The 44,667-nt window shown below is 66.3% G+C and carries 34 protein-coding genes (1 of these 34 running past the window's edge); 22 read left to right on the forward strand and 12 right to left on the reverse strand.

Features of this window, described 5'->3' with window-relative positions:
• Positions 1 to 886, forward strand: the 3' portion of a protein-coding gene (locus BT264_RS18180) for a phospholipase D family protein (RefSeq protein ID WP_072439434.1). Its footprint begins 665 nt before the window's first position; the window shows 886 of its 1,551 coding nt (coding positions 666-1,551); its start codon lies beyond the left edge, outside the window; the stop codon is at positions 884 to 886.
• A 22-nt stretch (positions 887 to 908) separates the two neighbouring features.
• Here BT264_RS18180 and BT264_RS18185 read toward each other — a convergent pair whose 3' ends face one another.
• A complete protein-coding gene (locus BT264_RS18185) occupies positions 909 to 2,375 on the reverse strand; it encodes a MocR-like pyridoxine biosynthesis transcription factor PdxR (RefSeq protein ID WP_072439436.1) in 1,467 nt (488 codons plus the stop codon).
• 326 nt (positions 2,376 to 2,701) lie between these two features.
• On the opposite strand from BT264_RS18185, the gene BT264_RS18195 reads away from it, so the two are divergent.
• Positions 2,702 to 3,358 carry a pyridoxamine 5'-phosphate oxidase family protein gene (locus BT264_RS18195; RefSeq protein WP_072439440.1) on the forward strand — a complete coding sequence of 219 codons (657 nt, stop codon included), beginning with the start codon at positions 2,702 to 2,704 and terminating at the stop codon, positions 3,356 to 3,358.
• A 126-nt stretch (positions 3,359 to 3,484) separates the two neighbouring features.
• Here the strand turns inward: BT264_RS18195 and BT264_RS18200 are convergent, their stop codons facing one another.
• From BT264_RS18200 to BT264_RS18220, 4 genes are all read right to left on the reverse strand, one after another.
• Complete coding sequence (locus BT264_RS18200) at positions 3,485 to 5,305, reverse strand: S53 family peptidase (RefSeq protein ID WP_072439442.1); 1,821 nt, start codon at positions 5,303 to 5,305, stop codon at positions 3,485 to 3,487.
• Positions 5,306 to 6,169: 864 nt separating this feature from the next.
• The gene (locus BT264_RS18210) at positions 6,170 to 7,657 is read right to left on the reverse strand and encodes an efflux transporter outer membrane subunit (RefSeq protein ID WP_072439444.1); all 1,488 of its coding nucleotides are present in this window, start codon (positions 7,655 to 7,657) and stop codon (positions 6,170 to 6,172) included.
• A 13-nt stretch (positions 7,658 to 7,670) separates the two neighbouring features.
• A complete protein-coding gene (locus BT264_RS18215) occupies positions 7,671 to 9,257 on the reverse strand; it encodes an MDR family MFS transporter (protein ID WP_072439446.1) in 1,587 nt (528 codons plus the stop codon).
• On the reverse strand, positions 9,250 to 10,374 hold the full coding sequence (locus tag BT264_RS18220) for an HlyD family secretion protein (protein WP_072439448.1): 1,125 nt from the start codon (positions 10,372 to 10,374) through the stop codon (positions 9,250 to 9,252). Before BT264_RS18220 ends, BT264_RS18215 begins: the two co-directional genes overlap by 8 nt.
• Before the next feature lie 92 nt (positions 10,375 to 10,466).
• Between BT264_RS18220 and BT264_RS18225 the strand changes: the two genes are divergently transcribed.
• Entirely contained in the window at positions 10,467 to 11,297 is an 831-nt protein-coding gene (locus BT264_RS18225; protein WP_072439450.1) for a CerR family C-terminal domain-containing protein, read from the forward strand.
• A gap of 27 nt (positions 11,298 to 11,324) precedes the next feature.
• Here BT264_RS18225 and BT264_RS18230 read toward each other — a convergent pair whose 3' ends face one another.
• From BT264_RS18230 to BT264_RS38360, 3 genes are all read right to left on the reverse strand, one after another.
• Positions 11,325 to 13,805 carry a mechanosensitive ion channel family protein gene (locus BT264_RS18230; RefSeq protein ID WP_072439452.1) on the reverse strand — a complete coding sequence of 827 codons (2,481 nt, stop codon included), beginning with the start codon at positions 13,803 to 13,805 and terminating at the stop codon, positions 11,325 to 11,327.
• Positions 13,806 to 14,172: 367 nt separating this feature from the next.
• Positions 14,173 to 15,132, reverse strand: coding sequence for an LLM class oxidoreductase (locus BT264_RS18235; protein ID WP_072439454.1), 960 nt, complete (start codon positions 15,130 to 15,132; stop codon positions 14,173 to 14,175).
• A 105-nt stretch (positions 15,133 to 15,237) separates the two neighbouring features.
• On the reverse strand, positions 15,238 to 15,375 hold the full coding sequence (locus BT264_RS38360) for a GNAT family N-acetyltransferase (protein ID WP_239483269.1): 138 nt from the start codon (positions 15,373 to 15,375) through the stop codon (positions 15,238 to 15,240).
• Between the two features lie 1,023 nt (positions 15,376 to 16,398).
• On the opposite strand from BT264_RS38360, the gene BT264_RS18245 reads away from it, so the two are divergent.
• The 4 genes from BT264_RS18245 to BT264_RS18260 all read left to right on the forward strand — a co-directional run bounded on the left by BT264_RS18245 (position 16,399) and on the right by BT264_RS18260 (position 19,984).
• Positions 16,399 to 17,295, forward strand: a complete 897-nt coding sequence (locus BT264_RS18245; protein WP_072439456.1) for an NAD-dependent protein deacetylase — start codon at positions 16,399 to 16,401, stop codon at positions 17,293 to 17,295.
• Positions 17,292 to 17,933: a DUF938 domain-containing protein gene (locus tag BT264_RS18250; RefSeq protein ID WP_072439458.1), complete on the forward strand. Its 642-nt coding sequence runs from the start codon at positions 17,292 to 17,294 to the stop codon at positions 17,931 to 17,933. Before BT264_RS18245 ends, BT264_RS18250 begins: the two co-directional genes overlap by 4 nt.
• Positions 17,934 to 18,030: 97 nt before the next feature.
• Positions 18,031 to 19,443: an NADP-dependent phosphogluconate dehydrogenase gene (gndA, locus tag BT264_RS18255; protein ID WP_072439460.1), complete on the forward strand. Its 1,413-nt coding sequence runs from the start codon at positions 18,031 to 18,033 to the stop codon at positions 19,441 to 19,443.
• Between the two features lie 196 nt (positions 19,444 to 19,639).
• The gene (locus BT264_RS18260; protein ID WP_034180037.1) at positions 19,640 to 19,984 is read left to right on the forward strand and encodes a DUF4148 domain-containing protein; all 345 of its coding nucleotides are present in this window, start codon (positions 19,640 to 19,642) and stop codon (positions 19,982 to 19,984) included.
• Positions 19,985 to 20,096: 112 nt separating this feature from the next.
• Here the strand turns inward: BT264_RS18260 and BT264_RS18265 are convergent, their stop codons facing one another.
• Complete coding sequence (locus BT264_RS18265) at positions 20,097 to 20,417, reverse strand: hypothetical protein (protein WP_072439461.1); 321 nt, start codon at positions 20,415 to 20,417, stop codon at positions 20,097 to 20,099.
• A 422-nt stretch (positions 20,418 to 20,839) separates the two neighbouring features.
• Between BT264_RS18265 and BT264_RS18270 the strand changes: the two genes are divergently transcribed.
• Positions 20,840 to 21,571, forward strand: coding sequence for a peptidoglycan DD-metalloendopeptidase family protein (locus BT264_RS18270; protein WP_072439462.1), 732 nt, complete (start codon positions 20,840 to 20,842; stop codon positions 21,569 to 21,571).
• A gap of 58 nt (positions 21,572 to 21,629) precedes the next feature.
• On the opposite strand, the gene BT264_RS18275 is transcribed toward BT264_RS18270, so the two are convergent.
• Complete coding sequence (locus BT264_RS18275) at positions 21,630 to 22,268, reverse strand: Pr6Pr family membrane protein (protein ID WP_072439463.1); 639 nt, start codon at positions 22,266 to 22,268, stop codon at positions 21,630 to 21,632.
• A gap of 228 nt (positions 22,269 to 22,496) precedes the next feature.
• Between BT264_RS18275 and BT264_RS18280 the strand changes: the two genes are divergently transcribed.
• The 5 genes from BT264_RS18280 to BT264_RS18305 all read left to right on the forward strand — a co-directional run bounded on the left by BT264_RS18280 (position 22,497) and on the right by BT264_RS18305 (position 28,127).
• Complete coding sequence (locus tag BT264_RS18280; RefSeq protein WP_072439465.1) at positions 22,497 to 23,033, forward strand: cytochrome b; 537 nt, start codon at positions 22,497 to 22,499, stop codon at positions 23,031 to 23,033.
• A gap of 156 nt (positions 23,034 to 23,189) precedes the next feature.
• Positions 23,190 to 23,558, forward strand: a complete 369-nt coding sequence (locus BT264_RS18285; RefSeq protein ID WP_072439467.1) for a DUF2946 domain-containing protein — start codon at positions 23,190 to 23,192, stop codon at positions 23,556 to 23,558.
• Positions 23,559 to 23,641: 83 nt separating this feature from the next.
• Entirely contained in the window at positions 23,642 to 25,774 is a 2,133-nt protein-coding gene (locus BT264_RS18295; RefSeq protein WP_072439469.1) for a TonB-dependent copper receptor, read from the forward strand.
• Positions 25,775 to 25,994: 220 nt separating this feature from the next.
• The gene (locus BT264_RS18300; RefSeq protein WP_072439471.1) at positions 25,995 to 27,089 is read left to right on the forward strand and encodes a triacylglycerol lipase; all 1,095 of its coding nucleotides are present in this window, start codon (positions 25,995 to 25,997) and stop codon (positions 27,087 to 27,089) included.
• A gap of 3 nt (positions 27,090 to 27,092) precedes the next feature.
• Positions 27,093 to 28,127, forward strand: a complete 1,035-nt coding sequence (locus BT264_RS18305; RefSeq protein ID WP_072439473.1) for a lipase secretion chaperone — start codon at positions 27,093 to 27,095, stop codon at positions 28,125 to 28,127.
• 27 nt (positions 28,128 to 28,154) lie between these two features.
• Here the strand turns inward: BT264_RS18305 and BT264_RS18310 are convergent, their stop codons facing one another.
• The gene (locus BT264_RS18310) at positions 28,155 to 29,672 is read right to left on the reverse strand and encodes a MocR-like pyridoxine biosynthesis transcription factor PdxR (RefSeq protein WP_072439475.1); all 1,518 of its coding nucleotides are present in this window, start codon (positions 29,670 to 29,672) and stop codon (positions 28,155 to 28,157) included.
• A gap of 187 nt (positions 29,673 to 29,859) precedes the next feature.
• Between BT264_RS18310 and BT264_RS18315 the strand changes: the two genes are divergently transcribed.
• The 5 genes from BT264_RS18315 to BT264_RS18340 all read left to right on the forward strand — a co-directional run bounded on the left by BT264_RS18315 (position 29,860) and on the right by BT264_RS18340 (position 36,100).
• Entirely contained in the window at positions 29,860 to 30,957 is a 1,098-nt protein-coding gene (locus BT264_RS18315) for an ABC transporter ATP-binding protein (RefSeq protein ID WP_072439517.1), read from the forward strand.
• 77 nt (positions 30,958 to 31,034) lie between these two features.
• On the forward strand, positions 31,035 to 32,081 hold the full coding sequence (locus BT264_RS18320) for an ABC transporter substrate-binding protein (protein ID WP_072439477.1): 1,047 nt from the start codon (positions 31,035 to 31,037) through the stop codon (positions 32,079 to 32,081).
• Positions 32,082 to 32,180: 99 nt separating this feature from the next.
• Positions 32,181 to 33,434 (forward strand): ABC transporter permease, encoded by a 1,254-nt coding sequence (locus tag BT264_RS18325; protein ID WP_072439519.1) that lies wholly within the window; start codon positions 32,181 to 32,183, stop codon positions 33,432 to 33,434.
• Between the two features lie 33 nt (positions 33,435 to 33,467).
• Positions 33,468 to 34,307 (forward strand): ABC transporter permease, encoded by an 840-nt coding sequence (locus tag BT264_RS18330; RefSeq protein ID WP_034180026.1) that lies wholly within the window; start codon positions 33,468 to 33,470, stop codon positions 34,305 to 34,307.
• Positions 34,308 to 34,681: 374 nt separating this feature from the next.
• The gene (locus tag BT264_RS18340; RefSeq protein ID WP_072439521.1) at positions 34,682 to 36,100 is read left to right on the forward strand and encodes an MFS transporter; all 1,419 of its coding nucleotides are present in this window, start codon (positions 34,682 to 34,684) and stop codon (positions 36,098 to 36,100) included.
• An 85-nt stretch (positions 36,101 to 36,185) separates the two neighbouring features.
• On the opposite strand, the gene BT264_RS18345 is transcribed toward BT264_RS18340, so the two are convergent.
• Positions 36,186 to 37,919 carry a S53 family peptidase gene (locus BT264_RS18345; protein WP_072439481.1) on the reverse strand — a complete coding sequence of 578 codons (1,734 nt, stop codon included), beginning with the start codon at positions 37,917 to 37,919 and terminating at the stop codon, positions 36,186 to 36,188.
• A gap of 1,092 nt (positions 37,920 to 39,011) precedes the next feature.
• Between BT264_RS18345 and BT264_RS18355 the strand changes: the two genes are divergently transcribed.
• The 4 genes from BT264_RS18355 to BT264_RS18370 form a co-directional block, all read left to right on the forward strand.
• Positions 39,012 to 41,507, forward strand: coding sequence for a type VI secretion system Vgr family protein (locus BT264_RS18355; RefSeq protein WP_258365355.1), 2,496 nt, complete (start codon positions 39,012 to 39,014; stop codon positions 41,505 to 41,507).
• Between the two features lie 3 nt (positions 41,508 to 41,510).
• Positions 41,511 to 43,445, forward strand: a complete 1,935-nt coding sequence (locus tag BT264_RS18360; protein ID WP_083534085.1) for a T6SS effector phospholipase Tle3 domain-containing protein — start codon at positions 41,511 to 41,513, stop codon at positions 43,443 to 43,445.
• The gene (locus BT264_RS18365; RefSeq protein WP_256260661.1) at positions 43,445 to 44,194 is read left to right on the forward strand and encodes a T6SS immunity protein Tli3 family protein; all 750 of its coding nucleotides are present in this window, start codon (positions 43,445 to 43,447) and stop codon (positions 44,192 to 44,194) included. Before BT264_RS18360 ends, BT264_RS18365 begins: the two co-directional genes overlap by 1 nt.
• A 212-nt stretch (positions 44,195 to 44,406) precedes the next feature.
• The coding region (locus BT264_RS18370; RefSeq protein ID WP_143156744.1) for a transposase at positions 44,407 to 44,667 on the forward strand (261 nt) is incomplete at its 3' end.

Here is a 44,667-nt window from a genome sequence, read left to right on the forward strand (position 1 = left end):
GAATTCCCCGTATGCGTATCCGATCGACGCGCTGGTCGGGCACGACGCGGCGCCGGGCGGGCTGGACCGCGAGCGCGAACGGTTGCGCGACTACCTGAGGGCGATGGAGGACAATCCTTACGTGCTCGAAGCGAGGCAACGGCTCGACCGGATCGTTCATGGGCAGGGCACGGAACTGTCGTGGGGGCGCGCGACGGTGCTGTACGACGATCCGTCGAAGATCGCGCATTCGCCGAAGGACAGCGACGGGCATCTGATGCCGCAGCTGCGCGCGCTCGCATTGCAGCCCGAACATGACCTGCTGATCGTGTCGCCGTATTTCGTGCCGGGCGAGGCCGTCGTCGATCGGCTGCGCGCGCTCTCGGCGCGCGGCGTGCGCGTGACGGTGCTGACCAATTCGCTCGCGTCGACCGACGTGGCGGCCGTGCATGCCGGCTACCGGCGCTACCGAAGCGATCTCGTGGCGGCCGGCGTGCGGCTTTACGAGCGGAGGCCGTCGGGCGACAAGAGCATTTCGAAGCAGGTCATCATCGGGTCGTCGCGTGCGTCGCTGCATGCGAAGACTTACGTGTTCGACCACAAGAGCATTTTCATCGGGTCGATGAATCTCGATCCGCGCTCGCTGAACCTCAATACGGAGATCGGCGTTTACTGCGAGAGTCCGGCGATTGCGTCGCAGGTTGCAAACGACCTGGAATCGCGACTCGACCGTATCGCGTGGCGCGTCGAGCCGAGGACCGATCCGGCGGGGAAGGGGCAGCTCAAGTGGGTTCAGACCGATTCGGACGGGACGGTCGTCGAACTCGATCAAGAACCGGAAGTGTCGGCCGCGCGCCGGATGGAAGTCTGGTTTCTCGGGCTGTTTCCGATCGAGTCGCAACTGTGAGCGACGATGCGGCGTGCTGCGCTCAGCACAGCGAGCGGTTGAGTTTTTCGATGACGTCCGCGAACTGCCTCGTCGCTGTTTCGATCGTCGCGTCGCTTAGCCCGGAATATCCGAGCACGAAGCCGTTGTACCGGCGGCCGTCGCCGACACCGTAGCTGCTCAGCGGCTGAAGCAGCAAGCCATGCGCGTCCGCCGCGCGCGCGACTTCGGTATCGTGCAGCGGCAGCGCGAGATCCGCCGACAGATGCATGCCGCCCGGGCTTTCCCGAACGCTCAACGAAGTGCCCAGATGGCGGGCGAGTGCCGCTTCGAGGCTGCTGCGCCGCGCGGCATACAGCGCCCGCATGCGGCGCAGGTGCCGCGCAAAGAGGCCGGTGTCGATGAATTCGGCCATCGCCAGTTGATCGGCGGAATGGCCGCGATGGACGAGTTCGCGCAGCGTCCTGGCGAAGCGGTCGACCAGCACGGGCGGCACCACCATGAAGCCGAGCCGGAGCGCGGGAAACATCGTCTTGCTGAACGTGCCGAGATAGCAGACGGGCGCGTCGGCATCGAGGCCCTGGATCGCCGGGAGCGGCTGGCCGCCATGGCGGAACTCGCTGTCGTAGTCGTCCTCGATGATCCACGCGCCGCATGCGCGCGCATGCTCGACGAGCGCCGCACGTCGCCGCGGGCTCATCAGCGCGCCGAGCGGGTATTGGTGCGACGGCGTCGTATAGATCAGCCGGGGCGATTGGGCACGCCACTGTTCGTCGGTCGGCGCCATGCCTTCGTGGTCGACCTCGATCGGCACGATATTCAGGCCGGTCGAGCGAAATGCCGTCCTGGCGCCGTTATAGCAAGGGTTTTCGAGCCAGCCGAATTCGCCGGGATCGGCCAGCATGCGCGCGCACAACTCGAGGCTGCCCTGCGTGCCGTCGGTGATGAATACCTGGCCAGCTTCGCAGCGCACGCCTCGCGAAACCTGGATGTAGGCGGCTACGGCGCGCCGCAATTCGGGCAGCCCTTCGACCGGGCCATACGCGAGCTGGGCGGGCTTGACGGCTTTCCATGCGCGCTCGATGCAACGGCGCCACTGGGCGACCGGGAATTCGTCGAGCGAAGGAAGGCCGGGGACGAACGGCAGCATGCATTCGGGCTCGGGATGGGCGTTCTCCAGGCCGTACACGCGCTCGGCCAGGCGAACCGGGGCCGGGCTGTCGTCATTCCCGGCGCTCGAACGGCCGCATCCGTCCCACAGCGTGATCGTGCCGTTGCGCGTGGCCGCCACGAAGCCTTCCTCGGCAAGACGCTCATACGCATAGACCGCGGAGTTGCGCGCGATGCCCAGCTCCGCCGCGAGCACGCGCGTCGACACGAGCCGCGTGCGGGGCGGAATCTGCCCGTCCAGCAGCATGTTGCGCAGGCTCCGGTACAGGGCTTCCTGCTGGCTGTGTCTTGTCGTGCCGTCCTGTCTGGAAAGCGACGAGATGAGCAGCGCGAGATCCATAGGCTGGTTCCAGAATTTTTCCTTGGGCTGGTTCTTTTTAAGAATCAATGCACATCGTATTGTTCGCATTCTCGCGGCGCAGCCCCGTGCCGGGCGATTCGCAGCGGATTGCCGGTACGTCGGACGATCGTTGCAACGGCGTATTTTGATCGATTCGGCGCGCGACTGTCGATAAGTCGATCGACCCGTCGTTCGGGCGTGGATGCTGCACGATTCCGATTCGATTCATTTCGCAGTGCATAGATGTTTTCGATCGAATTCCGCGTGTTGCCGAAACGCGGACCGCTCGATGCGCGCCAGATGGCGCACGAACAGGAAAACCAGACATGAAAGACCATACCCTCATCTCTCCCGCATCCCGTACCACCATACGCCGCCTGCCCGAACTGGCGAATCACGATCGCACGATGCTCCACCGCATCGTGGACGATGCGTACGTCTGTCACATTGCATTCGGCGACGGACACGACACGCACTGCATCCCGACCGCGCACTGGAGAAGGGGCGATGACCTCTATATTCATGGATCCAACGGGAGCCGGATGATCAAGGCGTTGTCTGCGGGCACGCAGGCGTCCGTGGCGATTACGCTGCTGGATGGGCTCGTGCTGGCCAAGTCTGCCTTCAGTCATTCGATGAATTATCGATCGGCGGTGATCTACGGGCAGTTCGACACGGTGGAGGGTAGTGCGGAAAAACTCGCGGCGCTGGATGCCTTCATGGACAAGATCGCCGCGGGCCGCAAGCATGAAGCGCGACCGGGCAATTCGAAGGAACTCAACGCAACCAGCGTGCTGCGGATTTCCCTTGAGGAAGCGGCCGTGAAGGTCAGCGATTCGCTGCCGTCCGACAAGGAGGAAGATCTCGCGCTCGCCGTGTGGGCGGGAATTCTGCCCCTGAAGACGACGCGCGGTACGCCGGTTCATGCCGACGGGAGCGGCAGCGTGCCCGTGCCGGACTACGTCCGGAACTGGGCCGATTGAGTATCGCGGCAAGATCGGGATGTTTGGCAGAAAACCCGCGAGGCTTCGCGGGTTTTTTACGCAGTTGCATGCGCTTCCGGGTGCGCGAAACGGCGCGCACCCGGAACGGCGTCGGTCATCGATCCATCAGCGCGCGAAATCCGACGTGCTCTGGATGAACGCGTTCAGCTTCGAGATGTTCACGCTGCCGAAGCCCGTCGTCGCGTCCCAGCCGGCCTTCGCCTTGTAGCCGTAGGTGCCGCTGCCGTTGTTGCCGGACGTGACGTCGTGCAGCAGCGCCGCGTTGGTCGGGAAGTACTTGTAGATGCTCGACGCGGGGAACCCGAGCGCATTGTTGTTCGCCGACTGCAGCCGCGCCCAGATGCCCGTGAAGATCGGCGCGGCGAGGCTCGTGCCGCCTTCGTTGTTCAGGTAGCCCGAGCCCCACAGCGTGTCGGACGTCTGGCCGTTCACCACCAGAATCGCGCCGGTGCGCAGGTCGGCGTCGAAGCCGACGTCCGGCAGCGCGCGCTTGGTCGACCCGGTGAGGCTCGACGATTGCCACGACGGCGCGGCCTCGTACTTGCTGTATCCGCCGCCCGTCGACCACACGGTGCCCGGCTGCCAGCTCGGATCGTTCCAGACGATCTCGCTGTTGTACGCATTGGTCGACGTGTTGGTGAACAGCGTCGTGCCGCCCACGGCGATCACGTACGGCGACGTCGCCGGTTCGCTCACCGTGTAGGTCGAGCGCGACGGCGTGCCGCTCGCGCATTCGTACGCGCCATGGTCGCCCGCGGATACGGAGAAGGTTTGCCCTTGAGCGACCGCCTGCTTGAAGATGGTGTCGTCGGTCGCCTGCGAGCCGGTGCTGTTTGCGGACGATTCGCACACGCCGAGCGACACGTTGATCACCTTCGCGACGTTGTCCGTCACCACCTTGTTGTACGCGGCCGTGATCGCGGTGAGCGTCATCGACGGCGCCGCGTAGAACACGACCTGCTTCACGCTGCCGCCGGCGGCGCCGACGATCGACTGGCTGTCGAGGTTCCACTCGACGGTGCCGGACGTATCGGTATACGAACTGCCTGCCGGGCCCGTCTGCACGATGCTGCTGCTGATCGTGCCGAGGCCGTTGTTCGCGGCGAACGTATTGAGGTCGCTCACCGTCTGCGACAGGTCGCCTTCGGAGATGATGCCGACCGTGGTTTGCGAGGCCGTCGGCGTGCCGTCGCCGCCGTAGAGCGACGAGAATTCGGTCGGGTTGTGCGGCACCGCCGACGCGCCGGCCGGGATCGTCAGGTTGCTGGTGTTGCCTTGCGGCTTGCTGCCCGCGCCGGTATGCATCAGCTCGACGTTCTGCAGGCCGAGCACCGCGCCCACGATGCCGCCGATCGCGTTCGGCACTTGTGCGGCGTCGGTATTCGCATAGACGCTGCGGCCGTTGCGCGTGAAGCGCTTGAGCGTCGTGCGGAACGCCGACTTGATGGTCGCCGCGGTGCCGGATGCGGACACCAGCAGCCGGTTCGGCGCGACCACGATGTTCACGAAACCTTCCTTGCGCAGGTGCGCGACGACGGACGCGACCTGCTGGTCGGTCGGCGCATATTGCGCGGCGAACTGCGCGGGCGTGAGGAACTGCCGGTAGTGCGGCGAGCCGGGCGTATGCAGGTCGCGCAGGTACTTGTCGAGTTGCGCTTCGTTGCGCAGGTTCAGCCCGAGCACGATGTCCACCGATTCGCCGGGCGCCATGTCGATGGCCGCGGCTGCTGCCGCGGCCGTGCTCGCGGCAGGCGCGCCGGCTTCGCTCTGCTGCACGAGCGGCAGGAACCCTTTGGTGCGCGTTTCCGTCCAGCCGGCTGCCGGCGCGGCGTGGGCGGTCGCCATGCCGAACGAAGCGGCCGCGGCGGCGCATGCGAGCTTGACGATGCGAATGTGCTTTTGTTTCTTGTCTGCAACCTGATTCATTTGAATTACCCCTCCGGTTGAACATCGAACGGCACGAACAACAACGGTCGACGGCGGTGCGGGTCGTGCATCGCCGCATTCTGTCGCGCTCGCGCGGTTGGCGCGGACGCGACAGGGCCTTTCGCCCGATCCGGAAAGGTGGTTTCTCCCCGGGGGCGAAATACGGAAAACGCGGTAGCGGAAGGGCTGCGCCGCGATGCGGGGCAGCCGCGCGGACATGGCGCGGGCGGGATTGCTAGAGCAACAGCTTCGGTATCCTGCTCATTTCATTCGATCCTTCGGCCCGCTGCCGGATGGCAGTCGTCCAATGAGATGCATCGGGATATTGCATGCGCCGGTGCGCGAACGACACGGCCGGCGGCGAGCACTTCGGTGCGGCGGAAGCGAAAAAACGTAGAGCGGAATCGATTGCGTGGTGAACAATTCGTCCAATTGCTTGAATCGGACGGTATCAAGAACGAAAGCGGAGTGTCAAACTTTTTTTGATCATATGAAACAAAATTAAATCGAATAACGTGCAATGTTTTTGAAAAGATCGGCGGTATTTTGTAATTTTCGAGGTCGCCTTCGCAGGTAATGCCGGAGGCGATTCGCCAATCATTTCCGATTCGTTCTGTAATGGGCCGAGCGTTATCGAGGAGGTGCTCGACATCGTCGCCGGCACGGTCACTGCGCGCCCCACGCTGATTTCGTAGTAGTGCGTATGGAGACGCTATCGTGCATGTATCGCTCAGGCGATGCTGCAGACGATCGAACGCGCGATGCCTTCATGTGCTTGACGAACTGCATTTCAAGCATCGATACCGGTCGGCATGGTTACCGGTCATCGCGCGAGACGGCCGCGCGGCAACGATCAACCCGCCTTCAACCCGCGTCCGCCTGCCATCCGAGCCCGAGGCTCTTCTGCAGCGACACGTAATCCTTGATCAGTTCGGCTTGCCCGGCAATCACGTTCTGCTGCGCGGACAGCGCTTCGCGTTGCGTGTCGAGCAGGTCGATCATCGACGCGACGCCCGCGCGATAGCGTTCGTCCATCAGCGATCGGGAATGCACGGCCGACGTTTGCACCTTGGTGAGCGCAACGACGTGTTCGCGCTGGTGCCCATAGCGCTGCAGTGCGGTGTTCGCATCCTGCAACGCGCCGAGCACCGCCTTCTGGTAATTCGCTTCCGCTTCGTCGCGCGACGCTTCGGCCGCGCGCACCGCGCCGCGTGTGCGTCCGAAGTCGAGAATGTTCCATTGCAGGTACGGCGCACCGACCCACGTGAAGTTCTGCTTGCGCAACAGATGGCCGGGGTCCGTCGCACTGAAGCCGAGATCGCCGAGCAGCGTCACCTTCGGGAAATAGTCGGCGACATGCTCGCCGATCTGCGCATGGCTCGACGCGAGCCGACGCTCGGCCGCGCGAATGTCGGGGCGCTGCTTCAGCAGTGCGGCCGGATCGCCGATTGCGACGCTGCCGGGCAGCGTCGGCAGCGGGGTGTCCGGTGTCGACAGCGCGGCGTCGAGCGCGCCCGGCGCGCGGCCCGTCAGGATCGCGAGCCGGTCGAGCGATTCCGTTACCTGCGCGTCGAGCGGGATCAGCGATGCACGCGTGTTCTCGACCAGCGTCGTCAGGCGTTCGATGTCCACATCGGCCGCGACGCCGCGCGCGCGGCGCTGCTGCGTGAGTTCGAGCATCTTCTGCTGCAGTTCGGCCGTGCGCTGCGACAGCGTGAGACGCTGCTGCCGGTCGCGCAGGTCGACGTATGCGGTCGCGACTTCGGCGGCGATCGACACCTGGGTGTCAGAGAGGTCGGCGTCGACGGCCTCTGCCTGCGCGGATGCGGCTTCAACCGCACGGCGTGTGCCGCCGAACAGGTCGATTTCCCAGGTCGCGTCGAAGCCGGCCGAATAGAGTTGCAGTGGTCCGGAGCCGCCAAGCGACGGCGATGCGCCGCTTGACTGGTTCGAGCCGTTCGACGGCAGCAGCGAGCCGAGCGCGCTGACGTCCGGTTCGCGCATGCGGATGGCCGCAACGGTGGCCGACGATTTCGGCAATTGGGCCGCGCGCTGTTGCGAGAGCTGCGCACGCGCTGCGCGCAAGCGCGCCTGCGCGGCGTGCAGGTCGGGGTTGTACACGAGCGCGGCGGTGATCAGGTCGTCGAGCTGGCGATCGTTCAGCGCGTGCCACCACGCGCTCGGTGCGGGCGCTGAGGTGTCGACGCCGGATGCCGGCGCGCGCACGAAGGTCGGCGCATCCGGCGCGGCGGGTGCGCCGCGGTAGTCGGGGCCGACCGTGCAGCCGGCGAGCAGGCACGCGGCCGCGCACAGCGTGAGTGCAGGGCGGCGGGGCGGGGAGAAGGATTTCATCGCGTAAGACGGTTCAATGGCCGGACGACATCGGCTGCGGGCCGCGTGGCGTTCTCAGCAGCAGCGCGAGCGGCACGCACGCGAGCAGCGCGAGGCCCAGCAGATAAAAGGTTTCGGAATAGGTCATCACGACCGCCTGGATCTGGATCTGCTGCGCAAGCTGTCCGAGCGCACGCATGTTCGAATACGCGAGATCGCCGGTGTGAGCGAACCAGTTGGCCGCGTAGGCCGACAACCGGTCCTGCCCGATCAGCGAGTTCGCGCTCACCGATTCGCGGAGCGCGGCCGTATGGAAGGTCGTGCGCCGGTCGATCACGGTGCCGATGATCGCGAGCCCGATCGAGCCGCCGAGATTGCGCGCCATGTTGTAGAGCCCGGCCGCGTCGCCCGAGTCCTCGCGCGCGACGGCCGCCATCGACGCCTGGTTGAGCGGCATCATCGCGAGCATCTGCGCGACGCCGCGGATCAGCTGCGACCATACGAAGTCGTGGCCGACGCTCTGCGCGGTCAGGCCGATGTCGAGCATGCAGCTCAGGCAGAACAGCAGCAGCCCCGAGATCACGAGAACGCGGAAGTCGACCTTGCCGAGCAGGCGCGGCAGGATCGGCATCACGAGAAAGGCCGGCAGCCCCGACAGCAGCATGATCGCGCCGGCCTGCTCCGCGTTGTAGCCGGCGACGATCGCGAGGAACTGCGGCAGCAGGTAGGACACGCCGTACAGTCCGGCGCCGACCGCAGACACGATCACGATCACGCTCGCGTAGCGCGGGTTGCGCATCAGCGACAGCCGCATGATCGGCCGCTTCGCGAAGCGCTGCGACAGCGCGATCAGGATCATCCCGGCGAGCGACACGGCGCTCAGCGTGACGATCATCTGCGATTCGAACCAGCGTTCGCGCTGGCCCTCCTCGAGCACGACGGTGAGCGAGCTCAGCCCGATCGCGAGGCCGGCGATCCCGAGCCAGTCCGCGTTGAAGAACGTAGTCCATTGCGGGCGGTCCGACGGCAGCCCGAACCACAGCAGCGCCATCAGCAGCAGGCACACGGGCAGGTTCAGGAAGAAGCACCAGCTCCAGTTCACGTTCTCCGCGAGCCAGCCGCCGAGCACGGGGCCGAACAGCGGCCCGAGCAGCACGATCAGGCCGAACAACGTCATCCCGACCGGTAGCTGCGACAGCGGCAGCCGCGTGCGGATGATGGTCTGCGCGGTCGGGATCAGTGCGCCGCCCGTGAAGCCCTGGCCGATCCGGCCGGCGATCATCATCGGCAGCGAATGCGACCAGCCGCACATCATCGAGAACGCGATGAAGAGCGCGGAGTTCGTCAGCAGGAAATTGCGCAGCCCGAACACGCGCGTGAGCCACGCGGCAAGCGGGATCATCACGATTTCCGACATCAGGTAGCCGGTCGAGATCCACGTGCCTTCGGTGCCGGTCGCGCCGATTTCGCCCTGGATCTGCGGCAGCGCGGAGTTCGTGATCGAGATGTCGAGCGTCGCCATCAGTGCGCCGAGCGCGCCGGCCGCGACCGCGATCCAGTCGGTCACGCTCGCGCGGCTTTCGTGCGGCGGCGCGGGTGTCGTCGCGGGCGTGTCAGCCATGGCGCTTCTCGTCGCGGGCCGAGCGCGTATCGACGTCGACCGTCACCGACAGTCCCGGCAGCAGCATGCGCTGCGCGCGGGCATCCGCGGCGAGGCGGATGCGCACCGGCACGCGCTGGACGATCTTCGTGAAGTTGCCGGTCGCATTCTCGGGCGGCAGCAGCGCGAACTGCGCGCCGGTGCCGGGCGCGAAGCTGTCGACGACGCCGGACAGCGCGCCGTCCGGCAGCGCGTCGACGTGCAGTGCGACGGGCTGGCCGATGCGCATCTGGCCGATCTGCGTTTCCTTGAAGTTCGCGACGAGATAGATCGCGTCGACCGGCACGACGGTCAGCAGGCGCGTGCCGGGTTGCACATATTGACCGACGCGCACCGTGCGATCGCCGACGCGGCCGTCGAGCGTGCTGCGCACGACCGTGTTGTCGAGGTCGAGCTGCGCCTGCGCGGCACTGGCCTGCGCGGCCTCGAGCTGCGCGCGTGCCTGCTGGAGTTGCGCGGTGAACGACGCGATCTGCGTGCGTGCGGCTGCGATCGACGCATTGTTCGCGGCGAGCGTCGCGGCTGTCTGGTCGCGCGTGCTCTTCAGGTCGGCGACGCGTTCGTGCGTTTCGGCACCGGTCGCCGCGAGCGGCGCATAGCGCGCGTATTCGTCGCTTGCGTGACGTGCATTGATCTGCGACACCTTCGCCTGCGCATCGGCTTGGTCGAGATTCGCGTGCTGCTGGTTGATGTCGGCTTCGGCGCGCGCGATATCGGCGCGGCGCGCGTCGACGGTCGCGAGCGATTGCGCGAGTGCAACCTGGTACTGGCGGACGTCGAGCCGCACGAGCGGATCGCCGACCTTCACGGCCTGGTTGTCGCGGACGTAGACGTCGGTGACGTAACCGGCGACCTTCGGCGCGGCAGTCATGCTGTCCGCCTGCAAATAAGCGTCGTTGGTGCTTTCGATGAAGCGGCCGACCGTCCACCAGCGGCCGAGCCAGACGGCGGCGCCGAAGGCAGCGAGCACGGCGACGACGAGCAGGATGCGTCGCTTCGATCCGCTGGTTCCGTTGCGCGGCGTTGTTCCGGTTTCCTGACGATTTGCTTTCTGTGGCGGATCTTGCAACGTCGACATGCGGGCATCCAATTTATTCCAGGTGGAAGAATTATTCCAGTTGCTAAAATTGTGTCAAGTAGAATGTCGGTCGATCGGATGACGAGGAAGGCATGAACGAAGCGAAGAAGCTGCGCCGCACGTCGGCGGGCGGCTACGCGCGCGGCGACGAGACGCGCCAGCGGATCATCGAGGCGGCGATCGAGCTGTTCGGCGAACGCGGGTTCGCGGGGGCGTCGACGCGCGAGATCGCCGCGATGGCCGGCGTGAACGCGCCGGCGCTCCAGTACTACTTCGAGAACAAGGAAGGCGTTTACCGCGCGTGCGTGGAGACGATCGCCGAGCACGGCTGGGAGGTGTTCGCGCCGGCGGTCGGCCATGCGTGGGCGATGCTCGATGCGGACGCTGACGTCGACGTGCTGATCGACGCGTTCGTCGCGCTGCTGCGCGCGCTGTCGGACCGGATGTTCACGGCGCCGAAGACGATGAACCAGCGGATGTTCTTCGCACGCGAGCAGGGTGGCCAGGAGCCGGCGAGTGCGAGCGAAATCCTGATGAAGCGCATGCGCAAGCCGCTCAACGACGTGAGCGCCGAACTGATCGGCCGCATCTCGGGGCGGCCGGCCGACGATCCCGTCACGCGGTTGCGCGCGCTGAGCCTGTTCGGGCAGATCACGGTATTCCACATCGCGCAGCGTTCGGCGCTTCAACTGCTCGAATGGGAAGCGTTCGACGGCGAGCGCGCGGTGCTGCTGATCGAGACGATCGCCGACCAGACGCGCGTGCTGCTCGAACAATGGCATGCGCAGCGGGACGCGTGTGCCGCTGCTGAAGCCGGTGCGAAGCGCGGGCAGCGTGCTGCGGCGAAACGCACGGCGAAGCCGGGTGCGTCGACGCCCGCGGCGGCAAGCACGCGGCGCGTGAAGAAGCCCGCCGCGCGTTGAGCGCGGCGCGCCGTTAGCCGTTGCCGGTCAGCTCGGCTTGCGCTCCGGTTCGCCGGCCGACGGCGGCCGGGCCGCCGTTGCGGCGGCATTGCCGTTGCGGGTGCTGCGGCCGCTTTCGCCTTCGTCCTCGCTTTCGCCGTTGCCTTCCGGCCGCGATCCATCCGCGTACGCGACGAGGCTGCGTTGCGGATTGGCGATCCGGATGCCGCGTTCGCGGAACGTCTCCGCGATCCGCCGGTTGAATTCACGCTGCACGCTCCAGCGCGTCGAGTCCGTGCACTGCATCTGCCCCGCGAGCGCAACGGCCGCGCCGTCGACCTGGTCGATGCCCCAGTAGCTGAAGTCGGACAGGATGCCGTCGTGGTACTGCGGATCGTCGCGCAATGCGGTGCCGATCTCCTTGAGCGTCGCGATCGCGCGATCGATGTCCTCGCCGTACGCGATGCTGACCTTGACGGCCGCGTTGCCGAGCCCGCGATTCGTATTGTTGACGGTCGTCACCGAGCTGAACGGAATCGTGTACAGCGATCCGTCGCCTGCACGCAGCCGCACGGTGCGGATCGACAGGTATTCGACCGTGCCCGACACGCCGGCGAGCGTGACCCAGTCGCCGACCTGCATCGCGTTTTCCATCAGCAGGAAGATCCCGGTGATGAAATCCTGCACGAGCTTCTGCGAGCCGAAGCCGAGCGCGACGCCGAAGATGCTGGCGCCGGCCAGCAGCGGGCCGACGTTCACGCCGAGTTCGCTGAGCCCCGTCAGCACGACGACCAGCGCGATCATCACGAACAGCAGCGAGCGCAGCATCGGCAGCAGCGTGCGCAGCCGCGCCGCGCGCACGAGATTGCCTTCGCGGGTCCAGCGCTGCAGGCGGCGCTCGATCGCGATGTTCGCGGCTTCCCATACGACGAGCGCGACGATGGCCGCGATCGCGATCGTCACCAGCGCCGACGCGAGTCGGTGGCCGATCGTGCCGGTCTCGAACGCGCTGAAGATCGGCACGCCCCAGATCTGCAGCAACAGCACGACGGTCACGATGCCGAGCGCGCCCGATACGATCCGGCGCAGCAGCGGGTAGTAGCGGTACGCATGCAGATGGACGAGCGTGCGGTCTTCGTCGCGGCGCTGGAACAGCCGCGCGAGCGCGCCGAACACGACGATCGACACGATCCGCATGCCGATCATCGCGGCGATCGAACGGCCGCCGAGCGTGATCAGCACGCGGTAGCCGTTGTGGACGTCGAGCGCCCACACGAACCACAGCGCCATCACGATGAATACCGACACGGGCGCCCAGGCGTCCGCGAGCGCGTTGCCGATTACCGCGAAGGTCGGCCGGTCCGCGCCGGCTGCGCGGATTCGCACGGCGACCGGCCGGCGGCACTGCAGGATCAGCGCCGCGATCATCACGTGCCCGACGAGCGCGACCGCTTTCAGCAGCGCGACGTGACCGGCCTCGCTGAGGCCGATGTTCGCGGCGATCTCGACCGCGGCCGTGCACACGCCGACCACGATCACGATCCGCGCGATCGAGCGTTGCGCGAAGTCGGCCCATGCATCGCTGATGTGCAGCAGCCGCAATTGCCGCGCATCGGGCTGGAAGAACAGCCGGCTGACGATCGTGACGAGCCGGCCGATCACGTAGATGTCGATCAGCGATTCGAGCGCGGATTCGATCGGCGTGCCTGCGTCGCCGGTCATCGACATCGTCAGGCTCGCGACGCCGACGAACACGAGCAGCGGCACCGCGCGCAGCGCGAGGCTGACGAGCGCGCGCGGCATCCGGTGCAGCAGCGTGGTATGGCGCTGCGCGTCGCCGCGGCCTTGCGATGATGTGGGTGCGGTGTCGGGAGCGTGGGCGGCGTCGGGTGGAGCAGATGATTCCGGCGGCGGCGCGTTGTCGTCGTCGGACGTGACGGCATCGGGCGCGGTGCTGCGCGACGAGTCGGCTCGCCGTGCGGCCAGCGCGGCCAGCGCGCGCCGCAGCAGCCGCTTCGCGAACCATTCGAACAGGAACGCGGGCACGAGCACGGCGACGATGAGCCAGATCGCGTGCGCGAGATCGGCGCGCTCGTCGGCGCGCACCAGCTTGTCATGCCACCAGCTTCCGACCGAACCGACATCGAGCAGCGAGCGCAGCGATTCCTTCAGCGCGCTGCCGATTTCGGTGGTCCAGCGCGCCCCCTGGCGGACGAGCATCGACGCGAGCCCGTTCGACGTGAGCGCGGCAGGCGCGGAGGCAGCCGACGCGCCGCTTGCCGCAGCCGCTTCGCTTGCCGTGACCGCGGGCGCGCTCAATGCGCCGACGGCCGCGATCGCACGCAGCGTCGTTTCGACCTGAGCGCGATCGCGCGGGTTTTCGAGCACGTCGAGTGCCTGCCGGGCCTGTTGCGGCGTCAGCGCGGGCGCGGTGCCGGAAGCGGCCGATGCGGCGGCCGGTGCGGGAGAGGCCGCATGCGCGGCCGAGACGACGGCGGCGAGTAGCCAGCCGAGGAGGAAATGTCGCATGGGTAGGCATGCGGGCGCGCATCGGCGCGCGGCCCGCGGAGCTGAACGATGGACGGAAGTTAACATGATCGCGATCGGAACCGAATAGTTCCATCGACGAATATTTGAATCGGGCATACGCGAGGCGGCGCGGGCGTTTGCGGCTTGTTCGTGCCTGTAGACAGTCCGATATGCGGACACGTCTTCTTTATCGAATCGTAAGCGTCCTGTAACGCGTGCTTGTTGGTGCCCCGGCGTGCAGATGTGAACCGGGAACGGTTTTTGAACGCGAATGGCGCGTCGTTACGCGAGCGTTCGCCCGATCGTGAACAAACGACGATCATCGCGACACGCATGTCGTATGTGATGGCTTCGCATTCCTGACGAATCACGCCGGCCCGTCGTGGAAAACCGGCAGCACATGCTCGGCGAGTTCTTCGATGACCTCGCGCACGGGCCGGTCCGCTCCCGGATTCAGCGTGACGTGATGCGTGCCCGCCGCGCGCATGTCCCGCAGGACGTCGACCAATGCGCGGCGCCCGGTGGCATAACCGAGCGACAACGCGGTAGCCGGCGCATCGGGATGCGTGGCGAGGTCGAGCCGCATCGACACGCCGAACGCGCGAAAGGCCGGCGATGCGAGCCGGTCGACCGCCGCGCGCCACATCGAATAACGGGCGCGCTGCGTGTCCGGATCGCGGTGGTACGTCATCCAGCCGATCGAGTGCCGCGCGATCCAGTCGACGCTTTGTCCGCCCGAGCCGACCGCGAGCATCGGCACCGCGTCGTCGCCGCGCGGCAGCAGCGTGAATTCAGGCGCGTCGGGCGGCGCTTCGTCGGGCAGCACGCGCGACGGCAGACCGAGCGCGGCCGCGACGACGTCCCAGTGTGCGCGATAGCGGTCGCGCCGCGTTTCCGCATCGACGCCGAACGCCGCGTATTCAGGCGGCCGGTCGCCGGAGCCGAGCCCGAGGATGAAGCGTCCGCCCGACAGCGTCGCGACCGACAGCGCGCCTTTCGCGATATGCAGCGGATGACGCAGCGGCAGCACGATCGCGCCGCTGGCGAGCGCGATCCGGCGCGTGCGCGACGCCAGTGCACCGAGCAGCACCCACGGGTCGAGGTGGCCGACCGGGTCGGGATAGTCGGCGCTGTTCAGCGGCACGTCGCGAATCCACAGCGCGCGAAAGCCGAGCGTATCGGCAAGCGCCGCGAGTTCGAGCTGTTCGTTGAAGTCGGCGACGATATTGCCGCTGCGAAGCAGCGGCAGCGTGAGGCCGATCGACAATTGCCCGGCGGAAAAGACGCGGCGTGCGACGTCGGCGCGGGCGAGGGCGTGCGTGGTCATGTCGAATCCCTGGAGGCGGTGCAAGGCGAACGCGCGGCGTTCCGTGTCCGAATGCTAGCGTGTTTGCGCCAGGCAGGAGCGGGGTGGCCCGGGCCGAGCACGGCGCTACGCGATCCGCAGCGTCATGCCGCGCGGCGCGAGGCCCAGGCGTGACGCCACGCGTTGCGATGCGCGGTTGTCGCTGTCGGTGCTGTAGAACAGCGTGCGGTAGTCGATATCCAGCCAGTCTTTTGCGTCAGGCATGCGTCGAGGATGGGTTTCCGGTCAGGCGGCGGAGAGCCGTCCGAAGGGCACGCGTCCTGTCATGCGTGCACCGCCACTGTCGGGCGATTGTAAGACGACTGCTGGCGGCGCCCAGGAACAACGCCGCGATGCCAGCCCGGGGCCGGTGTGGCAAGCCGGCAGGCAAGGCCGCCCGTCGTCGATCCGGAGGGCGTTTCAGTTTCGAAACGTTCGCGTTCCTCGCCGGTGCACGATCCCCGTCGAAGGCCTCGCATCGGCCCGCGCGGCCTTGCGGCATGAAGCATGGTGCGCTCCTTGCATATCTGTGCGTGCCGTGAGCGCGATCGCAGACGCAGTCGGCCCGGCGATCGCTTCAGTGGGTCGGACGTATCGAATACGGGGACAAGAGAATGAAAAGAGACCGAACCGCAACGTGTCATGTTGCAAATATGAATCGCCGACCTGCCAGGGTATTCGCTTCGCCGTTGATCGCGGCGACGTGAGCGCGCGGCTTTCCGTTCCATCCGGGCAATCGGGTTCGTTCCGAACGACGGCGTGCATGCGTGACGCACGAGGCCGACCGGTGCCGGTCGGCCGTCGGGGATGAACCGCGAATGCATGCGGATGGCCCCGGCCTGGATCCAGGATCGTCATTTCGCGGCGCAACGCGAGTCGTCGTGCGGCGGATGCGTTCGCACGCCGCGCATTGCATCGGCGTGACGGGCCCGAAGAACCGGATTGCACGGGAAAGCCGGTGGCGCAACGATGCGTGCGGCATCGCGGAACACGCGTAGTCCAGGGGAAGCGTTCGCCATTCTCGGCGCGGCGGACGCCACAATATTGTGCTGTCAGTTGATCCACTACCCCGATGGATCAATTGTTGAAGCGCCCATCGCCGAGCGGCTGATGGGCGTCTTTTTTTGTGCGCGGGTTTGTCGTGCGGGCCGCCGGCCGGATCGCGCGGCGTTCTGTATCATGTGCTGGCGCGCGGGCCGCTCGTGCGGTCGCACGGCTGGCCGGCGCGCCCGCTCAAGCGTTGCCAACATGAACGATCAAGCCTTGCACGACCCCTCATCCGCTTGTGTCGAGCCGACCGCGCTCGACGCGCTGCACACGTTTGTCGAGCGTCATCCGCGCCTGCTCGTGCTGACCGGCGCGGGCATCAGCACCGATTCCGGCATTCCCGGCTATCGCGACCGCAATGGCCAATGGATGCGCTCGCCGCCGATCCAGCTCCACGAATTCCTCGGCTCCGACGCGGCGCGGCGACGCTACTGGGCGCGCAGCATGATCGGCTGGCCCGTCGTCGGCCGCGCGCAGCCGAACCGGTCGCACGACGCGCTGGCGCGGCTCGGCCGCGCAGGCCGGATCGAGCGCCTCGTCACGCAGAATGTCGACGGCCTGCATCAGCGTGCGGGCAGCGACGACGTGATCGAGCTGCACGGCGGGATCAACGGCGTGACGTGCCTCGAATGCGGCGCGCATCATGCGCGCGCGACGATCCAGAACGTGCTCGAAGCCGACAATCCCGACCTGCTGGGCGCGCAGGCCGAGCCGGCCGCCGACGGCGACGCGCACCTCGAATGGGCCGCGCTCGACACGTTCCGCATCCCGGCGTGTCCCGCGTGCGGCGGCCTGCTGAAGCCGGCGGTCGTGTTCTTCGGCGAGAACGTGCCGCGCGAGCGCGTGACGCTGGCCGCGCAGGCGCTCGATGCGGCCGATGCCTTGCTCGTCGTCGGGTCGTCGCTGATGGTGTATTCCGGGTACCGCTTCTGCGTATGGGCGCAGGCACAGCACAAGCCGGTCGCCGCGCTCAATCTCGGCCATACGCGCGCCGATCCGATGCTGACGCTGAAGGTCGAGGCGCAGTGCGCACCGGCGCTCGACGCACTCACCGCGCGGCTGGGCTTCGCGCGCAACGCACCGGAGCACGCATCGTGAGCGGCCCGACATCTACGCCCGATCCGTCCGCGCGGCTGTCGGCGCCGGCGGCCGAACGCAATCGCGGGCCGATCCTCGACGTGTTGCGCCGCGTGCTGCCGGCGACCGGCAGCGTGCTCGAAATCGCGAGCGGCACGGGGCAGCACGTCGTCCATTTCGCACAGGCACTGCCGGGCCTGCGCTGGCAGCCGAGCGATCCCGACGCGCAGGCGCGGCGCTCGATCGCCGCGTGGATCGCGCATGCGGGCCTCGCGAACGTTGCCGGGCCGCTGGCGTTCGACGTGCGCGATGTGTCGTGGCCGGTCGACGCGCTCGACGCAATCGTCTGCATCAACATGATTCACATCTCGCCGTGGGCCTGTACCGACGCGCTGTTCGCGGGCGCGTCGCGCCTGCTGCGGCCGGGCGGCGTGCTGTTCCTGTACGGCCCGTATCGTCGCGAGGGCCGGCATACGGCGCCGTCGAACGAAGCGTTCGACCTGCAGTTGCGCAGCCGCGACCCATCTTGGGGCGTGCGCGATCTCGAAGCCGTCGTCGCGCTCGGCCTCGATCGCGGGCTCGACTGCATCGAGGTCGTCGAGATGCCGGCGAACAACCTGAGCGTCGTGTTCCGGCGGCTTCCGCACGCGGAACAATGACACGCAAGCGCGCATCGCCGCCGGGTTTCCACTATCCTTTCGCCTGTGCGCGCGGCCCGGGTCGGGTCGCGCCCTGTTTTTTCCGGAGAATTGACTAATGGGCAAACAAGCAATCGGTGTGATCGGGCTCGCGGTGATGGGCCGCAATCTCGCACTCAATATCGAGAGCCGCGGTTACGCGGTGTCGGTGTACAACCGCAGCCGCGAGAAAACCGACGAACTGATCGCCGAATTCCCCGGCCGCAACCTGGTGCCGACCCATACGCTCGAGGAGTTCGTCGCGTCGCTCGAAACGCCGCGCCGGATCCTGATGATGGTGAAGGCGGGTGAGGCGACCGATGCGACGATCGCGTCGCTCAAGCCGCTGCTCGAGAAGGGTGACGTGCTGATCGACGGCGGCAATACGCACTTCACCGACACGATTCGCCGCAACCAGGAACTCGCGCAATCGGGCCTGCATTTCATCGGCACCGGCGTGTCGGGCGGCGAAGAGGGCGCGCTGCGCGGCCCGTCGATCATGCCCGGCGGCCAGCGCGACGCGTACGACCTCGTCGAGCCGATCCTCAAGCAGATCGCCGCGAAGGCGCCGTCGGACGGCGAGCCGTGCGTCGCGTACATGGGCCCGGATGGTGCAGGCCACTACGTGAAGATGGTCCACAACGGCATCGAATACGGCGACATGCAATTGATCGCCGAAAGCTACTCGGTGCTGAAGAACGTCGCGGGCCTGACCAACGACGAGCTCGGCGCGGTGTACACCGAATGGAACCAGGGCGAGCTCGACAGCTACCTGATCGAGATCACGTCGAAGATCTTCGGCAAGAAGGACGAAGAGACCGGCAAGCACCTCGTCGACGTGATCCTCGATCGCGCCGCGCAGAAGGGCACGGGCAAGTGGACGAGCCAGAACGCGCTGGATCTCGGCGTGCCGCTGCCGCTCATCACGGAATCGGTGTTCGCGCGCGTGCTGTCGTCGCTGAAGACCGAGCGCGTCGCGGCCAGCAAGATCCTGTCGGGCCCGGCTGCCGCGCCGTTCGACGGCGATCGCGCCGCGTTCGTCGAAGCTGTGCGCCGTGCGCTGTACCTGAGCAAGGTGATCTCGTACGCGCAGGGCTTCGCGCAGCTGCGCACGGCGTCCGAAGAGTACGGCTGGAACCTTGACCTCGGGACGATCGCGAAGATCTTCCGCGCGGGCTGCATCATCCGCGCGCGCTTCCTGCAGAAGATCACGGATGCTTACGCGAAGGATCCGGCGCTCGCGAACCTGCTGCTCGATCCGTACTTCCAGGACATCGCCGCGAACTACCAGGCATCGCTGCGCGACGTCGTGGTCGCCGCGGTGAAGGCCGGCGTGCCGGTGCCGGCGTTCGCGTCGGCGGTCGCGTACTTCGACAGCTACCGTTCCGAGCGGCTGCCGGCGAACCTCGTGCAGGCGCAGCGCGACTTCTTCGGCGCGCACACGTTCGAGCGTACCGACAAGCCGGGCAGCTTCCACGCGAACTGGTCGTAACCGGCCCGCGGACGCATTGTTGCGAAAATCTATTCTTTGAATAGGGTTTTTCTATCCGGATGCCGACATTGTTGGCTCCGGGGAAACAGTGTTTTCGCTCTTTCATGGTTTTCCCTAGGGGACGTCGGGACTAAACTCTGTTCCATCGCTGCAGACATGGTGTGTGCGGCGGAGCAAAAAAATCCCGGAGGTAATCATGAAATCGCTGATCGCAACGTTCGCTGCAGCTGCTGTCCTCGCCGTTCCCGCCGTCTCGTTCGCCCAACAGAACGCGCCCGTTACCCGTGCGCAGGTGAAGGCCGAACTGGTCCAACTGCAACAGGCCGGCTATAAGCTGGGCAGCGACCGCACGGACTACCCGGCAGGCATCCAGGCAGCTGAAGCTCGTGTGAACCCGCAACAGAACGTCGCCGCCGCCGACACGACCGGCTATGGCGCGCAACCGGCCGCCGCGCAGGAATCCGGCGCTCCGGCCGCAGCAAAGACCGGCTGGCAAGTCAAGCGTATCGCTGACGGCGCACCGGTCTACAAGGGTCGTTAATGGCTCGGCCGCCCCGGCGGCCGGACCTGACCCCATGTAGTACAAACAGCCCGTCGTTCCGCAAAGCGGAACGACGGGCTGTTTTCATTGGTGGCGCGTGCCGCGCCGGCGGTCAATGCAGCGGGCGTGTGCCGCGCCCGATCTCCCGAAACAGCGCTTCGGCCGGCTCCAGCACCTGCAGCCACGTTTCGTCGTAGCCGCTCAGCGTGTCGAGCGCATCGCGCAGCCGCTCGATCGCGAGGACCGGCAGCTCGACGCTGTGGCGCGTGGCGCCCGTCAGGTGCGCGACGCTCGCCAGCTGGACGAGCGCATCGGCCGCTTCGGCGACGTCGGTCGCGAACAGCAGGTGCCGGTTGAGCAATTCGACCAGGCCGCTGGAACCGGCGAAATCGTCCGCATTGAGCTGCACGGAAAGAAACGTCGCATTGTTCATTGTCATGCTCCTCGTTGTCGTTGGATTACGCTGCGCATCACCGAGTATAGGCGGCGATCGAAGGGGAGAATGTGACGGAGCCGAGACGGCAGACGGCTGCGACGCGGGCGGAAGGCCGGCGGCTGGGCCGCCGGACGGCCCGCGCGGTGCGGTTCGCGGGCCGCCGGCCCGCATCGGCGAGGCCGCAAGATTGTTGCCGGAACCTGCGCCTGTCGCGGTCCTGACCGCGACAAATGGTATCTTTGCCGGTCGGAGCGACGCGAAAAAGGGGCCGGTGAGCCCGTTCGCGCCGACGTTCCGCTGTGGAAACTGACGGCCGCGAGAGCGGTCGGATACTGGTTGGTCCGGCCGTCCGGCCGGACATCGTGCGTCGCGCGCCGGAGGGCGGTGGGCGGCGCAACGACGCAAATCCGGGAGGACCCTTGAGAAAAACTATTCCCATCCACGATTCGCTGGCGCACTGGCTGCCGCAGGCAGCGCTCGTCGCCGCGGCCGTCGCGCTGTCGGGCTGTACGCTGACGCCGTGGACCGACAACTGGCAGCCGGCGCGTTCGTCGGCGCCGACGTCGGCCGCGACGCCCGGCGTGATCGCAGGCTATTACCGCGTGAACCCGGGCGACACGCTCGCGGGCATCGCGAACGCCTACGGGCAGCGCGTGCAGGACGTGGCGAGCTGGAACCACATGGCGCCTACTGACGCGGTGTCGCCCGGCCAGGTGCTGCGCGTCGCGCCGCCTGCCGCGACGTCATTCGGGCAGCCGCCCGCGGCGGCCGCGCAGCCGGGCTCGCTCGCATGGCCGGCCACGGGTGTCGTCACGGCGCCGTTTGCGACCGGCAAGACGCGCGGCGTCGTGATCGCCGCGTCCGGGCCCGACCGTTCGGTGCGGGCCGCGGCGAACGGGCGGGTGGTCTATGCTGGGTCCGGCGTCAAGGCGTACGGCCCGCTCGTGATCCTGAAGCACGACAACGGGCTCATCACGGCCTACGGTCACAACGGCAAGCTGCTCGTCAACGAAGGCGACGCGGTGCGCCAGGGCCAGCCGGTCGCCGAGATGGGCACCGACGCGAGCGGCCGTTCGACATTCGAGTTCGAAGTCCGCCAGAACGGCAAGGTCGTCGATCCGATGAACTTCCTGCCGCGCAACGGCGGCTGACGAGCCGCATCGCCGCGTGTGCGCCGGGCGGCGCACACGCTCCCGCCTTCTTTCGCCTTCATCCTTCCTTCAGCGTCGCGGTGTCGGACTGTCTCGCGTGATTGCCGAGCCAGCGGATGCCCAATGCGAGCGCCGCTGCGCCGAGCGCGATCAGCGAGCACTGGATCGCGACCGGCAGGTAGCCGTGCGGCCGCGGATCGACGAACGGGTAGGGATACCAGTTTTCCAGCGCGCCGCGCACGAGCGTATAGCCGAGATAGACGACCGGAAAACCGAGCCACGCGAACGCGCTGCGCCGCGCGATCGGCGAGCGTGGCTCCACGTACAGCCAGTCGCACAGCATGACGAGCGGCACGATCCGGTGCAGCACCCAGTTGTTGAACGCCGGCGTGACATGACGCAGCGCATCGAGCCGCGCGAGCAGCAGTTCGTAGACGATCGCGGTGATCAGCACGTACAAAACCGCCGCGCCGCGCATCGATTCGTAGCGGGCCGAGCCGGGGCGCGCGATCCGCCAGAGCCCGGCGGTCAGTATCGCCGACGCATAGAGGCTGCTCAGTTGCGTGAAGTAGCTGAGGAAGTTGCCGAGATGGACCGCGGGCATGCCCCAGTAGCCGGCGATGCTGTGCAACGTCGTGGACACCGCGAGCAACGCGGCAATCAGCCGGTAGGCCGCAACGAAGAACGCCTTGCTCATGATGCGCGCGCAACGTCGACACCAAAGCTTCATCGTGCCACAGCCGTTTCCGTGCGCGATGCGGATTTTCCATATGGCAGCCGCGCGCGGTGCGTGTTGACGATTCGTCGGATATTTGACCGCGCCGCAGGAAATCGGACGCCCGTGCGGCTACAATCGTGGCAGCTCTGCCGGGCGCGGAGCCCATTGCGGCATGCGCCCCTCCCCGCATACAACACGAGACGACGCATGAAAAACATCCTCGCGAAACAGACGCGCTACAGCTCGCCCGCGATCTTCTTCCACTGGGCCATCTTCCTGCTGGTGGCGCTGGCGTACCTGGCCATCGAGATCCGCGGGCCGAAAGGCAGCGACAGCCGGGTGTTCTGGATGAACGTGCACCTCACCGCAGGCACGTTCGTGCTCGTGCTGTCGGTGCTGCGTGTGCTGTGGCGGGTCGTCAGCCGCGTGCCGGAAGCCATTCCGCAGGCCGCGCTGCTGCGCTGGCTCTCGAAGCTCGCGCATTTTGCGCTCTATGTGTTCATCGTCGCGCAGCCGCTGCTCGGCATCATGATGATCAACCTGGGCGGCAAGCCGGTGTCGCTCGACTGGCTCGGCGTGTCGTTCACGCTGTTCGGCCCCGACAAGGCGTTGCGGCCGACGATCAAGGAAGCGCACGAATTGATCGGCAACGCGTTCTACTTCGTGATCGGCCTGCATGCGCTGGCCACGTTGTACCACCATTTCATCCGGCGCGATAACGTGCTGCGGCGCATGGTGCCCTGAGCGCCGCGCTCCGGACGCGCGCGGCAGGCGGGGGCGCATGGTTGTGTTGACAACCATGCGCCCCCGCTTCGTTTACCGTCGTCCGCGGCTGGCCATCGAGGCGAACATTCTGTAACATCTCGGCTGTTTTTACATTCCGCTTACTCGCCGCCGCGCATGCTGCACCGACATCGTCACCTGACCGCCTGGCTTGGCGTGCTCGCGATCTGGTTCGCGATCGCGGCGCCGCTGGTGTCGCAGTGGCGCATCGCGCAGGCGGCCGCGCCCGACGCAATCGTCTGCAGTGCAGAGCATGGCGCGCATCGGTCGCCCGATGCGGGTCGCATGCACGATCATGCGCTGCATCTCGATGCGTGCGGCTATTGCGGATTCTTCGCGCACAGCCCTGCGATCGGCGCGCCTGCCGCCGCGTCGTTCGCTTCCGTTTCCGTCGTTTCCATTTCCGCCGCCGCGCCGCCAGCCGTCGCGGCGCGCACCGATCGCTATCCGCGCGCGTATCCACGCGCACCGCCCGAGCGCGCCTGACGCGCTGTCTTCCGTTCTTTCCACCGCCGATATCCGTGCGGCCCGTCGAGGTCGCGTGGAGGGCGTCACTCGGGCTTTCGATCATGACCATTTTCCAGTTGCGTGCGCTGCGGGCGTCACGCAATGCCTGTGCGCGGCGCGTGCCGCGCATGTTGAAACTCTCCGTTCCCGTGCTCGCCGTCGGCGCGCTGGCCGCGACCGCCGCCGCGGCCGAAACGGCGCGCGCGGCCGGCGCGCCTGCGGACGATTCGGCCGCGCTGCTGCCGCCCGTCGAGGTCGTCGCGTCGCCGCTGACGACGCCGCTCGTCATCGTCACGGATCCGAAGGCGCCGCGCCAGCCGCTGCCCGCCAGCGACGGCGCGGATTACCTGAAGACGATCCCCGGCTTCACGTCGATCCGCAGCGGCGGTACGAACGGCGACCCCGTGCTGCGCGGGATGTTCGGTTCGCGGCTGAATATCCTGGCGAACGGGATGCCGACGCTCGGCGCCTGCCCGAACCGGATGGATGCGCCGACGTCGTACATCGCGCCGGAAAGCTATGACAAGGTCACCGTCGTGAAGGGGCCGCAGACCGTGCTGTACGGTCCCGGCGCGTCGGCCGGCACCGTGCTGTTCGAGCGTGTGACGCCGCGTTTCGACAAGCCGGGCATGCGTTTCGAGGGCAGCCTCGTCGGCGGGTCGTTCGGCCGCAACGACCAGAACATCGACCTGACGGCCGGCACGCCGGACGTCTATGGCCGCGTGACCGCGAACCACGCGCATTCGCAGGACTACAAGGACGGCAACGGCAACACGGTGCCGTCGCAGTGGGACAAGTGGAACGCCGATGCGGCGCTCGGCTGGACGCCCGACGACCATACGCGGGTCGAACTGACGGCCGGCACGGGCGACGGCTACGCGAAGTATGCGGGCCGCGGGATGGACGGCGCGCATTTCCGCCGCGAGACGTTCGGCCTGTCGTTCGACAAGCGGCATCTCGGCGACGTGCTCGACCGGATCGAGGCACGCGTGTACTACAACGAAGCCGACCACGTGATGGACAACTACACGTTGCGGCAGCCCGATCCGACCAGCAGCATGCCGATGCGGATGGCGTCGGAGGTGCGGCGCCGCACGGTCGGCGCGCGCGCTGCCGCGACGTTCCGTTTCGGCGACGACTTCAAGCTCGTGACGGGCGTCGACGCGCAATCGAACCGGCTCGATTCGCGCTCGGCGATGGGGCGGCAGAACTACGGCGATCAGCCGTGGGATGCGCAGGCGACGATGTGGAACGCGGGTGCGTTCGGCGAGCTGACGTGGTACGCGAGCGACGTGTCGCGCGTGATCGGCGGCGCGCGCGTCGACTACGCGAGCGCACGCGACAAGCGCGCGACGACGAGCGGGATGATGGCGAGCAAACCCAACCCGACCTTCGACGACGATCGCGCGCGCGTGCTGCCGAGCGGCTTCGTGCGCTACGAGCGCGATCTCGCATCGCTGCCCGTCACGTGGTACGCGGGGATCGGTCATGCGGAGCGCTATCCCGACTACTGGGAGCTGTTCTCCGCGAAGCGCGGGCCGGCCGGTTCGGTCAACGCATTCTCGGCGGTGCAGCCGGAGAAGACCACGCAGCTCGACATCGGCGCGCAATACAAGAGCGACCGGTTCGATGCGTGGGTGTCGGCCTACGCAGGCTACGTGCAGGACTTCATCCTGTTCAACTACGCGGCCGGCATGATGGGCCCGACCACGCGGGCGACCAACGTCAACGCGCAGATCTTGGGCGGCGAGGCAGGCGTGTCGTGGCGGCCGGTTGCGCCGCTGCGCGTCGAGACGTCGCTCGCGTATGCGTGGGGGCGCAACGTGGCGAGCGGCGATCCGCTGCCGCAGATGCCGCCGCTTGAGGCGCGCATCGGGCTCGAATACACGCGTGGCGCGTGGTCGGCCGGCGGCCTGTGGCGGATCGTTGCGCCGCAGCATCGTTATGCGCTGAACGAGGGCAACGTGGTCGGCAAGGACTTCGGCCCGAGCGCCGGATTCGGCGTGCTGTCGCTGCATACGCAATACAACGTCAGCAAGACCGTGCAGGTCTCGGTCGGCGTCGACAACGTGCTGAACAAGGCCTACACCGAGCATCTGAACCTCGCCGGCAATGCCGGCTTCGGCTATCCGGCGAACGCGCCGGTGATGGAGCCGGGCCGTACCGCATGGGTACGCGTAAGCGCAAAGCTGTAGCGCATTGCGCGTGTGCGTTGCAGCATGCGCGCGCATGAACACGGCCCCGCCCGAACAGGTGGGGCGCGTCAACCGATTAGAGAACCGTGTCTAGTCGGGGCGCAAACGTTGGCCAGTCGTGCTTCACTCCGGCATTCGACGATCGCGGCGCACGCGAGGGCGCCGCGTGCGTCGATCCGATCTCATTCGTACCGGCAGCACAATAATCAGGAGAACATGCATGGCCAGAACGATGCGTTCCAGGGTGGTGGCAGGGGCAGTGGCATGCGCGATGAGCGTCGCGCCGTTCGCGGGGACGACTGCGTTGATGACGCTCGCGACGACGCACGCGGCGATGGCGGCGCCCGCGCCCGCCGACGACTACGCGACGACGCGTTATCCGATCATCCTCGTGCACGGGCTCACGGGCACCGACAAGTACGCGGGCGTGCTCGAGTACTGGTACGGCATCCAGGAAGACCTGCAGCAGCATGGCGCGACCGTCTACGTCGCGAACCTGTCGGGCTTCCAGAGCGACGACGGGCCGAACGGGCGTGGCGAACAGTTGCTCGCTTACGTGAAGACGGTGCTCGCCGCGACGGGCGCGACCAAGGTCAATCTCGTCGGTCACAGCCAGGGCGGGCTCACGTCGCGTTATGTCGCGGCCGTCGCGCCCGATCTCGTCGCGTCGGTGACGACGATCGGCACGCCGCATCGCGGCTCCGAGTTCGCCGACTTCGTGCAGAGCGTGCTCGCATACGATCCGACCGGGCTTTCGTCATCGGTGATCGCCGCGTTCGTCAATGTGTTCGGAATCCTGACGAGCAGCAGCCACAACACGAACCAGGACGCGCTCGCGTCGCTGAAGACGCTGACGACCGCACAGGCCGCCACGTACAACCAGAACTATCCGAGCGCGGGCCTTGGCGCACCGGGCAGTTGCCAGACCGGCGCGCCGACGGAAACCGTCGGCGGCAACACGCATCTGCTGTATTCGTGGGCCGGCACGGCGATCCAGCCAACGCTCTCCGTGTTCGGTGTCACGGGCGCGACGGACACGAGCACCATTCCGCTCGTCGACCCGGCGAACGCGCTCGACCTGTCGACGCTCGCGCTGTTCGGCACGGGCACGGTGATGATCAACCGCGGCTCGGGCCAGAACGACGGGCTCGTGTCGAAATGCAGCGCGCTGTACGGCCAGGTGCTGAGCACGAGCTACAAGTGGAACCATATCGACGAGATCAACCAGTTGCTCGGCGTGCGGGGCGCGTATGCGGAAGATCCGGTCGCGGTGATCCGCACGCATGCGAACCGGCTGAAGCTGGCGGGCGTGTAATCGATGACGGCACGCGAAGGGCGCGCGCCGCTGGCGCGGCGCGCCGCGGTCTACGGTGTCGTGGGGCTGGCGGCGATCGCCGGCGTCGCGATGTGGAGCGGGGCGGGATGGCATCGCGGTACGGGTAGCGCCGGCGAGTCGCCCGATGCGGCGGCGGCGGGCGGCGTGGCTGCGGCACCGCCGCAGGCCGCCGTGCCGGCGCGCGCGGGCCTGCCGTCGTCGCTGGCCGGTTCCAGTGCGCCGCGGCTGCCGCTCGATGCGGGCGACCATCTCGCGAAGGTGCGCGCGGTGCGCGATTTCTTCGACTACTGTCTGACCGCGCAGAGCGACCTCAGCGCGGCCGCGCTCGATGCGCTCGTCGCGCGCGAGATTGCCGCGCAGCTCGATGGCACGGCTGCGCAAGCCGACGCGCTCGACGTGTGGCGCCGGTATCGCGCGTATCTCGACGCGCTCGCGAAACTGCGCGATGCCGGCGCGGTCGACAAGTCCGACCTGGGCGCGCTGCAGCTCGCGCTCGACCAGCGCGCGTCGATCGCGTATCGCACGCTCGGCGACTGGAGCCAGCCGTTCTTCGGCGCGGAGCAGTGGCGGCAGCGCTACGATCTCGCACGGCTGAAGATCGCGCAGGATCGCACGCTGACCGATGCACAGAAGGCCGAACGGCTCGCGGCGCTCGAGCAGCAGATGCCGGCCGACGAACGCATGGCGCAGCAGCGGGTCGACCGGCAGCGGGCCGCGATCGACGAGATCGCGCAGTTGCAGAAGAGCGGGGCGACGCCCGATGCGATGCGCGCGCAACTGACGCAGACGCTCGGGCCCGAGGCCGCCGCGCGGGTCGCGCAGATGCAGCAGGACGACGCATCGTGGCAGAGCCGCTACGCGGACTATGCGGCGCAGCGTGCGCAGATCGAGTCGGCCGGCCTGTCGCCGCCGGATCGCGACGCGCAGATCGCCGCACTGCGGCAGCGCGTGTTCACGAAGTCCGGCGAAGCCGTGCGCGCGGCGTCGCTCGATCGCGGCGCGGGCGGCGCGCAGTAACGCTGGCGCCGTCGCATGTGACCGCCCCTATGCCGCGCGCGTGATGTGCCGCGGCAGATGCTGCTCGATGGTATCCGCGAGCGTGTCGAACGCGGGCCCGATGCTGTCGTGCGGGACGCACGCATAGCCGAGCAGCAGGCCGCGCCGAGCGGTGTCGAGGTTGCTGTAGTAGCTGGTGAGCGGGCGCACGATCACGCCCGCGTCGAACGCGCTCTGCGTGACCGCGCGATCGTCGCACGCGTCGGGCAGGCCGAGCACCAGGTGCAGGCCGGCCTCGTCGCCCATCACGGGCAGCGCGTCGCCGAAGCGCGCGCGGATCGCGTCGATCATCAGTTGTCGGCGCTCGCCGTACAGCGTGCGCATGCGCCTGACGTGCGAAGTCAGGTGACCGTCCATGATGAATTCGGCGAGCACGGCCTGCTGCATCAGCTGGCCCTCGCGGTACAGTTCCGACAGCCCGGTGCGGAAGGTGTCGACCAGATGCTCGGGCACGACCATGTAGCCCATCCGCAGGCCCGGGAACAGCATCTTGCCGAGGCTGCCGACGTAGATCACGCGGCCGCCGTCGTCGAGCCCCTGCAGCGACGCGAGCGGGCGGCTGCCGTAGCGGAATTCGCTGTCGTAGTCGTCCTCGATGATCCAGCAGCGGTGCTGTCGCGCGTATTCGAGCAGCATCCGGCGCCGCGCGAGGCTCATCACCATCCCGAGCGGGTACTGATGCGACGGCGTGACGAGCACGAGCCGCGGCGGATGCTGCATGTCGCCGGCACGCGGCGCGAGCCCTTCCTGGTCGACCGGCACCGGCGCGAGCGTGAGGCCGGCCGCCTGCAATACGCTGCGCACGCCCCAGTAGCACGGTTCCTCGACCCACGCGCGATCGCCGATGTCGGACAGCAGCCGCACCGCGAGATCGATCGACTGATGAATACCGGTCGTGATGATCACCTGGTCCGGCGAGCATTTGACCGAGCGCGCGACGCGCAGGTAATCGGCGAGCGCGCGCCGTAACGGCCGGTAGCCGCCGCCCGGTGCATAGGTCAGCAGTTCGGGGTTCGCCTCCTTCCACAGCCGCGCCTGCAGGCGGCTCCACGTGCGGCTCGGAAACTCCGACACGTCCGGTACGCCCGGCATGAACGCGCCCCACTGGCGCCGCGACACGCCCGCATGCTCGATCAGTTGCCGGCCGCGCATCGACAGGCTGCCCTGCGCGTCCGGCGGCGGCAGCGTACCGGCCTCGGGCGGTGCGGCGCCCGGCGCGCGAATCGCGGCGGCGTCCGGCCGCGTGTCGGCCACATAGGTGCCGCTGCCGGTCGTCGTCAGCACATAGCCTTCGGCCGTCAGCTGGTCGTACACGTGCAGCACGGTATTGCGCGCGATCGACAGGTCCGCCGCGAGCGTCCGGGAGCTGGGCAGTTTTGTTCCTGGCCCCAATTCCCCGGTCAGGATGGCCTGCTGCATCTGTTGCAGCAACTGCCGGTACATCGGCTCGGACGAGCCGCGGTCGAGGCGGGCGGAGAGCCAGTCGGCAAGGATCACGGTATCCAAAGTGGTCCTACTTGGAATATTGAAATGGTTCCCTAGTATAGAACCGTGCGCACCGTATAGTGGATCGCATCTCGCAAGAAAACGCCGGGCCGCCCCAAGTTTTCTTGACCCCCTCGGGGGGCCTGCCGCGAAGCGGCAGGTTAGGGGGCATTCATAAACGATTGTCGCGACGCAAGGGGACAGCATGATGAAGTCCGATGATGTGATCGTCAGCTTTCGCGGCGTGCGGAAGACCTATGACGGTGAAACGCTGGTCGTCAAATCGCTCGACCTCGATATCCACCGAGGGGAATTCCTGACGCTGCTCGGGCCGTCGGGCTCGGGCAAGACGACCTGCCTGATGATGCTCGCCGGTTTCGAGTTTCCGACCGGCGGCGAGATCCGCCTCGACGGCGAACTCCTGAACAACGTGCCGCCGCACAAGCGCAACATCGGCATGGTGTTCCAGAACTACGCGCTGTTCCCGCACCTGACGGTCGAGCAGAACGTCGCGTATCCGCTGACCGTGCGCAAGCTGCCGGCCGCCGAGCGTACGGAGCGTGTCGCGCATGCGCTGAAGATGGTGCAGATGGAGCGCTTCGCGAAACGCTACCCGGCGCAGCTGTCGGGCGGCCAGCAGCAGCGTATCGCGCTGGCGCGCGCGCTCGTGTTCGAGCCGAAGCTCGTGCTGATGGACGAGCCGCTCGGCGCGCTCGACAAGCAGTTGCGCGAACACATGCAGTACGAACTGAAGGCGCTGCACGAGAAGCTCGGCGTGACCTTCGTGTACGTGACGCACGACCAGGGCGAGGCGCTGACGATGTCCGATCGTGTGGCCGTGTTCGACAAGGGCATCGTGCAGCAGCTCGACACCGTCGACCGCCTGTACGAATCGCCGTGCAACGAATTCGTCGCGAACTTCATCGGCGACAGCAACCGGCTGCGCGGCACCATTGCGAGCGTCGACGGCGAATTCTGCGAGTTCCGGCTCGACGACGGCACGAAGCTCGTCGGCCGCCATATCGGCGAAGCCGCCGAGGGCGCGTCGGCCGTCGCGTGCATCCGCCCCGAACGCATGAGCCTCGCCGCGAACGGGCACGCGAGCGGCGCAGCCGCGAACCGGCTGACCGGCGAGGCGCGCAGCCTCATCTATTTCGGCGATCACGTGCGCATGCGCTGCGCGCTGCCGGGCCAGGACGAATGCTTCGTGAAGGTGCCGCTCGGCACCGGCGCGATCGATGCGTTTTCTCCCGGCGCGCCGGTCTCGCTTGCATTCGCGCCCGAGCACCTGCGCGTGTTCGCATGAACAGGGTTTCCCCGATTTACCGCAGCACGTCGTCAACAACAACTGCCCACTTCCACCACGAGAGGAGAGGAACCATCATGAAACGAGCAAGCTTCACGGCGCGCCGCACCGCGCTGGCACTGGCGCTCGCCGTAGTCGGCGCATCGGCAACGGCCGCCGAACTCACGGTCGTCAACTTCGGCGGCGCGAACGGCGACGCGCAGAAGGTCGCGTTCAACCAGCCGTTCGAGAAGGCAACCGGCAACAAGGTCACCGCCGTCGAATACAACGGCGAGCAGGCGAAGGTGAAGGCGATGGTCGAGGCGAAGCACGTCAACTGGGACGTGGTCGAAGTCGAATCGGGCGACCTGAACCGCGGTTGCGACGAAGGGCTGTACGAGAAGCTCGACTGGTCGAAGATCGCCAAGAAGTCCGACCTGATTCCGGAATCGCCGCAAGCGTGCGGCGTCGGCTTCTTCGTGTGGTCGACGGCGCTGTCGTACAACGCGGACAAGCTGAAGTCGGCACCGACCGGCTGGGCCGATTTCTGGAACGTGAAAAAATTCCCCGGCAAGCGCGGGATGCGCAAGGGCGCGCGCTACAACCTCGAATTCGCGCTGATGGCCGACGGCGTCGCGACGAAGGACGTGTACAAGGTGCTCGGCACGAAGGCCGGCCAGGACCGCGCGTTCAAGAAGCTCGACGAGCTGAAGCCGTACATTCAGTGGTGGGAAGCGGGCGCGCAGCCGCCGCAGTTCCTCGTCGCCGGCGACGTCGTGATGTCGACCGCGTACAACGGACGCATCGATGCCGCGCAGAAGGAAGGCAAGAACCTGAAGGTCGTGTGGAACGGCAGCATCTACGACCTCGACTACTGGGCGATTCCGAAGGGCTCGCCGAACAAGGCGCTGGCCGAGCAGTACATCGCGTATTCGCTGACGCCGAAGCCGCAGCAGGCGTATGCGCAGCACATCGCGTACGGCCCCGCGAACATCGCCGCGATCAAGTCGCTCGACGCGAAGACGCTCGCGAACCTGCCGAACTCGCCGGCCAACGGCAAGAACGCGGTGCTGGAAGATATCGGCTTCTGGACCGATCACAGCGACGAGCTCGAGCAGCGCTTCGCCGCATGGGCGACGAAGTAACCGTTCAGGCATCCTGATGCAACCAGCCGCGCGGCGCGTCGATCGCGTCGCGCGGCATTCCGCCGGAGCGTGCCCGGCCGGAGAGACCTGTTGAATACGATGACGATCGCGCCTTCCTCGTCGGGCGCCGCGCTCAAGCGCGAGCTGAAGGCTGCCGAGGCCCGCAAGCGCACGATGGCGCTGCTGCTGGTCGCGCCGCTCGCGATTTTCCTGCTGCTGATCTTCGTCGTACCGATCGGCACGCTGCTCACGCGCGCGGTGCAGAACCCCGAGATCGCGACCGCGCTGCCGAACACGGTCACCGCGCTGTCGGGCTGGGACCGCAAGGCGCCGCCGGCCGACGCCGCGTATGTCGCGCTCGCGGCCGACATGACGAAGGTGGCCGACAGCGAGGCGATGGGCGCGCTCGCGCGGCGCCTGAACACCGAGATTCCCGGTTATCGCTCGCTCGTCGCGAAGACGGCGCGCGCGATGCCGCTGAAGGGCGACAATGAATCGACGCTCACGCCTGCGCAGACGCGCACGAAACTCGTCGAACTCGATTCGCGCTGGGGGGACACGGCGTACTGGCAGGCCATCGCGAAGAACGGCAGCACGGTTTCGCCGTTCTACCTGCTCGCCGCGCTCGACCACAAACAGGACGGCTTCGGCCACATCGTGCAGGCCGATCCCGACCAGTCGATCTATCTCGCGATCTTCGGCCGCACGTTCGTGATCGGCGTCGCGGTCACGCTGTTCGCGCTGCTGCTCGGCTACCCGCTCGCATACTGGATCTCGACGCTGTCGGAGCGGCGTGCGAACCTCGTGATGATTCTCGTGCTGATTCCGTTCTGGACGTCGGTGCTCGTGCGCGTCGCCGCGTGGATCGTGCTGCTGCAGAGCGAAGGGCTCATCAACACGGCGCTGATCGGCAGCGGGCTGATCTCGCATCCGCTGACGCTGCTGTTCAACCGCGTCGGCGTGTATATCTCGATGACGCACATCCTGCTGCCGTTCATGATCCTGCCGCTGTACAGCGTGATGAAGTCGATCCCGCCGACCTACCAGCGCGCGGCCGTATCGCTTGGCAGCCATCCGTTCGCCGCATTCTGGCGCGTGTACGTGCCGCAGACCTATCCGGGTGTCGGCGCGGGCGCGCTGCTCGTGTTCATCCTCGCGATCGGCTACTACATCACGCCCGCGCTGCTCGGCGGGCCGAACGACCAGATGGTCAGCTACTACGTCGCGTACTTCACGAACGTGACGATCAACTGGGGCATGGCGTGCGCACTTGGCGGGCTGCTGCTCGCGGCGACGCTCGTGCTGTACGCGATCTACGGCCGCTTCACCCGCTCGAACGTGAGCCTCGGCTAAGCGCGCAACAACGGAACGGAAAGGGATTCGACCATGAAACTGCTCGCCAGGCCGCTGTTCGCGCCGCACATGTCGTTCGTCGAGCGCGCGTGGTACGTCGCATTGCGCGTGCTCGTCGTGCTGACGCTGCTGTACCTGATCCTGCCGGTGCTCGCGATCGTGCCGCTGTCGTTTTCGTCGAGCACGTTCCTCGTCTATCCGATCCCGGGCTTCTCGATGCGCTGGTACGAGAACCTGATCGCGTCGGACGAGTGGCGGATGGCCGCGAAAAACAGCTTCATCGTCGCGCCGTCGGCGACCGTCGTCGCGACCGTGCTCGGCACGCTCGCCGCGATCGGTCTCACGAAGGCCGACTTCCGCGGCAAGGCGCTGCTGATGGCCGTGCTGCTGTCGCCGATGATCGTGCCGGTCGTCGTGGTCGGGGTCGGCATGTACCTGTTCTTCGCGCCGCTCGGGCTCGCGAATACCTATACGGGGCTGATCGCCGCGCACGCGGCGCTCGGCGTGCCGTTCGTCGTGACGACGGTCGCCGCGACGCTGCAGGGGTTCAACCACAATCTCGTGCGCGCGAGCCTGTCGCTCGGCGCGAATCCGGTGTCGACGTTTTTCCGCGTGACGCTGCCGGTGATCGCGCCGGGCGTGATGTCGGGCGCGCTGTTCGCGTTCGCGACGTCGTTCGATGAAGTGGTCGTCACGCTCTTCCTCGCGGGCGCGGACCAGACGACGCTGCCGCGCCAGATGTTCACGGGTATCCGCGAGAACATCAGCCCGACGATCGCCGCGCTCGCGACGATCCTGATCATCTTCTCGACGAGCCTGCTGCTCGCGCTCGAATGGCTGCGCGGACGCAATGCGCGGCGCGCGGTGACCTGATCCGATTTGGCGCGACGGCGGCGCATGCATGCCGCGCATCGGCGCATCGGTACGATTCCGATGCGCGGTGCCGCCGGCAGACGCGGCCGCACCGGCGGCCAGCGCCGACACGACGAAGCCGGGCACGCGCCCGGAAGGCCAGCCGGCGCTCGCCGGCTCGTCGATCGTTGTGTGCTCAACGATGCCGCGAGCAAGGCACGGCATCGCGCAAGCTTTCGTTTCGCTGACTGACGAGGCGGCCGCCTGCACGTTCGATGCGGCTCTGCAACAATACGGATCGCGGCTGCGCGCGCGCCGGTCTTGCCGTCCGGAACGCACGCCGCCGCGCCGCTCAATCCGCGACGCCGCGCGTCGCCCGTCAGCCGAGCCTCATCTTGTCCGAATTCGCATCCTCCGCCGGCGCCCGGGAGCCGGCCGTCAACTGGCGCGCGATGTCCGCCGTGCTGCTGGCCGTCGCGCTCGCGACGCTCGACACCGCGATCGCGAACACCGCGCTGCCGGCGATCGCCGCCGACCTGCATGCGTCGCCGGCCGCGTCCGTATGGATCATCAATGCGTACCAGCTCGCGATGGTCGCGACGCTGCTGCCGTTCGCGTCGCTCGGCGACATCGTCGGCCACAAGCGCGTGTATGTCGCCGGGCTCGCGGTGTTCACGCTCGCATCGCTCGGTTGTTCGCTCGCGTCGACGCTGCCGATGCTGACGGCCGCGCGGATCGTGCAGGGCTTCGGCGCGAGCGCGATCATGAGCGTCAACGTCGCGCTGATCCGCGGCCTGTTTCCCGCGCACCGGCTCGGGCGCGGCGTCGGCTTCAACGCGCTCGTCGTCGGCGTGTCGTTCGCGGTGGGGCCGACGATCGCGTCGCTGATCCTGTCGGTCGCCGCATGGCCGTGGCTGTTCGCGGTGAACGTGCCGCTCGGCGTGTTCGCGCTTGCAGTGGCGATTCCGTCGTTGCCGCAGACGGCGCGCGGCAAGCATGCGTTCGATCCGGTTGCCGCACTGTTCAACGTGATCACGTTCGCGTCGCTGATCTTCGCGCTCGGCGAATTCGCGCAGCGCGGGCCGCTGCGTATCGTGCTCGCGTCGGCGGCGGTTGCACTGGTGTTCGGCTGGCTGCTGATCCGTCGCCAGGCAGGGCACCCGGCGCCGATGCTGCCGGTCGACCTGTTTCGCCGGCCCGTGTTCACGCTGTCCGCGCTGACCGCCGTGTGCGCGTTCGCCGCGCAGGGGCTCGCGTTCGTGTCGCTGCCGTTCTACTTCGAAACCGTTCTGCATCGCGACGCGGTCGAGACGGGGTTCCTGATGACGCCGTGGTCGGCGATCGTTGCGCTCGCCGCGCCGATCGCGGGCCGCCTGTCGGATCGATACCCGCCCGGCCTGCTCGGCGCGATCGGGCTTGCGCTGCTGAGCGCGGGCATGGTGTCGCTCGCCGCACTGCCGGCGGCGCCGAACGTATTCGACATCGGCTGGCGGATGATGCTGTGCGGCGCGGGCTTCGGCTTTTTCCAGTCGCCGAACCTGAAGGCGCTGATGTCGAGCGCGCCGCCCGAGCGCAGCGGTGGCGCGAGCGGGATCATCGCGACCGCGCGGCTGATCGGGCAGGCAACGGGCGCGGCGCTTGTCGCGCTGTCGTTCGGGATCGCGGGGCGTCACGGGCCGACGCTCGCGCTGATGCTAGGCGCGGGTTTCGCAGGTGCTGCGAGCGTCGCGAGCGGATTGCGGCTGTTTGCACCGTCGCATCGGAGCGGTGTGCCGGCCGCGCCGCAGCCTGTGAACGAGCGTGCGACGGAGTAGGGTGATGCGCGAATTCCGCGCGACCTGAAGGCGACAAAGCCGGCGCGCGGCAAATCACTGCCGCGCGCCGGCCTTCACATATCGCTCAGAACCCGCCCGACTTGATCAGCTGGTTGAGGTTCGCGATGTTCAGGCTGCCGAAGCCGGTCGTCAGATCCCAGCCGGTGCCGGCGGTGTAGCCATACCCCTGATAGCCGTTGTTACCCGACACGACGTCATAGCGCACGAGCGACCGGTTCGACGGAATCGCGCGATACAGGTTGCCGGCCGGGAAACCGAGGCCCGTGCCGTTCGCCGCGAGCAGGCGCGCCCAGAAGCCCGTGAAGATCGGCGCGGCGAGACTTGTGCCGCCGATCTGCTGCAACTGGCCGTAGTTGTAGATATACGCGCCCGTACTTTGCGCGGCGTCGAACGACACGTCCGGCAACTGGCGGCTGCTGCCCGACTGCCACGACGGCGCGGGCAGGATCGTGCTGACGCCGCCGCCCGTCGCCCACAGCTTGCCGTTGCCGTCGAGCCCTTCGTTCCACACCGTTTCGTTCGAGAATGCGCCCGCCGACGTCGTATAGAGCGTCGTGCCGCCGATCGCGAGCACGTGCGGCGACGAAGCCGGCCACGACACCGTGTAGTTCGAGCCGTCCGGATAGCCGCGGTTGTTGCACTCGTACACGCCTTCGTCGCCCGACGACACCGAGAACGTCTGGCCTTGCGCCGCGGCCGTCGTGAAGATCTGCTCTTCGGCGTCGAGCGTGCCGTCCGCGTTCGCGTCGGTTTCGCACCAGCCGAGCGACACGTTGATCACTTTCGCGGTGTTGTCCGACACTGCGCGGTTGAACGCCTGCGTGAGCCCCGTGTTGCCGGCGGCGTTGAGGTCCGCCATGTAGAACACGAGCTTGCCGACCTGGCCGCCGGCCGAGCCGACGATCGACTGGCTGTCGAGATCCCATTCGCCCTGGCCGTCCTGGTCGTCGCTGTAGCTGCCGCTCGTGCCGTTGGTCTTGACGGTCTGCGTCGAGACCGTGCCGTAACCGTTGCTCGACGTGAACTGCTTCAGGTCCTGCAGCGTCTGCGACACGCCGCCGATCGTGATGATGCCGACGGTCACGCCGGCCGCGGTCGGCACGCCGGTCGCGTTGTAGAGGCCCGGGAATTCCTTCGGATAGTGGCCGGTCGCCGTGCCGGCCGCGAGTGCCTGCGGCTTCGCCACGTTGCCGATGCGCAGCATCGGCCGTGCGCGCGCGACGTTCTGCAGCCCGAGCACCGAGCCGACGACGTCGCCGAGCGCGCTCGGTACCTGTGCGGTCGATGCATTCGCGAAGCCCGAGCGGCCCGCGTATTCGAAGTGCACGAGCGACGTGTTGAACGCGGTCTTCACCGTGCCGGCCGTGCCGCGCGCGGACACCAGCAGCCGGTTCGGCGCGACCTCGATGTTCACGAAGCCGCTCTTGCGCAGATAGTCGACGACCGACTTCACCTGCGCGTCGGTTGGCGCGTAGCTGGCGAGGAACTGCTCGTGCGTCAGGTACTGGCGGTAATGCGCGCTGCCGGGCCGGTTCACGTCGCGCGCCAGTTGCTTGAGCTGCGCGGCGTTGCGCAGCTTCAGGCTGACGACGACGTCCGTCGTCTCGCCGGCCGCGAGTTCGAGCGACGGCGCCGCGCTGCGCGCCATCAACTGCGGGCCGGTCAGAAAGGCCTTCGTGTGGGTATCGACCCAGTCCGTCGTCGCGTGCGCCGCGCCGGCGGCGAGTACGAGCGGCCACGCGCATGCAAGGCGGCGGGGCGACGGAAGGGGCAGGGCAAACCGGGCGTTCCTTTTCATCGGGAGTCCTTTTTAGGAGAGACGACGTTGCTGGAGCTCACGGCCCTTGTGGGGCCGCGAGCGGTGACGAGCGTAGGGCGTTGGTGCCGTTCAGGTAGCTGCCAGTTTCCATAGCTGTCAGTTCTGACATCGGCGTGCGACCGGGTGTGTATCGCGCGGCGCACGCGACAGCTGCTCCGTATTGGCGAGGGAACCGGTTCGCGACACGATGGCAACGCGACGCACGGCGTTCATACGCGCGAGTCGTTCGTTGCTGCGCCGGAACGTGCGCGATGACGGAGCGCACGATCGCGTATGCGCATGATTCGCGATCGTCCACCGCCGCACGCGGTGTCGCACTATGTGATCAAACGAGGCGAGGCGGCCGGGACGGCATCGCGGATGCACGACAAAGGGGCCGACTGACTGCCGGCGTTTCCCGAAGTGTGGAACAGCGCGCCGCGCACTCTTGCAGACGGCTTTCGATTACGAGAACGCCGCCGTGAATTAGAGCAAATGCTCGAGTCTGCATGCATGAAGCCGGCGCTGTTCGGGGCGGGTTTGCGAGCGAAAGGGACGTTATACGGTCGATCCTGTCTGGTGCGATACGCAATGATGTGTGGCGGCGATCGCCGACACCTGATCTGCGCCGTCGCCGAAATTGGATTGGATAGCCTCAGGCGTATTTCGCGGAGTGCCGAACGGTAGCTTTCCGTATTGCGTGTTCGGTTATATGCCGGGATTCCGGATTTTCAGGAAATGCTTTCGATGCCGGGCGTTTCGATGGTGCTGTTCCGCCGCACGCGGAACGCGCTATCGGATTTCGGCCTGCAGCAGTTTTCGGTATACACGTCCGTTGTCTCCGGACGTACCGGATATGCCGCGCGGAGAGAGTCCACGTGCCGGCCACATGGTGCTAATCGAGAGAATCGGCATCCGGGAAACACGGAGTTTGTTTTCGCTCGACCCGCACTCGTCAATGGATCCGGCTTTAAATCCCGGTCGTTGCCAATTTCAGATTCGTCCTATAGCAGATTTGTCCCTCACCCAGTTAAAGTCGCGCGGACTATTCCGCAAACGTTTTCGGAGAATTAATTGACCGCGAACACGGCCATGTCCGACGCGACTGCGCGCGCGGGCGTCAACATCCATCAGTTCTATAGCCTGGATATCAAGGGTGCGCCCGCTGCCGCGCTTGCGGACATCTACGAGTTCGATGGCGAGCGCGGGATCGGCGAGCCGACGAAGTACACGATCCGGTTCACCCATCCCCGTCACGACCTGTCGCGCGGTGAATTCCTGAACCGGATGGGTGCATTCGTCATTCAGCCGCCGCCGCATGACCAATGGAGCCGGCCGGAGGAGGCGCGGCGTGTGCAAGGCGTGGTGACGGGCTTCGCGCTGAAGGCCACCAACCGCGATCAGTCGCTGTACGAGATCGTGCTGGAATCGCGTCTGGCGCTGTTGCGCAATGCGCCGAAGTGCCGGTTCTTCCTCGACATGAGCATTCCCGAGATCATCGAGCAGATCCTGCGGGAACACGAGTTCAACAAGATTTTCGCGCGTTTCGAATTCAAGCTGTACCGATCCTATCGAAAGCGCAGCTTCGTGATGCAGTGGGGCGAGGACGATCTGGCGTTCGTCACGCGACTGTGCCGCCGCTCGGGCATCTGGTTCGTCTGCGAGGAAGGGGAACGCTGCGAGCGGGTGTGCTTCGGCGACGACTATGCGCACTACCGCCGCGATCCCGAGCGCCTGACTGTTGCATACCGGCCGCACGGTGGTCTGGAATCCGGGGGCATCGAGTCGGTCAGCGCACTGGAAATGTGCGCGAAGACCATGCCCGCGGCCTATGCGGTGCGCACATTCAACACCGAGGCGGTGGAATCGGCGCCGATCGAGGCGGTCAGCCCGATCCGCGATGATCGCGGCACGTATGGTGAAGCGTATACATGGGGAACGCCGGGCCGGAGCGAGGACGAGGCGAAGGAAGAGGCGCAGTTGCGCCGCGAGGCTGCGCTGGCCGGGCAAGTCGAGTATCGCGGCGAGTGCGACATGCTGGACCTCACGCCCGGCTCGGTGCTGAAACTGTCGAACCGGGAATTGCCCGATGCGAAGCACGGGCTGGTCGTGGTGCGGGTGACGTGCGGCGCGAGCCGGAAGAAGGCCTATCACGTCAAGTTCGACGCGATTCCATCCGATCGCCAGTATCGAATGCCGTTGAAGGAAGCGACGTGGCCCAGGATCGACGGGGTCATCACCGGGACGATCGCGTCGTCCGGCGGCTGGAAAGACCCGTATCTGGACAGCGAGGGCGAATACATCGTCGATCTCCATCTGGATCGCGACACGCGAGTACCGGGCCTGCAGAGCTGCCCGATGAGGCTGGCGAAGCCGTTCGCGGGGCCGAACCAGACCGGCTTTCACTTCGGGCTCGTCGAGGGCACGGTGGTCGGCGTGAGCTTTCTGTGGGGCTGCGTGGATTTGCCGTTCATCAGCCACGTGCTGCATACCGCTCAGCACACGGATCCGATCGTCGCGGGTGTGCCTTGGGGCACGCGCAATACGATCCGTACGCGCTCGAACAACACGTTGGAGATGGACGACTGGCAGGGTCGCGAACACATCAAGGTCGCGACCGAGCATGGCAAGTCGCAGCTCAATCTCGGCTATACGGTGGACCGCGACCAGCAACTGCGCGGCGAGGGTTTCGAACTGCGCACCGACGATCGGGGGCATGTGCGCGCGGGTGGCGGTCTGCTGGTGTCGTCGGACAGGCAGGAGAAGGCGACCGGGCAGACGACCGACATGCGGCCGGCGACGAACCAGTTTGCGCTGACACAGGCGCAGGCCCAGGGGTTGACCGATGCCGCAGCGGTGGCGCAGGCGGAGATCGCGGACCTGAAGGCGGAAAACGTGTGGCTGAAAGACGAACTGGCGAGCTTGAAAGCGGCCGTGATCGCACTGTCCGCGCCGAACGGCATTGGCCTGGCGACGCCGGATCGGGTGATGGTGTCGGCAGGCAAGGACGTGAGTGTCGGCACGTCGTCGCGGTTCAACGTGAATGCGCTCCGGAACGTCGCGATCGCGGCGGGCGAGGTGCTGTCGCTGTTTGCGCACAAGTTCGGCATCAAGCTCTACGCCGCGCGCGGCAAGGTTCGGATCCAGGCGCAGTCCGACGCGATGGAGCTGGTGGCGCAGAAGGACATGCGGATCACCAGTGCCGACGGCACCACGACCGTCAATGCCGCGAACGGGGTTGTGCTCGGCGGCGGCGGTACGGCCTACATCAAGGTGCAGGGCGATAACGTCGAGATTGGCGGGGCCGGCTGCCTGATCCTCAAAATCATCGAAATCCAGAAGGAAGGACCGGGTGCGCTGTCGCTGCCGTTGCCGAAGTTCAACCAGATCGATATCGCGAACGACGAGCGGTTCATTCTCAGCGACGACATCACCGGCCGGCCGGTTGCAAACCGACCGTACAAGATTCAGCTCGCCGGCGGACAGATTATCGAGGGCATAACCAACGACAAGGGGGAGACCTCGTTGAGCCGGCAGGATGTTGCACGGGGGCTCAAGTTGCTGCTTCAGAACAATAAGGAGGGCTGATTCATGACGGATCACTCCAACCAGCCGGACGACACGGACGACGATGCTGGTACGCCGAGACCCTATCGGCACGACACCGCAACGCGCATCGTGCCGATGCAGCGCGATCATCTAGGGCAACCGTATTGGGAGTCATATCACACTCCGAGCAGTTTTCAGGTGCGCGCAGAATGCCGCATTCCGCCGCACATGCCAGGCGTCATCATCTTTGTGCATGGCGTTAATTCCACGGGGGAGTGGTATGACGCGGCGGAACAGGCGTTGTGCCAAGGGCTTAACGAACGGCTGAAACGGAGCGATCTGAAGGCGAATACCTACAGCACGGTAGACGGTGACCGTCCCGTACCTAGGTATATCAAGAAGGGGGATGAAGGTAACTCGCCCGTGATCCGCTTCTACTGGGGCTACCGTGCGAAGGACGGAGAGGAGCGCAACTGGCGCATTCCGATGCGCAGTCCGCGCGGTTTCGATTTATCTGCATGGGGGACGCCGGAGTGCACAAACGAGAAAGGTCCATGGTATTGGGGAGGCGGTCCTTTCCAGAACGGTACCAATAACCTGTCGCAATTGTGGAGCCGGGAAGGATTCAAACGTCATGTGCTCGGGTTCGATATGGAGAAGCTCAATACCGAGGCCGATCGGCAACTCCAGGATGCGCCGCCACGCGACTACTATGCACACGCGGCACAACGATTGGCGGACCTGATCGACAAGATTCGTTCCGAGTGTCCACGCGATACCGTGACTGTGATGTCGCACAGCCAGGGCACCATGATCGCGATGGCAGCGACCGCCTTGTGCAAGACGCGCGCGCCTGATGCCCTGTTTGTGATGAACTCGCCGTACGCACTCGATGACAAGATCACGGGCGCGCTGGCCTGCGGTGTGGCGCGCCCTACTCCCGAGGCACGCGTCAATACCTTCCGGAATATCGCAAATCGGCTCAAGGAGGACAGGCGCATTTTCACCGAGGCGCAATTGCAGCAGTTGCAGTGCGGTGCCTCCGAGGACATAGATTTTTGGCGCCCTGACAACCAGCGCAACTCCGGTGTCCACGAGCGCGACAATCACGGTCGACTGTACGTGTACTTCACGCCGCATGATCGCGTGATGGGTGCGGTGCCGCTGCAAAGTATCGGCTGGCAGGGCGTGGACGACAAACTGCTCGCCGAGCTAGGCGATACCGTCAAGCAGCGCATGCTGGCGCGGGGTACTCCGGTGGGCGACGCGCCGGGCGTGAAGAAGTTCGGTACTTTGCCGCCAATTCTCGAAAACAAGCTCGTGCCCGGTGCGAAGCCGACCGATTTCTGGAATGGAAACAGGGATATTTTCACACCTCTCGTGAAGCTGTGGACAGTACCGCATCCCGACAAAACCGTGACGATCAATGCTGAAGAGGTACCGCATCCGGTCACGGCGGACGAGATGCGTCAGTTCGAAGACTCACGTAAAGGAGCCGACGAAATGGGTAAGTGGGTTCCCGATCAGAATGATCCGAATACAGGGAGCTATGCTGATCCCGACTACCGTTATATGCGGTCGATTTATCAGCCGGAGCGCACCGTTACTACCGAGGACATTTACAGCTCTAGGCGCACGATTCGACCTGAGACCCAAGACGAAATGCTGCAACGACTTGACACCTATCGCGCTGAGCCGACCAACCACAGCACGTTGCCGCAGCACCAAGCGTTCATGCGTCGGGTGGTGGCCTACGATCTCCCAGTCGGCTTTTGTGATGCATACGAGAGGGCGGCGTTCTGGACCCGCCTGATGAAATTGGCCGACTGGATGCAAGGCTACGACAGTTACTTTGAGCTTGGCGTCTCCCAATCCGTTACCAAGCCACCCTGTATCGATTGGGCCACGGTCTCCGAGGAACAAAGCAAGGCCGAAGCAGAACAACTTCGGCAACAGCAATGGAAAGGAGGAACGTGATGAGACACACGATTTGTGCAATCACGCTGTTCGCCCTACTGCAAGGATGCACCGTACAGACTTCGCGGCGACCGACTTTCGGGCTTGGAGATTTCATGAGCTCAGCGCTCAAGGAATTGCCGTATGACTCGCCACCCCAAGTCATCTACCGAATTGACGACCACCGCTTTGTAACGCTGGAACATTACCGGGACTGTCAACACGGGGAATCGTACTACAACGACCCCCGCGCTGGAATTCGAAAGTATTTAGGGCGAGGCCTGTTTGAAAACTTCCAGGGACGTATTATTAACGCCGACCCGACTGGGGCGAATATTGTTTTACCGCTGGCGTATCCGGATGGACTGATTTGTGGCAATGGTGAAAAGGGTTGCGCGGTGCCATTTTGGTACTCGACAGATGGTGGGAAAACTTTCGCCACGAAGATTTACATAGATCACAGTTTCAATGCATTCGAGGACTCGAAAGACTATACGGTGGCAGTAACAATCGACAAGTTGTTTGTCGCCAAGAAATATCAATACAGAATGGATCGACCGGAATACGATTTGAGCGTTCGCCAATACCTGCTTCACCCTTCTGTCGATCCCGGTAACCCTCAGCCATCAATCTTTGAATCGGACGGTGCGTGGGCATCTAAGAAAAAGTTAATGCCGGATGGCCTTCGCACGCCGTCCGGACAGGACCGCATCACCTGCGATGCGTCGATTAAGCCGACTAATTTCGACGCGCCACTAGCTCCGCAGTGAGGCGCAGACATTCAGCCGTGCCGTCATCGTGTGGCTTGTGGGATCGATCTTCGTGCGCCGATCGTATCGCTGGCCCGAGACCGGTTGCTTTGCTGTCGCGAGTCGGTTAGTCGAGGAAAAAGTAAGAGACGGTTTCAAAAAGGCTGTTTGGGGCTGTTAACTTGTGCGGCGAGCTGTTAACCTCAGGCATCGGAACAACCGAGGCCGAGGAGATGGGCAAGCCGATCATCGACGATGAATTGTGGACACTGATCGAGCCGTTACTGCCGCCAGCCAAGCCGCGGCGCGAGAAGAATCCGGGCCGCCTGCCTGTTTCGAATCGCGCCGCGCTGACCGGTATCTTGTTCGTTCTCAAGACCGGACTTCGCTGGCGCGACCTGCCCGCCGAGATGGGATGCGGCTCGGGCGTGACGTGTTGGCGACGGCTACGCGATTGGCAGGCTGCAGGCGTGTGGGACCGCTTGCACGAACTG

Source organism: Burkholderia sp. NFPP32, assembly GCF_900119325.1.
Classification (GTDB): domain Bacteria; phylum Pseudomonadota; class Gammaproteobacteria; order Burkholderiales; family Burkholderiaceae; genus Burkholderia; species Burkholderia pyrrocinia_C.

Excerpts from the sequence above, each read along its gene's own strand:
- gndA (WP_072439460.1), top strand. The coding sequence starts at position 18,031 with ATGGGCAAACAAGCAATCGGTGTGATCGGGCTCGCGGTGATGGGCCGC.
- BT264_RS18260 (WP_034180037.1), top strand. The coding sequence starts at position 19,640 with ATGAAATCGCTGATCGCAACGTTCGCTGCAGCTGCTGTCCTCGCCGTT.
- BT264_RS18305 (WP_072439473.1), top strand. The coding sequence starts at position 27,093 with ATGACGGCACGCGAAGGGCGCGCGCCGCTGGCGCGGCGCGCCGCGGTC.
- BT264_RS18325 (WP_072439519.1), top strand. The coding sequence starts at position 32,181 with ATGACGATCGCGCCTTCCTCGTCGGGCGCCGCGCTCAAGCGCGAGCTG.
- BT264_RS18210 (WP_072439444.1), bottom strand. The coding sequence starts at position 7,657 with ATGAAATCCTTCTCCCCGCCCCGCCGCCCTGCACTCACGCTGTGCGCG.
- BT264_RS18185 (WP_072439436.1), bottom strand. The coding sequence starts at position 2,375 with ATGGATCTCGCGCTGCTCATCTCGTCGCTTTCCAGACAGGACGGCACG.
- BT264_RS18245 (WP_072439456.1), top strand. The coding sequence starts at position 16,399 with ATGAACGATCAAGCCTTGCACGACCCCTCATCCGCTTGTGTCGAGCCG.
- BT264_RS18300 (WP_072439471.1), top strand. The coding sequence starts at position 25,995 with ATGGCCAGAACGATGCGTTCCAGGGTGGTGGCAGGGGCAGTGGCATGC.
- BT264_RS18280 (WP_072439465.1), top strand. The coding sequence starts at position 22,497 with ATGAAAAACATCCTCGCGAAACAGACGCGCTACAGCTCGCCCGCGATC.
- BT264_RS18355 (WP_258365355.1), top strand. The coding sequence starts at position 39,012 with ATGTCCGACGCGACTGCGCGCGCGGGCGTCAACATCCATCAGTTCTAT.
- BT264_RS18295 (WP_072439469.1), top strand. The coding sequence starts at position 23,642 with ATGACCATTTTCCAGTTGCGTGCGCTGCGGGCGTCACGCAATGCCTGT.
- BT264_RS18365 (WP_256260661.1), top strand. The coding sequence starts at position 43,445 with ATGAGACACACGATTTGTGCAATCACGCTGTTCGCCCTACTGCAAGGA.
- BT264_RS18315 (WP_072439517.1), top strand. The coding sequence starts at position 29,860 with ATGAAGTCCGATGATGTGATCGTCAGCTTTCGCGGCGTGCGGAAGACC.
- BT264_RS18330 (WP_034180026.1), top strand. The coding sequence starts at position 33,468 with ATGAAACTGCTCGCCAGGCCGCTGTTCGCGCCGCACATGTCGTTCGTC.
- BT264_RS38360 (WP_239483269.1), bottom strand. The coding sequence starts at position 15,375 with ATGCCTGACGCAAAAGACTGGCTGGATATCGACTACCGCACGCTGTTC.
- BT264_RS18215 (WP_072439446.1), bottom strand. The coding sequence starts at position 9,257 with ATGGCTGACACGCCCGCGACGACACCCGCGCCGCCGCACGAAAGCCGC.
- BT264_RS18275 (WP_072439463.1), bottom strand. The coding sequence starts at position 22,268 with ATGAGCAAGGCGTTCTTCGTTGCGGCCTACCGGCTGATTGCCGCGTTG.
- BT264_RS18195 (WP_072439440.1), top strand. The coding sequence starts at position 2,702 with ATGAAAGACCATACCCTCATCTCTCCCGCATCCCGTACCACCATACGC.
- BT264_RS18265 (WP_072439461.1), bottom strand. The coding sequence starts at position 20,417 with ATGAACAATGCGACGTTTCTTTCCGTGCAGCTCAATGCGGACGATTTC.
- BT264_RS18320 (WP_072439477.1), top strand. The coding sequence starts at position 31,035 with ATGAAACGAGCAAGCTTCACGGCGCGCCGCACCGCGCTGGCACTGGCG.
- BT264_RS18230 (WP_072439452.1), bottom strand. The coding sequence starts at position 13,805 with ATGCGACATTTCCTCCTCGGCTGGCTACTCGCCGCCGTCGTCTCGGCC.
- BT264_RS18200 (WP_072439442.1), bottom strand. The coding sequence starts at position 5,305 with ATGAATCAGGTTGCAGACAAGAAACAAAAGCACATTCGCATCGTCAAG.
- BT264_RS18225 (WP_072439450.1), top strand. The coding sequence starts at position 10,467 with ATGAACGAAGCGAAGAAGCTGCGCCGCACGTCGGCGGGCGGCTACGCG.
- BT264_RS18235 (WP_072439454.1), bottom strand. The coding sequence starts at position 15,132 with ATGACCACGCACGCCCTCGCCCGCGCCGACGTCGCACGCCGCGTCTTT.
- BT264_RS18360 (WP_083534085.1), top strand. The coding sequence starts at position 41,511 with ATGACGGATCACTCCAACCAGCCGGACGACACGGACGACGATGCTGGT.
- BT264_RS18345 (WP_072439481.1), bottom strand. The coding sequence starts at position 37,919 with ATGAAAAGGAACGCCCGGTTTGCCCTGCCCCTTCCGTCGCCCCGCCGC.
- BT264_RS18220 (WP_072439448.1), bottom strand. The coding sequence starts at position 10,374 with ATGTCGACGTTGCAAGATCCGCCACAGAAAGCAAATCGTCAGGAAACC.
- BT264_RS18285 (WP_072439467.1), top strand. The coding sequence starts at position 23,190 with ATGCTGCACCGACATCGTCACCTGACCGCCTGGCTTGGCGTGCTCGCG.